Annotated in this window: 53 protein-coding genes and 1 other RNA gene (2 of these 54 running past the window's edge); 17 read left to right on the forward strand and 37 right to left on the reverse strand. The window is 61.7% G+C overall.

All coding sequences use genetic code 11. The features are described 5' to 3' along the window. Positions 1 to 808, reverse strand: the 5' portion of a protein-coding gene (locus ACZ9IU_RS16980) for a Tim44 domain-containing protein (RefSeq protein ID WP_038544832.1). It extends 230 nt beyond the left edge of the window; 808 of the gene's 1,038 nt are visible here — the first part of the coding sequence; its start codon is at positions 806 to 808; its stop codon lies off the left edge, out of view. A 254-nt stretch (positions 809 to 1,062) separates the two neighbouring features. Between ACZ9IU_RS16980 and ACZ9IU_RS16985 the strand changes: the two genes are divergently transcribed. After that, positions 1,063 to 1,959: an alanine--tRNA ligase-related protein gene (locus tag ACZ9IU_RS16985; RefSeq protein WP_038544834.1), complete on the forward strand. Its 897-nt coding sequence runs from the start codon at positions 1,063 to 1,065 to the stop codon at positions 1,957 to 1,959. 92 nt (positions 1,960 to 2,051) lie between these two features. Here ACZ9IU_RS16985 and serA read toward each other — a convergent pair whose 3' ends face one another. From serA to ACZ9IU_RS17000, 3 genes are all read right to left on the reverse strand, one after another. Next, positions 2,052 to 3,647 (reverse strand): phosphoglycerate dehydrogenase, encoded by a 1,596-nt coding sequence (gene serA / locus ACZ9IU_RS16990; RefSeq protein ID WP_038544836.1) that lies wholly within the window; start codon positions 3,645 to 3,647, stop codon positions 2,052 to 2,054. Positions 3,648 to 3,728: 81 nt separating this feature from the next. Further along, a complete protein-coding gene (locus ACZ9IU_RS16995; protein WP_038544839.1) occupies positions 3,729 to 4,907 on the reverse strand; it encodes a phosphoserine transaminase in 1,179 nt (392 codons plus the stop codon). 183 nt (positions 4,908 to 5,090) lie between these two features. Then, positions 5,091 to 5,927 carry an outer membrane protein gene (locus ACZ9IU_RS17000; RefSeq protein WP_038544842.1) on the reverse strand — a complete coding sequence of 279 codons (837 nt, stop codon included), beginning with the start codon at positions 5,925 to 5,927 and terminating at the stop codon, positions 5,091 to 5,093. Between the two features lie 560 nt (positions 5,928 to 6,487). On the opposite strand from ACZ9IU_RS17000, the gene ACZ9IU_RS17005 reads away from it, so the two are divergent. Then, positions 6,488 to 8,455, forward strand: a complete 1,968-nt coding sequence (locus tag ACZ9IU_RS17005) for a HAMP domain-containing methyl-accepting chemotaxis protein (RefSeq protein WP_038544844.1) — start codon at positions 6,488 to 6,490, stop codon at positions 8,453 to 8,455. Positions 8,456 to 8,558: 103 nt separating this feature from the next. On the opposite strand, the gene glmM is transcribed toward ACZ9IU_RS17005, so the two are convergent. The 9 genes from glmM to tolQ form a co-directional block, all read right to left on the reverse strand. Next, positions 8,559 to 9,911, reverse strand: coding sequence for a phosphoglucosamine mutase (gene glmM / locus ACZ9IU_RS17010; RefSeq protein ID WP_038544847.1), 1,353 nt, complete (start codon positions 9,909 to 9,911; stop codon positions 8,559 to 8,561). Positions 9,912 to 10,144: 233 nt separating this feature from the next. Further along, positions 10,145 to 12,079, reverse strand: coding sequence for an ATP-dependent zinc metalloprotease FtsH (ftsH, locus tag ACZ9IU_RS17015; RefSeq protein ID WP_038544850.1), 1,935 nt, complete (start codon positions 12,077 to 12,079; stop codon positions 10,145 to 10,147). 105 nt (positions 12,080 to 12,184) lie between these two features. Then, the gene (gene tilS / locus ACZ9IU_RS17020) at positions 12,185 to 13,546 is read right to left on the reverse strand and encodes a tRNA lysidine(34) synthetase TilS (protein ID WP_038544853.1); all 1,362 of its coding nucleotides are present in this window, start codon (positions 13,544 to 13,546) and stop codon (positions 12,185 to 12,187) included. 7 nt (positions 13,547 to 13,553) lie between these two features. After that, a complete protein-coding gene (gene ybgF, locus ACZ9IU_RS17025; RefSeq protein WP_038544856.1) occupies positions 13,554 to 14,609 on the reverse strand; it encodes a tol-pal system protein YbgF in 1,056 nt (351 codons plus the stop codon). A 176-nt stretch (positions 14,610 to 14,785) separates the two neighbouring features. After that, positions 14,786 to 15,319 carry a peptidoglycan-associated lipoprotein Pal gene (pal, locus tag ACZ9IU_RS17030; protein ID WP_038544859.1) on the reverse strand — a complete coding sequence of 178 codons (534 nt, stop codon included), beginning with the start codon at positions 15,317 to 15,319 and terminating at the stop codon, positions 14,786 to 14,788. Positions 15,320 to 15,489: 170 nt separating this feature from the next. Further along, positions 15,490 to 16,803: a Tol-Pal system beta propeller repeat protein TolB gene (tolB, locus tag ACZ9IU_RS17035; RefSeq protein ID WP_038544862.1), complete on the reverse strand. Its 1,314-nt coding sequence runs from the start codon at positions 16,801 to 16,803 to the stop codon at positions 15,490 to 15,492. An 82-nt stretch (positions 16,804 to 16,885) separates the two neighbouring features. Further along, positions 16,886 to 18,118: a cell envelope integrity protein TolA gene (tolA, locus tag ACZ9IU_RS17040; protein ID WP_038544865.1), complete on the reverse strand. Its 1,233-nt coding sequence runs from the start codon at positions 18,116 to 18,118 to the stop codon at positions 16,886 to 16,888. Positions 18,119 to 18,128: 10 nt separating this feature from the next. Continuing rightward, entirely contained in the window at positions 18,129 to 18,584 is a 456-nt protein-coding gene (tolR, locus tag ACZ9IU_RS17045) for a protein TolR (RefSeq protein WP_038544868.1), read from the reverse strand. Positions 18,585 to 18,616: 32 nt separating this feature from the next. Beyond that, on the reverse strand, positions 18,617 to 19,336 hold the full coding sequence (gene tolQ / locus ACZ9IU_RS17050; RefSeq protein WP_038544871.1) for a protein TolQ: 720 nt from the start codon (positions 19,334 to 19,336) through the stop codon (positions 18,617 to 18,619). A 344-nt stretch (positions 19,337 to 19,680) separates the two neighbouring features. Between tolQ and ACZ9IU_RS17055 the strand changes: the two genes are divergently transcribed. Continuing rightward, positions 19,681 to 20,367, forward strand: a complete 687-nt coding sequence (locus ACZ9IU_RS17055; protein ID WP_051899797.1) for a lysozyme inhibitor LprI family protein — start codon at positions 19,681 to 19,683, stop codon at positions 20,365 to 20,367. Positions 20,368 to 20,374: 7 nt separating this feature from the next. Here ACZ9IU_RS17055 and ybgC read toward each other — a convergent pair whose 3' ends face one another. Then, positions 20,375 to 20,842, reverse strand: a complete 468-nt coding sequence (ybgC, locus tag ACZ9IU_RS17060; RefSeq protein WP_038544874.1) for a tol-pal system-associated acyl-CoA thioesterase — start codon at positions 20,840 to 20,842, stop codon at positions 20,375 to 20,377. A gap of 122 nt (positions 20,843 to 20,964) precedes the next feature. Between ybgC and ACZ9IU_RS17065 the strand changes: the two genes are divergently transcribed. From ACZ9IU_RS17065 to ACZ9IU_RS17075, 3 genes are read left to right on the forward strand one after another with little or no spacing between them, the layout of a single operon-like run. Next, the gene (locus ACZ9IU_RS17065) at positions 20,965 to 22,185 is read left to right on the forward strand and encodes an NAD-dependent epimerase/dehydratase family protein (protein ID WP_038544876.1); all 1,221 of its coding nucleotides are present in this window, start codon (positions 20,965 to 20,967) and stop codon (positions 22,183 to 22,185) included. A 13-nt stretch (positions 22,186 to 22,198) separates the two neighbouring features. Then, positions 22,199 to 23,011 (forward strand): glycosyltransferase, encoded by an 813-nt coding sequence (locus tag ACZ9IU_RS17070; RefSeq protein ID WP_038544879.1) that lies wholly within the window; start codon positions 22,199 to 22,201, stop codon positions 23,009 to 23,011. Beyond that, on the forward strand, positions 23,008 to 23,895 hold the full coding sequence (locus tag ACZ9IU_RS17075; RefSeq protein ID WP_038544882.1) for an NAD-dependent epimerase/dehydratase family protein: 888 nt from the start codon (positions 23,008 to 23,010) through the stop codon (positions 23,893 to 23,895). Before ACZ9IU_RS17070 ends, ACZ9IU_RS17075 begins: the two co-directional genes overlap by 4 nt. Here the strand turns inward: ACZ9IU_RS17075 and ACZ9IU_RS17080 are convergent. The 10 genes from ACZ9IU_RS17080 to ruvC all read right to left on the reverse strand — a co-directional run bounded on the left by ACZ9IU_RS17080 (position 23,879) and on the right by ruvC (position 29,556). After that, complete coding sequence (locus ACZ9IU_RS17080; protein ID WP_038544885.1) at positions 23,879 to 24,244, reverse strand: hypothetical protein; 366 nt, start codon at positions 24,242 to 24,244, stop codon at positions 23,879 to 23,881. The genes ACZ9IU_RS17075 and ACZ9IU_RS17080 overlap by 17 nt on opposite strands. A gap of 293 nt (positions 24,245 to 24,537) precedes the next feature. Next, complete coding sequence (locus tag ACZ9IU_RS17085; protein WP_038544888.1) at positions 24,538 to 25,050, reverse strand: NUDIX hydrolase; 513 nt, start codon at positions 25,048 to 25,050, stop codon at positions 24,538 to 24,540. A gap of 4 nt (positions 25,051 to 25,054) precedes the next feature. Continuing rightward, positions 25,055 to 25,951 (reverse strand): metallophosphoesterase, encoded by an 897-nt coding sequence (locus ACZ9IU_RS17090; RefSeq protein ID WP_038544891.1) that lies wholly within the window; start codon positions 25,949 to 25,951, stop codon positions 25,055 to 25,057. Beyond that, the gene (gene ruvB / locus ACZ9IU_RS17095; protein WP_038544892.1) at positions 25,952 to 26,992 is read right to left on the reverse strand and encodes a Holliday junction branch migration DNA helicase RuvB; all 1,041 of its coding nucleotides are present in this window, start codon (positions 26,990 to 26,992) and stop codon (positions 25,952 to 25,954) included. Then, positions 26,989 to 27,348, reverse strand: a complete 360-nt coding sequence (locus ACZ9IU_RS17100) for a type II toxin-antitoxin system VapC family toxin (RefSeq protein WP_157885162.1) — start codon at positions 27,346 to 27,348, stop codon at positions 26,989 to 26,991. Before ACZ9IU_RS17100 ends, ruvB begins: the two co-directional genes overlap by 4 nt. Further along, the gene (locus tag ACZ9IU_RS17105; RefSeq protein ID WP_080719288.1) at positions 27,311 to 27,646 is read right to left on the reverse strand and encodes an AbrB/MazE/SpoVT family DNA-binding domain-containing protein; all 336 of its coding nucleotides are present in this window, start codon (positions 27,644 to 27,646) and stop codon (positions 27,311 to 27,313) included. The genes ACZ9IU_RS17100 and ACZ9IU_RS17105 overlap by 38 nt, the downstream gene beginning before the upstream one ends. 57 nt (positions 27,647 to 27,703) lie before the next feature. Further along, positions 27,704 to 28,321 (reverse strand): Holliday junction branch migration protein RuvA, encoded by a 618-nt coding sequence (ruvA, locus tag ACZ9IU_RS17110; protein WP_038544898.1) that lies wholly within the window; start codon positions 28,319 to 28,321, stop codon positions 27,704 to 27,706. A 12-nt stretch (positions 28,322 to 28,333) separates the two neighbouring features. Beyond that, positions 28,334 to 28,750 (reverse strand): type II toxin-antitoxin system VapC family toxin, encoded by a 417-nt coding sequence (locus ACZ9IU_RS17115; RefSeq protein ID WP_038544902.1) that lies wholly within the window; start codon positions 28,748 to 28,750, stop codon positions 28,334 to 28,336. Then, on the reverse strand, positions 28,731 to 28,991 hold the full coding sequence (locus ACZ9IU_RS17120) for an AbrB/MazE/SpoVT family DNA-binding domain-containing protein (RefSeq protein WP_038544904.1): 261 nt from the start codon (positions 28,989 to 28,991) through the stop codon (positions 28,731 to 28,733). Before ACZ9IU_RS17120 ends, ACZ9IU_RS17115 begins: the two co-directional genes overlap by 20 nt. 55 nt (positions 28,992 to 29,046) lie before the next feature. Then, the gene (ruvC, locus tag ACZ9IU_RS17125) at positions 29,047 to 29,556 is read right to left on the reverse strand and encodes a crossover junction endodeoxyribonuclease RuvC (RefSeq protein WP_038549578.1); all 510 of its coding nucleotides are present in this window, start codon (positions 29,554 to 29,556) and stop codon (positions 29,047 to 29,049) included. A gap of 191 nt (positions 29,557 to 29,747) precedes the next feature. Here ruvC and ACZ9IU_RS17130 point away from each other — a divergent pair, with 191 nt between their 5' ends. The 3 genes from ACZ9IU_RS17130 to ACZ9IU_RS17140 all read left to right on the forward strand — a co-directional run bounded on the left by ACZ9IU_RS17130 (position 29,748) and on the right by ACZ9IU_RS17140 (position 33,977). After that, a complete protein-coding gene (locus ACZ9IU_RS17130) occupies positions 29,748 to 31,160 on the forward strand; it encodes a methyl-accepting chemotaxis protein (RefSeq protein WP_038544906.1) in 1,413 nt (470 codons plus the stop codon). 130 nt (positions 31,161 to 31,290) lie between these two features. Then, entirely contained in the window at positions 31,291 to 32,298 is a 1,008-nt protein-coding gene (locus ACZ9IU_RS17135; protein WP_038544909.1) for an LLM class flavin-dependent oxidoreductase, read from the forward strand. Positions 32,299 to 32,384: 86 nt separating this feature from the next. Beyond that, a complete protein-coding gene (locus ACZ9IU_RS17140) occupies positions 32,385 to 33,977 on the forward strand; it encodes an inorganic phosphate transporter (protein WP_038549579.1) in 1,593 nt (530 codons plus the stop codon). A 68-nt stretch (positions 33,978 to 34,045) separates the two neighbouring features. Here the strand turns inward: ACZ9IU_RS17140 and ACZ9IU_RS17145 are convergent, their stop codons facing one another. Further along, on the reverse strand, positions 34,046 to 34,792 hold the full coding sequence (locus ACZ9IU_RS17145) for a YebC/PmpR family DNA-binding transcriptional regulator (protein ID WP_038544911.1): 747 nt from the start codon (positions 34,790 to 34,792) through the stop codon (positions 34,046 to 34,048). 180 nt (positions 34,793 to 34,972) lie between these two features. Here ACZ9IU_RS17145 and ACZ9IU_RS17150 point away from each other — a divergent pair, with 180 nt between their 5' ends. Continuing rightward, the gene (locus ACZ9IU_RS17150; protein WP_038544913.1) at positions 34,973 to 35,485 is read left to right on the forward strand and encodes a pyridoxamine 5'-phosphate oxidase family protein; all 513 of its coding nucleotides are present in this window, start codon (positions 34,973 to 34,975) and stop codon (positions 35,483 to 35,485) included. Positions 35,486 to 35,509: 24 nt separating this feature from the next. On the opposite strand, the gene ACZ9IU_RS17155 is transcribed toward ACZ9IU_RS17150, so the two are convergent. After that, positions 35,510 to 36,355 (reverse strand): MBL fold metallo-hydrolase, encoded by an 846-nt coding sequence (locus ACZ9IU_RS17155; RefSeq protein WP_038544915.1) that lies wholly within the window; start codon positions 36,353 to 36,355, stop codon positions 35,510 to 35,512. 201 nt (positions 36,356 to 36,556) lie between these two features. On the opposite strand from ACZ9IU_RS17155, the gene ACZ9IU_RS17160 reads away from it, so the two are divergent. Further along, positions 36,557 to 37,288 (forward strand): dienelactone hydrolase family protein, encoded by a 732-nt coding sequence (locus ACZ9IU_RS17160; protein WP_038544917.1) that lies wholly within the window; start codon positions 36,557 to 36,559, stop codon positions 37,286 to 37,288. 92 nt (positions 37,289 to 37,380) lie between these two features. Here the strand turns inward: ACZ9IU_RS17160 and ACZ9IU_RS17165 are convergent, their stop codons facing one another. Continuing rightward, positions 37,381 to 39,339, reverse strand: coding sequence for a DEAD/DEAH box helicase (locus ACZ9IU_RS17165; protein WP_038544920.1), 1,959 nt, complete (start codon positions 39,337 to 39,339; stop codon positions 37,381 to 37,383). Between the two features lie 204 nt (positions 39,340 to 39,543). Between ACZ9IU_RS17165 and ACZ9IU_RS17170 the strand changes: the two genes are divergently transcribed. After that, positions 39,544 to 40,137 carry a hypothetical protein gene (locus ACZ9IU_RS17170; RefSeq protein ID WP_038544922.1) on the forward strand — a complete coding sequence of 198 codons (594 nt, stop codon included), beginning with the start codon at positions 39,544 to 39,546 and terminating at the stop codon, positions 40,135 to 40,137. A 6-nt stretch (positions 40,138 to 40,143) separates the two neighbouring features. Here ACZ9IU_RS17170 and ACZ9IU_RS17175 read toward each other — a convergent pair whose 3' ends face one another. The 9 genes from ACZ9IU_RS17175 to ACZ9IU_RS17215 form a co-directional block, all read right to left on the reverse strand. Beyond that, positions 40,144 to 40,968, reverse strand: a complete 825-nt coding sequence (locus ACZ9IU_RS17175; protein ID WP_038544925.1) for a TIGR00282 family metallophosphoesterase — start codon at positions 40,966 to 40,968, stop codon at positions 40,144 to 40,146. A 2-nt stretch (positions 40,969 to 40,970) separates the two neighbouring features. Then, entirely contained in the window at positions 40,971 to 41,573 is a 603-nt protein-coding gene (locus tag ACZ9IU_RS17180) for a 5-formyltetrahydrofolate cyclo-ligase (protein WP_038544927.1), read from the reverse strand. After that, positions 41,570 to 42,853 carry a hemolysin family protein gene (locus tag ACZ9IU_RS17185; protein WP_038544929.1) on the reverse strand — a complete coding sequence of 428 codons (1,284 nt, stop codon included), beginning with the start codon at positions 42,851 to 42,853 and terminating at the stop codon, positions 41,570 to 41,572. The genes ACZ9IU_RS17180 and ACZ9IU_RS17185 overlap by 4 nt, the downstream gene beginning before the upstream one ends. A gap of 264 nt (positions 42,854 to 43,117) precedes the next feature. Further along, positions 43,118 to 44,146 carry a sensor histidine kinase gene (locus tag ACZ9IU_RS17190; RefSeq protein ID WP_038544932.1) on the reverse strand — a complete coding sequence of 343 codons (1,029 nt, stop codon included), beginning with the start codon at positions 44,144 to 44,146 and terminating at the stop codon, positions 43,118 to 43,120. A 9-nt stretch (positions 44,147 to 44,155) separates the two neighbouring features. Continuing rightward, on the reverse strand, positions 44,156 to 44,599 hold the full coding sequence (locus tag ACZ9IU_RS17195) for a response regulator (RefSeq protein WP_038544934.1): 444 nt from the start codon (positions 44,597 to 44,599) through the stop codon (positions 44,156 to 44,158). Continuing rightward, complete coding sequence (locus tag ACZ9IU_RS17200) at positions 44,596 to 46,095, reverse strand: sensor histidine kinase (RefSeq protein ID WP_080719203.1); 1,500 nt, start codon at positions 46,093 to 46,095, stop codon at positions 44,596 to 44,598. The genes ACZ9IU_RS17195 and ACZ9IU_RS17200 overlap by 4 nt, the downstream gene beginning before the upstream one ends. A 508-nt stretch (positions 46,096 to 46,603) precedes the next feature. Further along, a non-coding RNA gene (ssrS, locus tag ACZ9IU_RS17205) (6S RNA) lies at positions 46,604 to 46,762 on the reverse strand. A gap of 64 nt (positions 46,763 to 46,826) precedes the next feature. Further along, a complete protein-coding gene (locus tag ACZ9IU_RS17210) occupies positions 46,827 to 47,204 on the reverse strand; it encodes a cell division protein ZapA (RefSeq protein ID WP_038544939.1) in 378 nt (125 codons plus the stop codon). Between the two features lie 25 nt (positions 47,205 to 47,229). Continuing rightward, complete coding sequence (locus ACZ9IU_RS17215; RefSeq protein WP_038544942.1) at positions 47,230 to 47,502, reverse strand: DUF4164 domain-containing protein; 273 nt, start codon at positions 47,500 to 47,502, stop codon at positions 47,230 to 47,232. A gap of 342 nt (positions 47,503 to 47,844) precedes the next feature. Between ACZ9IU_RS17215 and tkt the strand changes: the two genes are divergently transcribed. Together tkt and gap are read left to right on the forward strand one after the other, a co-directional pair. Continuing rightward, a complete protein-coding gene (gene tkt / locus ACZ9IU_RS17220) occupies positions 47,845 to 49,827 on the forward strand; it encodes a transketolase (protein ID WP_038544944.1) in 1,983 nt (660 codons plus the stop codon). A gap of 45 nt (positions 49,828 to 49,872) precedes the next feature. Beyond that, on the forward strand, positions 49,873 to 50,883 hold the full coding sequence (gene gap / locus ACZ9IU_RS17225; protein ID WP_038544947.1) for a type I glyceraldehyde-3-phosphate dehydrogenase: 1,011 nt from the start codon (positions 49,873 to 49,875) through the stop codon (positions 50,881 to 50,883). A 219-nt stretch (positions 50,884 to 51,102) separates the two neighbouring features. Here the strand turns inward: gap and ACZ9IU_RS17230 are convergent, their stop codons facing one another. Beyond that, the gene (locus ACZ9IU_RS17230) at positions 51,103 to 51,747 is read right to left on the reverse strand and encodes a hypothetical protein (protein WP_157885163.1); all 645 of its coding nucleotides are present in this window, start codon (positions 51,745 to 51,747) and stop codon (positions 51,103 to 51,105) included. 869 nt (positions 51,748 to 52,616) lie between these two features. Here ACZ9IU_RS17230 and ACZ9IU_RS17235 point away from each other — a divergent pair. The 3 genes from ACZ9IU_RS17235 to ACZ9IU_RS17245 form a co-directional block, all read left to right on the forward strand. Beyond that, on the forward strand, positions 52,617 to 54,464 hold the full coding sequence (locus tag ACZ9IU_RS17235; protein WP_038544950.1) for a potassium/proton antiporter: 1,848 nt from the start codon (positions 52,617 to 52,619) through the stop codon (positions 54,462 to 54,464). A 171-nt stretch (positions 54,465 to 54,635) separates the two neighbouring features. Continuing rightward, on the forward strand, positions 54,636 to 55,841 hold the full coding sequence (locus tag ACZ9IU_RS17240) for a phosphoglycerate kinase (protein ID WP_038544952.1): 1,206 nt from the start codon (positions 54,636 to 54,638) through the stop codon (positions 55,839 to 55,841). A 185-nt stretch (positions 55,842 to 56,026) separates the two neighbouring features. Next, positions 56,027 to 56,177 carry the start of a class I fructose-bisphosphate aldolase gene (locus tag ACZ9IU_RS17245; RefSeq protein ID WP_038544955.1) on the forward strand. It continues 881 nt past the right edge of the window, so only the first 151 of its 1,032 coding nucleotides appear in the window; it begins with the start codon at positions 56,027 to 56,029; its stop codon lies off the right edge, out of view.

The following is a 56,177-nucleotide window of genomic DNA, read 5'->3' on the forward strand; positions in this document are numbered from 1 at the left end:
TCACCTCGTTCTTGACGCCTTTGGTAGCGTTCTCGCCGAGTTCTTCCGCCAGATAGGACATCGCCTCCGGCGTGGTGAGGGTGCGCAGCTTGGCATAGTCCTCTTCGCCATAGGCAGACTGGACGTTGGTCAACAGCTTCTCGAACTGGTCGAGGTCGCGGTTGGTGATGCCGATCTCGTCGGTTTCCGGCCCGGCCTGACGCGGAGCGGCATTTTGGCCGCCGCCAAAACCGCCCTGCCCGCTGCCACCCAGCGACCCGATCTTCGGGATCTGGAAGGACGAGGTGTTCTGGCTCGGCGCATCATAGGCGTTGCGCTGCTGGCCAAAACCGGTGTTCATGCCCCCTGCCGGGCCGCCGGCCGTCTGCTGACGGCGGGCGAACCAACGGAAAGCCAGCATGGCGAGACCGCCGATCAGCGCGATCTGCAGCAACATGCCAAGCATGCCGGCCATGCCGCCGAAACCGGTACCCATGAACATGCCGATCAGGCCGCCAAGGGCGAGACCGCCGAGCAGGCCGCCGAAGAGGCCGCGACGAGGCTGCTGCGCTGCCTGCTGACCAAAGCCGTTCTGTGGCGTCGTGGCGTTCTGCTGCGTGTTGGGCGTCATCGACCGGTTGATGCCGGTCGGCGCCGTGGGCGCGGTATTGGTGGTCGCCGGAGCCGAGAATGTGCGCGTGCCGCGGCTGCCAAAACCGCCGCCGCTGGCGCGGCGCGCCTCAGCCAAATCCACGGCGGTCAAGGAAACCGCCATCCCGATCGCCAGGATCGCGAACAGGTTCTTGAAACGCCGAAGCTTCGATAACATCGTTTTCTCCTCATAAACCGCTCTATCGCGGTGTTCCCGGTCTATATAGCGACGGATGGTTCCGGATTTTAGATCAGCCATCCGTTTTTCCCGTCGAAGTAGATAACCAAGTTTGAAACGGGAGCCAAGCTCCAAAAATACAGCTCAAGGGTGTAATTTTCATATTGACCTGCGACATCCCGGCGCGGGCCTTCTTGCCCCGAGAGATTGTCCTTGCATCCCGCATTGCACGGCATGCGGAATGCCATTACCTTTTGGCAAGGCACACAAATGCAAAGGAGGTTGCCTATGACACCGCGGGACGCCTGATCCGGCACTATCAAGACTTCTGCCTTTCAAAGGGCATCGATTTCGAAACCTTTGAATCCGTAAGGCCGCATGACGCCACCACGCTCTTCTGCAGCGCTGGCATGCAGCGGTACAAACTCCTCTTCTCCGATCCTTCCCATGAGGGAACCGTCGCAAACAGCCAGGCATGCCTGCGTCTGGGCGATCTGGACGAAATCGGAGACGGAACCCACTTCCTTCACTTCACCATGCTTGGCCTCTTCTCCTTCCGGGAGATGAGCGTTGGCGGTGCCATCGATTTCTGGCTCGAGTTCTTGGCGACGCTCGGTCTTGTGCCGGATCACGTCACCATCCATCCCGATCGCCTGGCCGACTGGACGCCGCTTTACCGCGGACGCCTTCCGATCGTCCCCGATCCGGAATGTACCTGGAGCGATGGCAGCATTACGGGATACAGTACCGAGTTCTACAAGGATGGGGTGGAAATCGGAAATATCGTCAATCCGCTTGGAACCTGCATCGATGTCGGCTTCGGCGCCGATCGTCTCGACATGCTCATCAACGGCACGCCGCCGGAGGATGTGCGCGAAACGCTCGGCAGTGCGATCATGAAGATCATCGAAAGCGGCTACCATCCGGGAAACAGGCAACAGGGTTACGTCCTGCGCAAACTGCTCCGCCGCCTTCATCGGATGGGCGGCACGCTCGACCATCCCTTCTTCATCGAGGAGGGCGAGCGCCAGGACCGGCTTCGGGCCAGATATCTCCACCTGCGGGAAAGGCATCCCGGCATGAGCCCCGAGTGGTGGTTCGACACCCATGGCATCGAGCTCTCCGACATGCAGGATACGCCGGAGCGATAAACGACGAAGGCCTCCGGCGGTGTTCGCCGGAGGCCTTCGTATTGCTCGGAAAACCCTCACGACCATGACAGTCGTGAACAGCTTTCGTGACCTCAGTCGACGTTGAACGCCAGCGGCTTGGCCTGGCGGACTGCCGGATTGGCGGTCAGTTTCGCCAGCACGTCGGCCGGAACCGGGCCGTCGACATAAAGGAGAGCGATCGCATCGCCGCCTTCCTTGTCGCGGCCGAGGTGGAAGTTGGCGATGTTGACGCCGGCATTGCCGAGCGTCGTGCCGATGAAGCCGATCATGCCGGGAACGTCGGTATTGGCGATGTAGACCATGTTGGCGCCGACATCCGCATCGAGGTTGATGCCCTTGATCTGGATGAAGCGCGGCTTGCCGTCGGAGAAGACGGTGCCGGCAACCGAACGGGTCATCGTGTCGGTGGTGACGGTAAGCTTGATATAGCCATCGAAGACGCCCGACTTGTCGCGCTTGGCTTCGGACAGGATGATGCCCTTTTCCTTGATCATGATCGGTGCCGAAACCATGTTGACGTCGGAAACCTGGCTGCGGATGAGGCCGGCGAGCAGTGCGCTCGTCAGCGCCTTGGTGTTCATGCCGGCGGTCGAGCCGTCATAGAGGATCTCGATTTCCTTGATCGCATCCTCGGTGACCTGACCGACAAAGGCGCCGAGCACGTCCGCCAGACGAATGAACGGCTTCAGGCGCGGCGCTTCTTCCGCGGTGATCGACGGCATGTTGATGGCGTTCGAAACGGCGCCCTTGATCAGGTAATCCGACATCTGCTCGGCGACCTGAAGTGCTACGTTTTCCTGCGCTTCGGTGGTCGATGCGCCGAGATGCGGGGTGCAGACGACGTTTTCGAGGCCGAACAGCGGGCTTTCGGTGGCGGGTTCGACTTCGAACACGTCGAAGCCGGCGCCGGCGACATGGCCGGACTTGATGGCTTCGGCAAGCGCTGCCTCATCGACGAGGCCGCCGCGGGCGCAGTTGATGATCCGAACGCCGGGCTTGGTCTTGGCAAGCGCCTCCTTGCCGAGAATGCCACGGGTCTTGTCGGTCATCGGCACATGCAGGGTGATGAAATCGGCCTGGGCCAGCAGCTCGTCGAGCTCGACCTTGGTGACGCCCATTTCCTCGGCGCGCTCGGCCGAGAGGAAGGGATCGTAGGCCAGAACATGCATGCCGATGCCGATCGCCTTCTTGCAGACGATGCCGCCGATATTGCCGGCGCCGATGACGCCGAGGATCTTGCCGGTGATCTCGACGCCCATGAAGCGCGACTTTTCCCACTTGCCGGCCTGGGTCGAGGCGTCGGCTGCCGGAAGCTGGCGGGCGACGGCGAACATCAGGGCGATGGCGTGTTCGGCCGTGGTGATCGAATTGCCGAACGGCGTGTTCATGACGATGATGCCGCGGCGCGAGGCGGCCGGGATATCGACATTGTCGACGCCGATGCCGGCGCGGCCGATGACCTTGAGGTTGGTCGCAGCCGCGATCAGCTTTTCGGTCGCCTTTGTGGCGGAACGGATCGCAAGGCCGTCATAATTGCCGATGATCTCGGCAAGCTTTTCCTTGTCCTTGCCGAGCTTCGGCTGGAAATCGACTTCGACGCCGCGATCGCGAAAGATCTGGACGGCGGTTTCCGACAATTCGTCGGATACGAGAACGCGAGGTGCCATCAGTGGGCCTCCTGAAAAAGTTTCTGTCGTGAATGAGGAAATGGGCTCCGCTTCGTCAGCGGAGCCGATACGCGACTTGCTTTAAGCGGCGGCCTTGGAAAGCGCAGCCTTCTGCGTTTCGAAAGCGTAGGTGAGCCAAGGCATCAGAGCCTTCATGTCGGCTTCTTCGATCGTCGCGCCGGCCCAGATGCGAAGACCGGAGGGCGCATCCCGATAGGCACCGATGTCGAGCGCGACGCCTTCCTTCTCGAGGATCGACACCATGCCCTTGGCAAAGGCTTCCTGCGCGTCGGTATCGAGAGCGGCGACATCGGCGTCGGCGATCTTGAGGCAGACGGAGGTGTTGGAGCGTGTTGCCGGGTCGACGGCGAGGTTGTCGATCCAGGCATTGGCGGCCACGAAATCGTGGATGACCTTGGCGTTGGCATCGGCGCGCGCGATCAGACCTTTGAGGCTGCCGACCGATTTTGCCCAGTTGAGCGCATCGATATAGTCCTCGACGCAGAGCATCGACGGCGTGTTGATCGTCTCGCCGACGAAGATGCCTTCGATCAGCTTGCCGCCAGAGGTGAGGCGGAAGATCTTCGGCAGCGGCCAGGCAGGCACGTAGGTCTGCAGGCGCTCGACAGCGCGAGGGCTGAGGATCAGCATGCCATGGCCGCCCTCGCCGCCCAGAACCTTCTGCCAGGAGAAGGTGACGACGTCGAGCTTGGCAAAGTCCATGTCCTGCGCGAAAGCCGCCGAGGTGGCGTCGCAGATGGTCAGGCCCTTGCGGTCTGCCGGAATGAAGTCGGCGTTCGGAACGCGGACGCCCGAGGTGGTGCCGTTCCAGGTGAAGACCACGTCGCGGTCGAAATCGACCGTGGAAAGGTCCGGAAGCAGGCCGTAGCCGGCTTCGATCTTGCGCGCGTCCTTGAGCTTCAGCTGCTTGACGACGTCGGTGACCCAGCCGGCGCCAAAGCTTTCCCAGGACAGCATGTCGACGCCGCGCTCGCCGAGCAGCGACCAGAGCGCCATTTCGACGGCGCCGGTATCGGAGGCCGGCACGATGCCGATGCGGTAATCCGCCGGCACGCCCAGAATTTCACGGGTGAGGTCGATGGCCTGCTTGAGCTTTGCCTTGCCGACCTTGGCACGGTGCGAACGACCGAGAGGGGCATCGGAAAGCGCTTCGAGCGACCAACCGGGGCGCTTCGAGCAAGGGCCAGAAGAAAAGTGGGTATTGTTCGGACGCAGGTCCGGTTTTGCGGCGTTTGCCATATGGCTATCCTTCCAGATAGATGGCCTCTCGTTGGGGAGAGGTGTCCCGCCGCTGTGGTTATGCCTGAGCGCCTTCACAGTCAAGCGGGTAATGTCGCCCACGGACAAATTTCTGCCGCAGCTTTGCCGCCGCAAACGCAAAAAGCCGCCCGGAGGCGGCTTTCGCTTGGAGATGGATAAACCTTACTTGTAGACGATCGGCTGCGGCGGGGGCTCGTAAGCCGGCGGCGTGTCGCAGCCGCCAAAGATGTAGCGGGCGCCGACGCGGGCTTCATGCGAATAGAAACCCTTATCCTTGCCCGGGCCGCCGCCCGTTGAGTAACCGAACATGTCGCCGCCGGCAACCTGACGGAAGCGGTAGCCGACATCGGCCTTGACATTGCAGGTGATGTCGATCGACGCGCCGGCCATGAGCGCGTAGGTGAAGCGCCAGCTCTTTTCGCCGCCATGGCTCACTTCCGCGTCGCAACCGCCGCCAGCGTCGTCGCAGGACGTGTTGCGCAGGTTCGACCACTTGACGTAGGTGCCGCCGATACCGGCACCGACATAAGGCGTGAAGTAGCCATAGGTGCCCAGATCGACATAGGCGTTCGCCATCAGCGAGTAGGCATGCAGGGCAGCAAGGTCCGTTGACGTGCAGGCGGGGCCAGAGCCGCAACTTCCATGAGTAGAACCCCGGAATTTGCTGTCGAACATATAGTCGAGGGTGACGTCGGTGCGCAGGTAGCTGTTGATCTGGTAACCGACACCGCCCCCGAGCGTGAAAGCATCACGCAGATCGGAACGGTCGAATTCCGCGATCGCCACACCAGGTGTACCGGTACCCTGGTAGAAGTCCGTGCCGCGCGACTTTTTGAAGGAATAGCCGACGTCACCGCGAAGGTACCAGCCGGTCGCTTCCTGAACGGTCACTTCGGGCGCATCCTGATAGGGCTCCGGCTGCGGCTGATAAAGATCGGCAGAAGTGGCGGCGCTCGCCGTCAGTGTCAGCGCAAACACGCTGGCCAGCAACTTTCTCATGAGTTCATCTCCAAAGCTCGTATCGCGTATGGCATGCAAGGCGGGCAGCCAACGGGTTGATCCGCTAGGGATGATGATCGACAAAGGTTAAGTCTCGCTTAACCATGCTCGTTTACCGCGCGTTTTCCTTAAACAGCCGGCAGTTCTACAATTGAACTTATGTTGAAAGAGTTGGACAAGGCGCTCGCGCCGAACGGATTCCTCTTTTGTAGGCTGACCGAGCAAGGCAGGCCAAATCCACGCTAGCCGCCAAACTATTGACTTCACTTACTTTAGTAGAATCGGCGTTAGCAAAAGGTAATTTAAGCTTAGATAAACAATTAATTCTTTATAAACTATAGATGCATACTTTTAGCATATTCGGATCTGGGAAATACCGGGGGATCTGCAGGGGCCGAATGAGTGGAGGGCGTTTGCCGATGCGTTTCAATCGGGGACTCTTGTTCACCGAACAAGCAATTTCAATCAAAATTGCCGCGATGAAATATCCTGATGCTCTTCCGGAGAAGATCGACCGCGTATAGCTGCGACGCGAGGCGCCGCAAAAGAAAGAACTGTCCATGAGCAATGTCAAAACATTCGGCATAGCATTCCGACTGGCTGTCGGGTTCGGCTTTTTGCTTCTCCTGATGATCGGCCTGACTTTCTACTCCACCAGCCAGGTAGCAACGATTGATAACAACCTCGCAACCGTCAATGACGTCAACAGCGTCAAGCAGCGCTTTGCCATCAACTATCGCGGCAGCGTGCACGACCGCGCGATCGCGATCCGCGATGTGACGCTCGTCACGTCCGATACCGAACGCAAGGAAGCCGAAGCGCTCATCGGCAAGCTCGCGGCCTCCTATGCGGAAAACGAAAAACGCATGGCGGACATGGTCGGCGCCCCCTCCGGTGCAACGGGTCAGGAAAAGGTAATATTGGCTGAAATCGCCGACATTCAGTCGAAGACCAATCCGCTGGTCGCCCAGATCATTTCGCTGCAGCAGAAAGGTGATGGTGAGGCGGCGCGCAAGATCCTGCTGGAACAGGCCCGTCCCCTCTTCGTCTCCTGGCTCGGAGCGATCAACAAGTTCATCGACTATCAGGAGGCGCTCAACAAATCGATCGGCGGCGATGTCCGCAACGCTGCGAGCGGCTTTAGAAACCTTGCGCTGGCCGCCCTCGGCATAGCCGCGCTGCTTTCGATCATTGTTGCCTTCCTGACCGCCCGCTCGATCATCGGACCGCTCTCCAAGCTGCAGCAATCGCTGAAGGCCATGGCGGCGGGCAGCCTCGAAGGCGACCGGACGATCGAGGCACGCGGCGACGAGATCGGCATGCTCGCCCGCGCCGTGGCCGCCCTGAGGGATGCCATCTCCGTCAACGCGGAACGCGCAGCCGATGCCGAGGCGAAACGGACCGTCGGCGAACGTCAGAGGCTGGAACAGGAAGCGACCGAGCGCAACGCGGTCGCCGAACAAACGAGCCAGGCAGTCCGCCAACTCGCCGACGCCCTACAGGCTCTGGCAAACGGCGACCTGACGCGGGAGATCAACACACCGTTCATTCCCTCGCTTGATCAGTTGAGGGCCGACTTCAACGCCGCGGTGGCGAAACTTCGCGAAGCGATGCAGAAGGTCGCCGCAAATGCGAGTGCGATCGCCGCCGGTGCCCAGGAAATCCGCTCAGCCTCCGACGACCTCGCCAAGCGCACCGAACAACAGGCGGCCTCTGTCGAAGAAACCGCTGCGGCACTGGAAGAGATCACCACAACGGTTTCCGACTCCAGCCACCGCGCCCAGGAAGCTGGCAACCTCGTGCGCATGACCAAGGAAAATGCCGAGCGTTCCGGCCGGGTCGTCCGCGATGCCGTCGACGCGATGGGCAAGATCGATTCGTCTGCCGTCGAGATCGGCAACATCATCGGCGTCATCGACGAGATCGCTTTCCAGACCAATCTGCTTGCACTGAACGCCGGCGTCGAGGCCGCCCGTGCCGGCGAGGCCGGCAAGGGTTTCGCGGTGGTGGCGCAGGAAGTGCGGGAACTCGCCCAGCGTTCCGCCAAGGCGGCAAAAGAGATCAAGGAACTGATCCACACCTCCAACGACCACGTGAAGAGCGGCGTCGCGCTGGTCGGAGAAACCGGCAAGGCCCTGGAACAGATCGTCGTTCAGGTCCAGCAGGTCAACGGCAATGTCGAGGCTATCGTGGAAGCCTCGAAGGAACAGTCGACCGGCCTCAAGGAGATCAACACGTCGGTCAACACGATGGATCAGGGAACGCAACAGAATGCGGCCATGGTCGAGGAAACAACCGCAGCGGCGCATAGCCTTGCCCGGGATGCGGAGGGCCTGTTCCAGCTCCTGTCGCAGTTCCATATCGGCGGCGGCGCTGTGACCGGAACCTCGTCACATCGCGGCTCGCCCGCACTCGCATCCGGCACCAGCCGCCCGACCACATCGCCTGCCCGCAGGATGGTCGCGAAAGTCGCGCAGTCATTCCAGGGCAATGCCGCCGCTGCAAAGCAGGATTGGGAAGATTTCTAAAGGCAGCAAGGACGGGGATTTCCGGCGATCCGGAGCTCCCCCGAAAAAAATAAAGGCCACCCGCGAAAACCGTGGGTGGCCTTTTTCATTGAGAATATGTCTGTCAGGCTGCGGTGCGGACGTTGGCGATGGCGCCGACCAACCCGTCGACGATGCGCTCGATCTGCCCCCGGTCGTCGCCTTCCGCCATCACCCGGATCAACGGTTCGGTGCCGGACGGGCGGATCACCAGGCGGCCCTTGGCGGCGAGCTCGGCTTCCGCATCGGCGATCGCCTGGCGGACGATCTGGTCCTCCAGCGGCTTGCCGCCCTGGAAACGGACGTTCTTCAGAAGCTGCGGCACGGGATCGAAACGGCGGCAGATCTCGCTGACCGGCCGGCCAAGGCGCTTTGCCCGCGCCAGGACCTGCAGGCCGGCGACGAGGCCGTCACCGGTCGTGCCGAAATCGGAGAGTACGATATGGCCGGACTGTTCGCCGCCGACATTGAAATCATGTGTGCGCATATGCTCGACGACATAACGGTCACCGACCTTGGTGCGTGCCAGATCGAGGCCCTTGCCGTTGAGGAAACGTTCGAGCCCGAGATTGGACATCACGGTCGCGACGATGCCGCCGCCTTTCAGCTTCTGGTCCTCGGCCCAGCTCTCGGCAATGACAGCCATCAGCTGGTCGCCGTCGACGATCTCGCCGCGCTCGTCGACGATGATGACACGGTCGGCATCGCCATCGAGCGCGATGCCAATGTCGGCGCGCACCTCATGCACCTTCTTCTGCAGCGCTTCCGGGCTGGTCGAGCCGCAGTCGAGATTGATATTCGTGCCGTTGGGCTCGTTGCCGATGGTCACCACCTCCGCGCCGAGTTCCCAGAGCGCCAGCGGAGCAACCTTGTAGGCCGCGCCATTGGCGCAGTCGATCGCGACCCGTAGGCCATGCAGCGTAACGTCGCGCGGCAGCGTGCGCTTGACGTGTTCGATATAGCGGTAGATGTCGCCCTCGACGCGCTTTGCCCGGCCAATGTCGCCGGACTTGGCAAGCTGCGAATGCAGGTCGCTATCGAGCAGGTCCTCGATGCGCATCTCCAGCTCGTCGGAGAGCTTGTAGCCGTCCGGGCCGAACAGCTTGATGCCATTGTCCTCATAGGGATTGTGCGAGGCGGAGATCATCACGCCGACATCGGCGCGTAGCGACCGGGTGAGCATGGCGACAGCCGGCGTCGGGATCGGCCCGAGCAGGAAGACGTCGAGGCCGGCGGCGGTAAAACCCGCCACCATGGCGTTTTCCAGCATGTAGCCCGAGAGACGCGTATCCTTGCCGATCACCACCCGGTGGCGATGATTGCCGTTGCGGAAGATCGTGCCGACGGCGATGCCGACGCGCATCGCAAGATCCGGCGTCATCGGGTGGATGTTGGACTGTCCGCGAATGCCATCGGTGCCAAAATAGCGGCGTGTCATGTAAGCTCCTTCGTCATCGCGCCTGAGCGTCGCGGTCTTAAGCAGGGAATCGAACCCTGCAATATGTTAGACGGCAAAACCGGCCTGAAGCTTGGCTCATGCCATAGTTTAACGGCACAAGCACATAAATTAGCGTCAAAATCGATTATATCCCGTTACTAATAAATAAACCCTTCCAAGCAAAAGCCGCCATGGATCGCTCCACGGCGGCTTTTGATGTTAGTAGCAAAGGCTCAATGCGGCTGCGGTTCCAAACCGCTTTCCGGTTCGCCGCCCTTGGGCTCGTCCTTCTTTGAGCCGGCGCTCGGCACGGCCGAACCACGGGTCGGAGGCGCATCGTCGCCGAGATCGCGCGATGGCTTCTGGCCCTTGATCAGCGCCTTGATCTCCTCGCCCGACAGCGTCTCGTATTCGAGCAGGCCTTCGGCGATCGCCACGAACTCGTCGTGTTTGGTCGTGAGAATTTCACGCGCCTGGGTATAGGCCTCGTCGATCAGGCGGCGCACTTCGTTGTCGATCTTCTGGGCGGTTGCTTCCGAAACGTTCTTCGACTGCGAGACCGAGTGACCGAGGAAGACTTCCTGCTGGTTCTCGCCATAGGCGACCTGGCCGAGTTCGTCGGAGAAGCCCCACTGGGTGACCATGGCGCGCGCAAGCTTGGTGGCCTGCTCGATATCCGAGGACGCGCCGGAAGTGATGTTCTCCTTGCCGAAGGTGAGCTCTTCCGCGATACGACCGCCCATCATGATGCAGAGGCGCGACACCATCCACTTGTAGCTCATCGAGTAACGGTCGCCTTCCGGCAGCTGCATGACCATGCCTAGCGCACGGCCGCGCGGGATGATCGTTGCCTTGTGCAGCGGATCGGCGACGGCGACATGCAGCGCGGTGATGGCGTGGCCGGCTTCGTGATAGGCGGTCAGCTTCTTTTCCGCTTCGGTCATGGCCGACGAGCGGCGCTCGGCGCCCATCATGATCTTGTCCTTGGCGTCTTCGAACTCGCTCATGGTGACCATGCGCTTGTTGCGGCGCGCGGCCATCAGGGCTGCTTCGTTGACGAGGTTCATGAGGTCCGCGCCGGAGAAGCCGGGCGTTCCACGGGCAAGAACCTTGAGGTCGACATTCGGTGCCAGCGGCACGTTGCGGGCGTGAACCTTGAGGATGCGCTCGCGGCCGACGATATCCGGGTTCGGCACGACGACCTGGCGGTCGAAACGGCCGGGACGCAGCAGCGCCGGGTCGAGAACGTCCGGACGGTTGGTCGCGGCGATCAGGATGATGCCTTCATTGGCTTCGAAACCGTCCATCTCGACGAGCAGCTGGTTGAGGGTCTGTTCGCGTTCGTCGTTACCGCCGCCAAGACCGGCGCCACGATGACGGCCGACCGCGTCGATTTCGTCGATGAAGATGATGCAGGGTGCGTTCTTCTTGGCCTGCTCGAACATGTCGCGCACGCGGCTTGCGCCAACGCCGACGAACATTTCGACGAAGTCAGAACCGGAGATGGTGAAGAAGGGAACGTTGGCTTCGCCGGCAATCGCACGGGCGAGCAGTGTCTTACCGGTACCCGGAGGGCCGACAAGCAGCACGCCGCGCGGGATACGACCGCCGAGACGCTGGAATTTCTGCGGGTCGCGGAGGAATTCGACGATTTCTTCGAGGTCCTGCTTGGCTTCGTCGACACCGGCAACGTCTTCAAACGTCACGCGGCCATGCGCCTCGGTCAAAAGCTTGGCCTTGGACTTGCCAAAGCCCATCGCGCCGCGCGAACCGCCCTGCATCTGCCGCATGAAGAACAGCCAGACGCCAAGAATGAGCAGCATCGGCAGCAGCGTGCCGAGATAGCTGAGGAAACCAGAGGATCCGTCCGTTTCCGGGCGTGCGACGATGGTGACGTTTTTCGCCTGCAGCCGATCCATCAGCGAATCGTCGATGACGGGCGAATAGGTCTGAAATCCTGATCCGTTCTCGGTGTAGGTGCCGAGTACCCGATTGCCCGTGACGACGACATCCCGCACCCGCCCCGAATCCACATCCCGCAGGAACTGCGAATATGGGACCTCACGCGAACTGGTCTGCGACGGCGCCGTCTGGAACATGCTGAACAATGCGACCAGCAGGAGGGCTATGATGACCCAGAGGGCGATATTACGAAAGTTTGGGTTCATTGAACTCCCCGGACTGCGACGGCCTGCTTCTTGAGGCGGCCGCCTTGCTTGCCGCATAACATAGGGTTGCGGCAAGTCCTTGCCAAGGCGAACAGGAGCCGCCGTCTACCTTTTCCGCGAGGAATCCTTAACTGGCAGCCGGGGAAAACCATCGCATCCGAGCAAAACCGCAAACTCGATACCGAGATTAAGCTCGAACTGCGGCAAAAAGCGGTCGAAAGGCGCAAGCAGAGGTTGGACGATACTTCGTTCGGCCACGTCTTTGTTTTGCCGATCCTCCGCCGAAAGAAGGGCATTTGTTTCGATGAAGGGCATCGCCGCCACGGCGCGCATGGCGATCGCGGGCGGCACGCCGGGAAACAGCGCCAATGCTTCGTCGCGATCCGGCGCGGTCGAACCGACGACGATCTCGTCCGGCCCGGCATTCGTGATGCGGTAGCGACCGTCCCAGATTGCCGTATCGCCGGGGGCAACGTGCAGCGGCAGTATGCCGCGGTTTTCACGGACGATATAAAGCCCGTCGCGGCGCTGGTCGAAGATCACCCGGCCGGCGGTGATCCGGCCAGGCTGGCCACCGTCGAGAAAGGCCATGACCCGGTCCATGCTGTCGCTGCCGAGTGCATGCGCCCTCCCCCCGAGCACCGCGGCGAGCAGTGACAGTGCATGGCGCCGCACGGCCGGCTCGCCTTGAAGCCCCACGGCATCGAGATGCGCCAGAACACCCTGGCGGATCGTCACATGCTCGCGGACAAGGCGCGCCGCCTTGTCGGAAAGCGCCATGCGCCGCGCCGCGGCCACGTCCTGGGCGGCAGCATCGAACGGGCTTTCCTGCGTCAGCCGCCCGCGAACCCGCACCCGCTCGTAATGCGGATCGACATTGCTTGGATCGTCGATCCAGCCCTGCCCTTCTCTGGTCAGGAAGTCACGGATATCGGCCCGACGGCTGTTGAGGAACGGCCGGAGCAGCCAGCGGCGGCGATCGAGGAGCACGGCCTGCGCCATGCCGGCAAGGCCCGAATTTTCCTCGCCCCCGTTGCGGGCGGCGCGCATCGCGATGGTTTCCGCCTGGTCGTCGCGCGTATGACCGGTGAGGATGGCGGTCGCATCGATCTGGTCGGCGATCTCGACCAGTAGCCGGTAGCGAGCCTCACGGGCCGCGTCGGAAATGCCGGTGACAGGCTTTTCTCCCTCCCAGCGGCGGATGAAATGAGGAATGCCGAGCCGGCTGCAAAGGGCAGCGACGGTGCGCGCCTCGTCTGCGGAGCCAGGTCTCAGCGCATGATCGATCGTCGCCGCGAAGAGCGACAGGCCGGAGCCGGGAGAATTGAATTTCGAGAGGGCGACCAACAGCCCGCTGGAATCGCTGCCGCCGGAAATGGCGACGAGAAGGCACGCGGGTCTGGCGATATCGGCGATCAGCCGATCGGCCGCCTGTTCGGGCGACAGGATTTTCGGGCCCGTGGTCACGGGAGGATCAGCAGGCGAGGCGCTTCTGTTCGCTGCCCACCTTGGCGAGCACGGCCTTGGGCGCGCTCGGATAACGCCGGGTGACTTCCTTGAGGGTTGCGCAGGCCGTGTCGGTGTTGTCGAGCGCGGCAAGCGACATGCCGAGCTTCAGCAGCATTTCCGGCGCCTTGGGCGACTTGCCGTAGGTCTGGTGGGCGTTGAGGAAGGTCTTGGCGGCGTCGTTGTATTTCCCCTGTGAATACTGAGACTCGCCGAGCCAGAAGCTCGCGTCTGCCACTTTGGCGCCCTTCGGATAAGCGGCTAGATAACCGTTGAATTCTTTCTCGGCGAGCGGATAGTCGCCTGCGAGCACGTGATTATAGGCGGTCTGATAGGCATCGTTCTCGCTGCCGAGCGAGGCGGTCTGCTGCGGATCGGGCCTGCCCGTCGATGCCGGCGGCGTCTTGCCGGAAATCTGCGGGCCGGTATCGACGCCCGGAAGCCCGGCAGCATTGTTGGCCCGGTCGTTGCGGCTTGCGCCACGCGGATTGCCGTTCTGGTCCATATCCATCGACCCGAGCGTCGTCGGTGGCGGAGCGCGGCCGGGCGCGGTCGCCCCGCCGACACCCTGACCGGACGGCGATTCGATGATCCGTGCGACATCGTCGGAGGACTGGGCGGGAGCAGTCGTCTGCGGCAACGGGGGCTGGGCGGCGGGAGCGCGGTTGGACGCCACGGCCGGTTTCCCGGTCGCGTCGTCCACTTCGGTGCGCTTCTTCTTTTCCAGGTCCTGGAAGCGGAATTCGTTGTCTTCCTGCGTCTTGCGCAACTGCTCCTGCATCTGCAGCAGCTGAAAACTCATTTCCTCGATCCGGCCGTTCAACTGCCGGACTTCTTCCTGGAGCTGCTGGATACGGACGGCATCATTGCTCTGCGCCAGAATGACCGGGGGCGGAGTGGTTTCCCGCGGCTGTTCTGCAGCAGGCTGATTGCCGCCCTGGAAGAGTTTCGGCAATGCGAAAGCCCCAGCCGGGGCGCTCGTCGCCATCAGCCCCAGCATCGCTGCCAAGACAAGTTTCTTCATCTTTGTCCGTCCTGCTCTTTAGTCTGCGCCGGATTGGCGCGAGAGGAGATTTTTTCCAACTGCCGGCAAAAAGCAACCGAGCTCCCGGTCAAAAATCCCGGAAAACAGGGCTAAACTATGGAAAAAACAAAAAGGCGGCCCGAAGACCGCCTTTTATTTTCGAGCTGTTGCTCGGATTACATACCGGCGCCGCCGAGAACGGTGACGGCGCGACGGTTCTGCGACCAGCAGGAGATGTCGTCGCAGACGGCAACCGGGCGTTCCTTGCCGTAGGAGATGGTCTTCATGCGATTCGCCGGAACGCCACGCGATGCGAGATATTCCTTGGTGGCGGCAGCGCGGCGTGCACCGAGCGCGAGGTTGTATTCGCGCGTGCCGCGTTCGTCGGCATGGCCTTCGACGGTGATCGCGTATTTCGGATAGCGGCCCAGCCACTGGGCCTGACGGTCGAGTGTCTGCTGTGCGTCGGCGCGGATCGAAGTGCTATCCGTGTCGAAGAAGATGCGGTCGCCGACATTGACGGTGAAGTCCTGGGTCGAACCGGGCGTTGCAGCGCCGGCGCCGTTGAGGCCGAGCTCACCGGCATTGTTCGGCAGGTTCTTCTTGTTGGCGCAGCCGGCAAGCGCAAGCGCCACAGTCAGGGCGATAACGGCAGGATTGCGGGCGAGGATCTGCATGCGGCTCATCGCCGAAGTATCGGTGCGGCTCATGGCCGGTCTCTCCTTGATCAGTATTTCAGAGTTTCCAGATTCTAACCGGGTTCGGTTAACCATGCTCAAATTCTTATGGTTAACAAAATATTCCCGGTGTCCCTTTTCGTTCATTTTCAGCAGATTGGGGCGGGAAAGAGGCGGAATCCCGCCTCTTTCATCAAGGCGCCCTATTCGAGCAGCGGCGACCAGGCCGGATCCGAACCGTAGGAAGGCGTCTTGACCTGCAGTTCGTTATAGCCGGTCAGGTCGATGGAATAGAGCTGCGGGCCGCCGGCGCCGGCATTCTGGCGGAAGAACATCAGCACACGGCCATTCGGTGCCCAGGTCGGACCTTCGTTGTGGAAGCCGCTCGTCAGGATGCGCTCGCCGGATCCGTCCGGCTTCATCACGCCGATCGAGAACTTGCCGCCCGACTGCTTGGTGAAGGCGATCAGATCGCCGCGCGGCGACCAGACCGGCGTCGAATAGGAACCGTCGCCGAAGGAGATGCGGGTCTGGCCGGAACCATCGGCATTCATCACGTAGATCTGCGGGCGTCCGCCGCGGTCGCTTTCGAAGGCGATACGGCCGCCGTCAGGCGCATAGGAGGGCGAGGTGTCGATCGCCGCCGTCGAGGTGAGCCGCGTCGTGGTGCGCGAGCGCAGGTCCATCGTATAGATATTGGAATTGCCTTCCTGCTGCAGGCTCATGATCACCTTCTGGCCGTCCGGAGAGAACCGCGGCGAGAACGTCATGCCCGGAAAATTGCCGACCACTTCGCGCTGCCCGGTCTCCAGCTGCAGCAGGTAGACCCGCGGCTGGTTGCCCTCGAACGACATGTAGGTGACTTCCTGCCGGCTCGGCGAGAAGCGCGGCGTCAGCACGATATCCTTGGTGTTGGTCAGCATCCGGACGTTGAAGCCGTCCTGATCCATGATCGCCAGCTGGCGCTGGCGGGCGGTCTTTGGCCCGCTTTCGGAGACGAACACGACGCGGGTGTCGAAATAGCCGTTCTCGCCGGTGATCTGCTTGTAGATCGCATCGGCGATGATATGCGCGACGCGGCGCCAGTTTTCCGGCTGGGTAAAGAACTGCTGGCCGGTCATCTGGCTGCCGGCAAACGTATCCCACAGCCGGAACTCGGCGCGCAGGCGACCGTCGCCTTCGCGGGTGATACGACCCGTCACCAGCGCCTGCGCATTGATGACCTTCCAGTCCTCGAAGCGCGGCGCCTTGTTGGGATCGGCGATCTTTTCGATGAAGGCGCTTTTATTGATCGGCGCGAAAAGCCCGGAGCGCTGCAGGTCCGCTGCGATCACCTGGGAAATCTGGGCGCCGAGATCGTTGTTCGACAGGAAATCCGTCACCGCGATCGGCAGCGGCTGAATATTGCCCTTGTTGATGTTGATCTCGACGACAGCGTTGGCCGGGGTCGCGGCCATCAATGCCGTCAACATCCCCGCAGCCACCATCACGGCGCGGAAAAAAGAACTCTTGATCATTGAAACAAGCCTTTCAGCTTAATACGAGAGTTTCGGGGCAGGTTCCGTTTCATCTGCTTCTGTCGGTTCCATACCTGCCGGCTCACAATGCAAACTCCGACGGATCGAAGTTTAGCACCAAAACATTCCAACCTTTTTCGCCCTCATACTTTGCGGCGGGCAAATTCTTGAGCGGAGCGGATTTCATCAGGGCGCGGCGCGTGCTGCCCTCGACCGCACGCCGGGTTCCTTCCGGACCACCGGTGGCGGTCACTTCCGGGTCGCCGACGATATTGCCGGACTGATCGAGCTGCACCCGGATCTTCACACGGACTTCCGAGACGCCGGTCAGGCCGCCGACCAGCGCCCAGTTGCCCTGGATCTGTCCCTTGACGTTGTCGATCTCGCTGGAGCTGAGGCCGGTGCCGATCGTCTTGGTATCACCGCGGGCGGCCACCTGCGTCGAACGCTTGGCACCGCCACCGGAGGCCTCCTGCTTGTTCAAGAGGGCTGCGATCTGGTCAGCGTTGAAATCGCTCGCCATCGAAGACGACGACTTGGCGGTTTCCTGCTGCTTGCCCTCCTTCTTGTCGGAAGGCTTGACGGATGCGGTCGCCTTGTTGTCAGTCTTCGCCGTCTCGGCTGCCTTGGCCGTAACCGGCTTCGTCTCGGCCGGCTTTTCAGCCGGCTTCTCGACGGGCTTGGCCTGCTCCTTCGGCGGTTCGGGCTTCGGCGGCTGGGGCCTGGAAGCCGGCGCCGGAACTGATTGCGGCAACTCGCCTGTCTCGGACGTGTTCTCGCTCTGCAAAGGCACGGGCGTCGGCTTGGCAGCCTCCGGCTTCGGTGGCGTCGGCTCAGGCTTCGGCGGGGTAGGTTCCGGCTTCGGCGGCGTGATCTCCGGCTTGGGCTGCGGCAAGGCGGCTATCTCGGTCGGCTTCGGCGCCGTCTCTTCCTTGACGATATCCTTGACCTGGTTCTGTTCAGGCGTCGGGGTCGGCGTCGGCCGTTCCACCGGCTTCGGAGCCGCCGTGGTTTCGGTCGGCTGCGGCTTGGTGGTCGGCGTCGGCGGCGTCTTCAGGTCGACATTGTTCTCGCCGGCATTCTGGGCGTTGTCGACGATCTTCTGGTTCTTGGTTTCTTTCGGAGAAGGCTTCTGGCTGGGAGGCGCCTTCTTGTCACCCTGCTGGGTCTGGGTGATCGATTCGACCGGGACGATGTCGACGGGAAGCGCTTCCACGTCGGCCACGTCGAAAGACGCGGGCGCGCTCAGCGAAACGAGCGCCAAGCCGAGGACCAGCGAGTGGAGGACCAGCGATGTGCCGAGACTGACCTTCATGGCGCCGCGATCACTTCTCCTGTTCCTGCAGGGTCACGAGGCCGATATTCTTGTACCCGGCAGAAGAGATGCGGGCCATGACCTTCATGACGACGCCGTAGGCCGCGGTCGTATCGCCGCGCACGTAGATGCGCTCGTTATAGCCGGTCGTTGCGATCGCCTGCAGCTTCGGCACGATCTCGTCGAGGCCGATCGGAGTTTCCTGGAGGAAGATTTCGCCTTTCGGATTGACCGAGACGGTAATCGGCTGGGTATCGGCGTTCATCGCCTTCGCCTGCGTTTCCGGCAGGTCGATCGGCACGCCGACGGTCATCATCGGTGCCGCCACCATGAAGATGATGAGCAGAACGAGCATGACGTCGACGAGCGGCGTCACGTTGATTTCGCTGATCGCACCGCCGCGACGTCCGCCGCGCCTGCGACGACCGCCACCCGATGCCCTTGCTCCTCCGGCCGACATGCCCATGAGACGTTACTCCTTGAGAGCCCGAAAGGCTTTTACTGCGCCGCCTGGCGCGGCTGCAGCTTCTCGTCGATCTGGCGCGACAGGATGGCGGAAAACTCGTCCGCGAAACCTTCCATGCGGCCCGAGAGCTTGCCGGCATCGGCGGTGAACTTGTTGTAGGCGATGACCGCCGGGATAGCGGCAACAAGGCCGATGGCGGTGGCGAGCAGCGCTTCGGCGATGCCGGGCGCGACGACCGCGAGATTGGTGGACTTCGAACCGGCGATCGCCTGGAACGACGTCATGATGCCGATGACCGTGCCGAAGAGGCCGATGAACGGGCCGGCCGAGCCGATCGTCGCGAGCGAGCCGAGGCGCGCCTCATAGGTTTCCGCCTCGCGCGACATGGTGACGTCCATCGCCCGGTCGATACGCATCTGCAGGCCGATCGGCGACCGCGCACCACGCTCGAAGCTCTTCTTCCACTCACGCATGGCGGCGACGAAAATCGCCGCAAGACCGGTATTCGTCCGCTCCGACAGCGTGCGGTAAAGCTCTTCCAGCGACTGGCCGGACCAAAAAACCTGTTCGAACTGGTCGAACTGGCGCTTGGCTTTGCCGAAGCTGATATATTTGTCGATCACGATCGCCCAGGTCCAGACCGATGCGCCGATAAGGCCGATCATCACCAGCTTGACGACCAGACCGGCCTGCATGAACAGCGACCAGAGGCTCACTTCGCTCGCCGCCGCCGCCAAACCTACGTGTTCCATCTACTATCCCCGAATCCAAACGCCCGGCTTTAGGGACCGGGCGGTTCAAAAGCGCGCTCAGGCGAGTATGTCTTTGATCGCTGGATGCGCTTAGCCCTAACCCCAAGATACCCTGAGCTCCAAGCTTGGCTTCTCGCTTTCAATTTTGGTCAAAGGAAGGCGTGCGTTGCACAAATTCCTCAATGCTCAGTAAGACACCATTATCGTTAACGAATGGTTTAGAGCGGTCTTGCAATTGCCAGTTCGCAGATCACTTCAAGTTGGAACAAGGAAAACCGGTGACTTGCAACTTAGTTTTTTCTCATTCAGGGAGTAGCACACCTGTGGAAGCGGATTTTTGGGGAATGACCATGTGGCGTGCGGTGACGATAGCCTTGACGATGTTGATCGCCACGTCGGCGCACGCCGGCTCGTTCGATTGCAAGGGTGTCCCCTCGCCCGATGAACGGATAGTCTGTAACGACCCGCTCCTTTCGGCATTGGACACGGTGCTTCCCAGGGTCCAGGAAAAGGCCGAGAAGGACAACAAGGCGGAGACCCGCAAGACGCTGCGTGACTTCACCAGCGACCGCTCAGCCTGCGGCTCCGACCGATCCTGCGTTCTCAGCACCTATATAGCGATCCTTGGCAAACTCGGCGGCGACAACAGCATTCCCGCGGACGTTACCGCCAATATAATCGCGGCAGGACGGGCCAAACCCTCGCCGACCCTGCCGCAGAAGATCGGCCAATGCGCCGTCACCAACGTGACTGCCGTCCATCCGCGGGTCGGCCAGGATCCCGTCAAGGACGAGGATTACAACTCCGGAACCGGCATCGAATATGCCAACAAAGGCTACCAGGTTTCCTATGCCCGCGAGGAGGCGCTGATCGCCTCCAAGCCCGGCGACAAGGTGACCATGTGCCTGATTTCCACTCCCAAACGCTGCCCGGCGGGCGACGACCGGGGCCGGGAATATTTCGTCACCAACGCACGCACCGGACAGAGTTGGGCAATGGCCGATTCGCAGCATGCCTGCGGCGGCCCGTAGAACCCGTCTAAACCGGACTGACCTGCTCGGCCGGGCGCCCGAGAAACTTTTCAGCCACGCTCTCCGGCAGCCGGCGCGGGCGCCCGTGCCTGTTGATGACCGCGATCACCACCTTCGCGGCGATCAGCAGCGTTTCGCCGCGGCGGATCTCCTGGTTGAGCACCATCTTGGCGCCGCCCGCCTTTTCCGTCACGGTCTGGATGATCAGGATATCGTCCATGCGGGCCGGCTGCTTGAAGTCGATCTCCATCCGGTGGACGACGAAGACCAATCCCTCTTCGTCGGCAGAAAGCAGCGCGCTCTGCTCGCAGCCGAGGCAGCGCAGATAGTCGGTGCGGCCGCGCTCCAGGAAGTGCAGATAACGGGCGTGATAGACGAGGCCGGAAAAATCCGTGTCTTCATAATAGACGCGCTGGGCCAGCCGATGGCCACCTTCCATCAACTCGCCCGATAACAAAAAATTGTATTCCTTCATGGCCTTGCCTTGGAAATTTCCGCTACTCCACTGGATAAGCGCGCAATGCCGCCCCAGTTTTGACGTGCTGTCACATATCCTCCCTATCAGGAAATAAGTCGAAAACCAGCGGAGAGTAACTCATGAAGATTGCAGTCCTGGGCGGCGACGGCTTCGTCGGCTGGCCGACATCGCTTCACCTGTCGGACGCCGGCCACGAGATCCACATCCTCGACAACCTCTCCCGCCGCTGGATCGATACGGAGCTTGGCGTCCAGTCGCTGACGCCGATGGACAGCATCCAGGAACGCGCCCGAATCTGGCATGCCGAGACCGGACGCCGCATTCATTTCCATCTGATCGACCTCGCCAAGGACTACGAACTCCTGAAGGGCTGGCTTTCAAAAAACCGCCCGGACGCCATCATCCACTTCGCCGAACAGCGGGCCGCGCCCTATTCGATGAAGAGCGACCGGCACAAGAACTACACCGTCAGCAACAATGTAAACGCCACCCATAACCTTTTGAATGCGCTGGTCGAACTCGATCTCGACGCGCATCTCGTGCATCTCGGCACGATGGGCGTCTACGGCTATTCGACGGTCGGCGCCGCCATTCCGGAAGGTTACCTGCCGGTCGGCATCGAAACGGCCGACGGCCGCACCGTTTCCCAGGAGATCCTTTATCCGAGCAATCCCGGCTCGATCTACCACATGACCAAATGCCTCGACCAGCAACTCTTCCAGTTCTACGCGAAGAACGACGGATTGCGGATTACCGACCTGCATCAGGGCATCGTCTGGGGCACCCACACCGAACAGACCCGCCGGCACATGCAATTGATCAATAGATTCGATTATGACGGGGATTACGGGACAGTCTTGAATCGTTTTCTCATCCAGGCGGCGATCGGTTACCCGCTCACCGTCCACGGCACCGGCGGCCAGACCCGCGCCTTCATCCACATCCAGGATTCGGTCCGCTGCATCGAGATCGCCCTGAGCAACCCGCCCGCCCGCAGCAGTCGCGTCGAGATCTTCAACCAGATGACCGAGACCCATCGGGTGCGCGATCTTGCCGAGATGATCTCGAAAATGACCGGTTCGAGGATCGCCTGGCTGCCGAACCCGCGCAAGGAGGCGCCGGAAAACGAACTGGTGGTGAGGAACGAAAAATTCCTCGGCCTCGGCCTCGAACCGACCACGCTCGGCGAAGGACTGCTCGGCGAGATCGTCGACGTCGCGAAGAAATACGCTTATCGCGTTGATAGATCACGCGTTCCCGCCGTCTCCGCCTGGACGAGAGACATTGCTGCGAAGGTGGAACATGACCCGGAGGGTGTACGGCTGAAGTCTGTGTCGTGAGGCACCGAGCCTTATGACCAACGCCTTCGTTACCCTGGTCACCAATGCCGACTATGCCATGGGCGCCACCGCGCTGGCCCGCTCCATCCTCCACACCGGCACTGAGGCCGATGTCGTCGTCCTCCATACCGGCGGCGTCGAACGCTCAGCGCTGGCTCCGCTCGAAGCCCTCGGCTGCCGACTGGTCGAGGTCGAGCATCTGCCCCTCTCCGACGCGTTCAACGAGCGGCATGCGCGCAAAAACCTGCATGGCGCCGCGCCATTCACCAAGGGCCGCAAACCGGATTTTCACACGCCGCTAGACAATTTCTGCAAGCTTCGGCTCTGGCAACTCACCGACTACAAAACCTGCGTCTTCATCGATGCCGACGCGCTGGCGCTGAAGCCGATCGACAAGCTGTTTGCCTATCCGGAATTCTCGGCCGCCCCGAACGTCTACGAAAACCTCTCCGACTTCCACCGCCTGAACTCCGGCGTCTTCGTCGCCAAACCGTCTGCCGAGACATTTAACAGGATGCTCGCGACGCTCGACCAGCCGGACGCCTTCTGGCGGCGCACCGACCAGACGTTTCTGGAAACCTTCTTCCCGGATTGGCACGGCCTGCCGGTCTTCATGAACATGCTGCAATATGTCTGGTTCAACATGCCCGACCTCTGGAACTGGGAAAGCATCGGCGTGCTGCATTACCAGTATGAGAAGCCGTGGGAGAAGGATCATCCGAAGGCCGACCGGCTGCGGCCGCTGATCGACCTCTGGCAGGCGTTTTACGAGGACCGCGAAATCCCCGCCCCCTCCAACCTGCCGAAACCGGGAGAAACGCCATGAAGGTGCTGATATCGGGCGGAACGGGCCTGGTCGGCCGCTACATCGTCGAAGGTCTGCTTGATGCCGGCTATCCGGTCATTGTCGGAGGGCGCAATCCGCCAGCGCCCGGCTTCTTTTCCAAACCCGTCGAGTTCGTGCCCCTTTCGCTCGATCCCGCCCTCGACCAGATCGACGCCTTCGACGAGGCCTATTTCTTTGTCCATGCCGCCTTCGACCATTTGCCGGGAAAATATCGCGGCGGCGAAGGTGATGATTCCAACCGCTTTCGCCGCCTCAACCTCGATGGCACCGTCAAGCTGTTCGAGACCGCCAGGAAGGCCGGCACCCGCCGGGCGGTCTTCCTGTCGAGCAGGGCCGTCTATGACGGGCAACCGGCCGGAACGCTGCTTGACGAAGATCTCGCTTTGAAGCCCGACAGCCTCTACGGCGAGATCAAACTCTGGACCGAGGGAGCACTGGCAGAACTTTCGGCCCCCGGTTTTGCCACCTCGTCTCTCCGGCTCACCGGCGTCTACGGCAATCTGCGCCCCAACAAATGGGACGCGCTCTTTGCGGATTACCTGGCCGGCCGGCCAGTTCCGTCGCGTGCGGGAACGGAGATCCACGGCAGCGATGTCGCCGCCGCCGTTCGCCTCATGCTGGAAATAGAAACCGGTAAGATCGCCGGCCACGCCTTTAACGCATCGGATGTTCTGACCGATACGCGCGAAATCCTGGGCCACCTGCCGGGGTCCCACCACAACCTGCCGCCGCCGGCGGATCGCAGTGCCATCAACGTCATGTCGACGGACAAACTGAAGGCGCTGGGCTGGCAGCCGGGCGGGGCGCCGCTGTTGCGGCAGACGGTCGCGGATCTTGCAGCCGCTCTCAATGCGACTGCGTGAAGCGCCGCATCTTTGCGTCGTTCTTTGCCTTTTCGATCGCCTTCTTGTGCTCCTCTGCCCATTTTTGGCCGGCGTCGCCGCCCCAGAGCAGCCAGGCTATGTAACCGGTGGACGGATTGTCGTCGTCGCCGAAATTCTCGGCCCGCTTGTCCGCCTTGTGGCGGGAGAAGTAGCTCACCATCCGCCGCACCGTCTTTTCCGAGATCGATTTGCGGTTCTTGAGGTCGCGGGCTCGCGCTACCCCAACCATCGTGCCGCCGCGGCGGTACTGGGAGCGGAGCTTCAAGCCTTTTTCGGCGGCCTGCGCCACTTCGGCGGGCGGGATGTGATCCGGGATTTCGCTATCCATGGGTCTTCCTCAACTCGGACTGACTCTGGGGAACGCGGATGAGGAACGCGGGCTCATCGGCATCCGCCTTGCGCTTGATCGTCTTGCCCTTGGCCTCGGCACCCCCCAAGTCCGTCCGACCTTGTTTCCGATCTCGATCTTCCGCATGACGTTCTCCTTTCGCAGGAGAAACGGAAAGCAATGCGCAGATGTTCCAGCCGGCACGCCAGGGCGGCTCAGGCGTCAGTTGGCACGACAGCCGACGATCCACGGCCGAGGCCTTTCAAACCCGCTGGAATGCCCAAAAGGCCGAACTAGGATCTCAGATCCAGATCGCCGTCGCGCCAGACGAGGTGGCGCGGACTGGCCGGTAGGTTCTCGATCTCCTCGGCGATGAAATACGGCGGGATGTCGAGTGCCCGGAGAGCCTCGGTTGTCGCCGGTACCCATTTGAATTCCAGATCGTGTTCGTCCTTGATCCGATGGACGATGTCCGTCGGATGAAACGGAAACGTCTCCGGGATATCCATCAGGTAATAATAACCGAGCTCGTGCCAGTCGCGGTCTTCGTAGTGGAAGAAATTCTCGACCGACCAGAGCAGCCGGCGAACGCTCACCTCGACGCCGATCTCCTCGACCATCTCGCGTCTCAGCGTCTCTTCCGAGGTCTCGCCGATCTCGGCCCGCCCACCGGGAAACGTCCAGAATGCCTCGTCCACGGCGCGATGTACCAGCACATGACCGTCCCGGAACCCGAGCCCGGCGATCCGCATCTGAAAGATGCGCTTGCTCTTTGTCTTGATGCGGATGCGAGTGCGGCCTGCCATGCGATTATCCCAGATCGATCACGTTGATTTCGGGCGGCGCGCCGAAGCGGACGGGCAGGCCGGAACAGCCGAGTCCGCCCGATATGATGATATTGCGGCCGCTCTCCTGCACATGCCCGTAGAGATAACGACTGCCGTAGCGGGAAGGAACGATCGGGGCCCAGCCGAACAGCCGCACCTGCCCGCCATGCATGTGACCGGAGAGGGTGAGCGATATGCGATCTGGCACGGTTGGAAAGATGTCCGGCTCATGCGCCATCAGGATGACCGGGGCATCATCGGTTATCTGTGCCAACGTGGCCGGAAGGTCATCCTTGCCGCGCGTCCAATGGCGGGTTTTCTCGTCCGGAAGAAGGGCGATCTGGTCTTCGATGCCGGCCAGCCAGAAAGGCCTGCCATCCTTCTCGAACCGCGCCGCCCGATTGCTGTAGACGGGAATGCCCGCCGCCTCCAGCGCCCTGCGCCCGAACGGGACGCCCTCGCCGCTCGCCTGAACCTCGCTGTCCTGCCACCAGTCGTGATTACCGAGGATGGCATGGGTCCCGAGCGGCGCCTTCAGGCTCGAAAGCGCCCCGGCCCAGGCATCCGGCGGCACATGATCGGTGATGAAGCGCATGCCGGAAACATAATCGCCGAGCAGCAGAATGACGTCCGGTTCAAGCGCATTGGCGGCTTCGCAGATCGAGGCGATCCTCTCGACGGGCATCCAGGGCTTGCAGGCATGGAAATCCGCAAGCGCAACGATCCGAAGCTTCAGCCCCGGCGTCCAGCCAGGCGGCGTCAGCGCATTCCGAGCGACCCTCAGCCGCACCAGCGGCTCGGCCACCGCATAGCCGGCCAGCGCCAGAAACGCCGCAACACCGCCCGTAAGAGACGTCAGGAACCCGCGGCGGGAAATCAATCAATCATCCTCGGTGAACATCCGGAACTGCGCCGCCTCGAGATCCTTGGGCGGCTGAAGTCCGAGATGTTTCCACGCATTTGCGGTCAAAACGCGGCCCCGCGGCGTGCGCTGGATGAAACCCTGCTGGATCATGTAGGGTTCGATGATGTCCTCGATCGCATCGCGTGGTTCCGACAGGCCGGCGGCGATCGTCTCGATGCCGACCGGCCCGCCACCGAAATTGACGGCGATCATGTTGAGGTACCTTTTGTCGAGTTGATCGAGGCCCATGTTATCGACCAGAAGGCGGGTCAGAGCTTCGTCGGCGATCTCCTTCGTCACCGCCTCGGCCCTCGCCACTTCGGCGAAATCGCGCACCCGGCGCAAGAGCCGCCCGGCGATGCGCGGCGTGCCACGGGCCCGCCTTGCGATCTCGCGGGCGCCTGCATCGGTCATCGAAAGGCTCATCAGCCGCGCACCGCGCCGGACGATCAATTCCAGCTCATCAACCGTATAGAAAGACAACCGGATGGGAATGCCGAACCGGTCGCGCAGCGGCGTGGTGAGCAGACCGGCCCGGGTGGTGGCGGCAACCAGTGTGAACTTCGAAAGGTCGATCTTCACCGATCGCGCCGACGGACCTTCACCGATGATCAGGTCGAGCTGGAAATCCTCCATCGCCGGATAGAGGATTTCCTCGACTGCCGGGTTAAGCCGGTGGATTTCGTCGATAAAGAGCACGTCCCGCTCTTCGAGATTGGTGAGCAGGGCCGCAAGATCGCCAGCCTTGGCGATGACCGGGCCGGATGTCGAGCGGAAATTGACGCCGAGTTCCTTCGCCATGATCTGCGCCAGCGTCGTCTTGCCGAGGCCCGGCGGACCGACGAACAGCACGTGATCCAGCGCCTCGCCACGGTTCTTCGCCGCCTCGATGAAGACCTTCAGGTTGGCGCGCGCCTCCGCCTGGCCGGTGAACTCGTCCAGCGACTGAGGGCGCAGCGTCGTATCCAGGTCTTCGCCCCGCTTTTCCGGCGTTATCAGGCGGGCGGGTTCACTCATGCGAGAAGTTCCATTCCGGGTACATATCGTGCAGCAGTTTTGTCGAAAGTCACCGTTTTTGAACAGCCAATTCTTTTTGCGAGCTCAGCGATCAAATAGTCTGCGACGTCGAACTTGCCGAAGCCATCGGCCAAAAACATGGTCTCTATGAAATCCGAATCCTCAAAGACGAGCTCTCGGCTTTCCAATAGTCCTCGAAACACGGACGCAATCTCTTGGTTCTTATAGCCGTAACTTTTCCGCATGACCCAACATGCTTCGGTGAAAACGAAGAGCGAGATATAAGCCGGATTTTCTGCCGATCTTGAACGAAAGAACTCAACTGCGCTTTCGTACTGTTTCGGGTCGTCCGTCATCAGAAACCGGAGGAGTACGTTCGTATCGATGCCAATCACGCATGATCCTCCGATCATCATCTGCCGCCGCTTGCGCCGCGGCGTCGTTCATTTCTTCGACGGTCAAGTGGACGCCGTTGGGAGCATGGCCGAGAATACCCGCAAACTCCATGACGCTCCGCGTCTTGGCCCTTAATTTGACTTCACCATTTTCAATGATGAAGTCTATTTGATCACCGGGACTAAGATTGAGATATTTCCTGATTTCTATTGGAATTGTCGTCTGACCTTTAGAGGTCAATTTTGCGCCGTAGCCCATGAGCACCTCCATTCCTTACATTTTTATCTTAGTAAGGATTCTGGAAAAAGCAAGGAATCACCGGGCCAGTTCCTTCAGCCCCAGCCGTATAAGTCTGGCGCTGTCGCCCCCCTCGCCGCCGTTCTTGAGCGCTGCTGCAACCGCATTCGCGGCCTGGTCGCGCGAATAACCGAGATTGGTGAGCGCCGAGACCGCATCGGCGACCGGCGCTGCGGCAACACCCTCGCCAAGCTCCTGCTTGAGGCCGATATTGCCCGAAGCCTCGCCGGCAAAGGCGGGCGCCTTGTTCTTGAGTTCGGTCACGATCCGCACCGCGACCTTCGGCCCCACGCCGGGCGCACGCGAGACTGTCGTCTTGTCCTGAAGGGCAATGGCGTTGGCGAGCTCGGACGGCGTCAGGGTCGAGAGCACCGCGAGCGCCACCTTGGCGCCGACGCCTTGCACGCTCTGCAGCAGGTTGAACCATTCCCGCTCCAGCGCGCTCAGGAAGCCGAAAAGCTTGAACTGATCCTCACGGACATAGGTCTCGATGAACAGCACTACCGCTTCGCCGACCGAGCCCATCTTCGACAGCACCCGCGACGAGCAGAAGACCTCGTAACAGACGCCATGAACGTCGACGAGCACATAGTCGTCGCCGATCTCGTCGATAGTGCCTTTGAGCTTGCCGATCATGAAAGATGTCCGTCAGGGATGGGTTTCGGGGGAGATGATGTCGAGCAAGGGAAAATAAGCGCGGTAACGGGCTGGGTCACGGGTCAGGAGACGATGGGAGCGGACCGCGGCATGGGCGCCGATCAGGAAATCCGGCAGGGTTCGCTCGCGAAGTCCGCCGGACCTGCGGTAAGAAAAATGCGCCTTACCCGCCTGGAACGCCGCATCATAAGACAGGATCTCGCGCTTCATACCGAGCCAGCCGAATGCCAGGGTGATCTCGAGTTCACTCAGCGGCGATGCCGACAGTTCCGACCAGATGACCGGATTGAGGATAAGTTCCCCCTCTTCCGCGCATCGTTTCAATGCACCGAGTGACCACATTCGCGCCGGAGTGGCAGGCCCCAGCATATCGATCAGCACATTCGTATCAACGACGGTCGAGGTCATCGCGCGGTCCCCGAAGCCAATCGATATACTCATCGGTCGTCATGCCGCCGAGATCCCAGGTGCCTTTGACGCTGTCCGCCCATTCTTCGAAGCTCTTGTAGTCCTGCTTGCTGTCGTCGAGCCTGACAAGCCTCACGCCGTCATCAGACACGACAAAATCCACCTCCGAACCCGGTCTGATCTTCAATCGGTCGCGGATTTCCTTGGGGATCGTAACCTGGCCTTTTTCGGTGACACGCATGGTAATACCTCTCAGGTATTACTTATCCGCCGGACCAGAACAAGTCAAGAACAAACTAGCCGGCGAGTGCGGCGCGCATGCGCTGGCCGCCGCGGTTGTGGGCGTGGCAGATGGCGATTGCCAGCGCATCCGCGGCGTCATTGCCCTTGAACTCCGCCTTCGGCATCAGGATTTTCAGCATCATGTGGATCTGCTGCTTTTCGCCGTGGCCGACACCGATGACCGACTTCTTGACCGCGTTCGGCGCATATTCGGCGACCGGAAGCCCGGCCCGTGCCGGCACCAGCATGACGACGCCCCTCGCCTGGCCGAGCTTCAGCGTGGCGACCGCATCCTTGTTGACGAAGGTCTGCTCGACGGCCGCCTCGTGCGGCTGGTAGGCATGCACCACCTCCGCCAGCCCGTCGTGCAACTGGCAGAGACGGGAGGCGAGGTCCAGGTCGCCGTCGGAGGTCACGGTGCCCGAGGCGACGAATTTCAGGCTGTTGCCGAGCGTCTCGATAATGCCCCAGCCGGTGCGTCGAAGCCCCGGGTCGATGCCGATGATGCGAATCGTGCCTGTCATGCCCATACCCTATCCTGATGCCCCTACCAGTGCCATGAGAATGTGAACAAACCGAAAACACGAATGGAGCGCCGTTTACCTTCCGGTAACCATGGCGGAAAGGTTTGCCCCCTTTCGGGTCGCCGATCGGCAACGCCCCGGCGCCTCGCGCGTTGCAAATCGCGGCTTGAACGCAATGTGAGGAGGCAGCCATGATAGGCAAACACCATTCCCTTTCCGTCAAGGTGATCGGGCTTGTGCTGGCGCAGAATGGGATTCTCGCCGGGCTCCTCTTTTATGTCGCCGACGGACTGACGCCTTTCGAGATGCTGGACATCGCCGCGTCGCTGATAACGCTGACCCTCGTCACCATCTCGCTTGCCGGCGCGCTCATCAATCCGTTGCGGACAATCGCGGGAACCGTCTCGGAGATCGCCGCCGGCAAGACGGCGGTGCCACGCGAGCATCTGGCCCGCACAGATGAAATCGGATCCATCTCACGGGCGCTGGAGCGGCTCTGCCGCGACCATCTCACCCGCCTTGTCGAAGACGAAGAAGAGCGTGAGCGGCAGGAGACGGCTGCGGCTGAAACCCGCATGCGCGACCTCGAGGCCGCCGGAGACGAGGCACACGATCTGAAGACCGTGGTGGAAGCGCTCGACGGCGGCCTGCGGCGCCTAGCGGTCGGCGATCTTACGGTCCGGATAGATATGCCGTTCCCCGAAAGATACGAGGGCCTGCGCGCCGATTTCAACCACGCCCTGACAATCCTGGAAGACGTGCTCGGAATGATCGGCGGCGGCGCCCACGACCTTCATACGGACTGCGCCGAGGCCCGCGCCGACATGGCGGCAACGGCCGAGGCCGGTGGCCGACTGACGGCAGCCATCGCCAAGACCGCCGCGGATGTCGGTGCGCTTGCCGAAACGCTCAAGGTGAGAAAGCTGCAGGCGCAGCACGCGGCCGACATCGCCCACAATGCGCGGCTCGACTTGCGCCCGCCGAAGGAGATGATGCAAGCGGCAACGGTGGCGATGGAAGCAATCCGCAAGGCATCGCTCAAGATCGAGCCCGCCGCAGCCAACATCCGGGACATCGCCTTCCAGGCCAATATGCTCGCCCTCAATGCCAGCATAGAAGCAGCCCAATCCGAAGAGGCCGAGGTCGACTTCAAGACCGTGGCCGAGGAAATCCGCGGACTTGCAGAGCGCGCCGTCGAGGCCGCCAAGGAGATCTCCGGCCTGTCGCGCAAGTCGGCGGAAGCGGCCGAACTCGGCGGCAAGTCCGTCGAGAAGGCCGGTGGAGAGCTGGATGCGATGACGATCTATGCGGACGCCGTTGATCGCCACGTGGCGGCGCTTGCGGCAAGCTCCGGCAAGGAGATCGAAGCGATCGCAGCCGTCAGGACTACGATGACGACGCTTGCCAAGGCGAGCCGAGACCAGATAGGGGCGCTCGATGCGTTGACGGCGAAGCTCGGCCGCATGAACCACGAGATCGGTACGATCGACCACCATGCGGGACGTTTCACGCCCGTCACCATCCTCAACGCGGGAGGGGTGACTGTACCGGAAAGCCTCAAACCCGCAAAACCCGGTTCGCACCTGCGGCTGGTCAAATCCTGATGTCGGAGGGGTCGTCCGTCACGCCCCTTTCGACCGGCGCTTTTCTGTCAACCTCGGGGTCGTATTTCTGGACGCGACTGCCTAGATAAGTGGAACACTCTGTCAGTTATACCGCCTCCAGGACGTGCCGATGATCCCCTTTTCCATTCTCGATCTTTCACCCGTCGGTGAAGGTTATTCCGTGAGCGATGCGCTCGACCAGTCCCGCCGCCTGGCAATCAAGGCCGAGGAGCAGGGTTACAAACGCGTCTGGCTCGCCGAACATCACGGCATGCCGGGTATTGCCAGCGCCGCAACCGCGATTGTCATCGGCCATGTTGGTGCGGCGACCAAGACCATCCGCGTCGGCTCCGGTGGGATCATGCTGCCCAACCATTCGCCGCTCGTCATCGCCGAACAGTTCGGCACGCTGGAAGCGCTGCTTCCGGGCCGCGTCGATCTCGGTCTCGGCCGGGCGCCGGGAACCGACATGCGCACCGCAAGCGCGCTCCGCCGCAATCTCGATGCCGGCGCCGAAAGTTTCCCGCATGACATCCTCGAGCTGCAGCGCCTGCTCGGTACGCCGGAAAAGGACCAGGGCCTGCTTGCCGTGCCGGGCATGGATGCGCACGTGCCGATCTGGCTGCTCGGATCGAGCATTTACAGTGCCCATCTCGCGGCCGCCCTCGGCCTGCCCTATGCGTTTGCCTCGCATTTTGCGCCCGACATGCTGATGGAAGCGATCTCGATCTACCGCGACCGTTTTAAGCCGTCGCTCCAACTCGATAAACCCTACATGATGGTCGGCGTCATGGGCGTCGCGGCGGAAACGGATGCCGAAGCGGAGCGCGCCTTCACCTCGTCGCAGCAGCAGTTCGTCAACCTGCGCAAGAACGTCCGCACCCGCTTCCCGAAACCGCTCGATAGCATGGAAGGTTTCTGGACGCCGATGGAAAAGATGAACGTCGAGCACACGCTGCGTTACGCGGCGGTCGGCTCGGTTGCGACGGTCGAGGCAAAGCTCAGGGATTTCCTGCGGGAAACCGGCGCCGACGAACTGATCATCTCGATGCCGATCCACGATGTCGACGCACGACTGCGCTCGGTCGAGTTGTTCGCGACGTTGCCGATGATGGAGAAGCAGCCCATCCCCGCCTAGGAAGCGGGCGTCACAAGAGGTTCACCGACCAGAGTTAGCTTTTGTTAATCCTGGCAAACGCGGAGTACCGAAACGTGACAGACGCCATCGCTTCCAAACCCAGTGTTTCTGCGTCCTACCACCCTCTGGAAAACCCGAGTTCACTCGGAAAATGGTTCATTCCCCTGTTCGGCGTCGTGCTGATCGGCGGCCTGGGTTATGTCGGGTACGCGCTGGCGAACGACCTTTCGGTCGCCAGTTCGGTTCCTTGGGCGCTGCTCGGCCTTGCGCTTTTGATCGCGCTCGGCTTCGAGTTCGTCAACGGCTTCCACGATACCGCCAATGCCGTGGCAACCGTCATCTACACCCGCTCCATGCCGGCGGAACTGGCAGTCGTCTGGTCGGGCTTCTTCAATTTCCTCGGCGTGCTGCTCTCGAGTGGCGCGGTCGCCTTCGGGATCCTGGCGCTGCTGCCGGTGGAACTGATCCTGCAGGTCGGCTCCGGCTCCGGCCTCGCCATGGTCTTCGCGCTCCTCATCGCCGCTATCATCTGGAACCTCGGCACCTGGTATCTCGGCCTGCCCTCCTCCAGCTCGCATACGCTGATCGGCTCAATCATCGGCGTCGGCCTGGCGAACCAGTTCCTGGCGCCGCAGGGCACCGCCACCAGCGGCGTCGACTGGTCGCAGGCGAGCAATATCGGCCTGTCGCTGCTGATCTCTCCCCTGATCGGCTTTGGGCTTGCGGCGATCCTGCTTCTCGTCATGAAAGTGCTCGTCCGCAACAAGGCGCTTTACGAAGAGCCGAAGGGCAACAAGCCGCCACCCTTGTGGATCCGGAGCCTGCTGATCTTCACCTGCACCGGCGTCAGCTTCGCGCACGGCTCCAACGACGGCCAAAAGGGCATGGGCCTGATCATGCTCATCCTGATCGGCCTTGTGCCGACCGCCTTTGCGCTCAACCGTACCCCCGATGCGCAATATCTGCATGCCTACGAGCAGGCCTCCACGAATGTCGAGACGGCGCTGCAGAAATACGTCAAGCCGGGGGTCACAGTCGCCGACGCCCGGGCGGAAGTCGCCAATGCGGTCAAGAACAAGACCTGGAACGACACGACGACGCTGGCGCTGCAGCGGTTCATCCACGCATCAAGCGAGCAGATCTCGAAATTCCCGACGCTCGAAGCGGTACCGACCTCGCTGGTCGGCAACATCCGCAACGACGTCTACCTGATCGGCGAGGCGCTGAAGCTGATCGACAAGAACAAGCTGCTGCCGATGCAGGGCACCGACCTCGACGCCGTCAAGGCCTACCATCAGGCCGTCGACAACGCCACGAAGTTCATCCCGCTCTGGGTCAAGGTCGCCGTCGCGCTGGCGCTTGGCCTCGGCACCATGGTCGGCTGGAAACGCATCGTCGTGACGGTCGGCGAGAAGATCGGCAAGACCCACCTGACCTATGGCCAGGGTGCTTCGGCGGAAGTCGTCGCGATGGTGACGATTGGTGCTGCCGACCATCTCGGCCTGCCGGTCTCCACCACCCATGTGCTCTCGTCGGGCGTGGCGGGCACCATGGCGGCGAACGGGTCGGGACTGCAGTGGTCGACGGTGCGCAACATGTTGCTCGCCTGGGTGCTGACGCTGCCGGCCTCGATCGCTATCGCGTTCGTACTCTACGTGGCCCTGCGCCAGATCTTCTGAGCGTGAGCCCTGAAATGCAAACGGCACCCCGATCGGGTGCCGTTTTTGTATCGAGATCGGCTCTAAATTCAGGCCGAAAGCTTGGCCATGACTTCTTCGGAAACCTCGAAATTCGAATAGACGCTCTGCACGTCGTCGTCGTCTTCCAGGTTGTCGATGAGCTTCAGCAGCGACTGCGCCTTCTCCTCGTCCACCTCGATCGTGTTCTGCGGCCGCCAGATCACCTTGACGGTCTGGGCCTCGCCGAGCGTCGCTTCGAGCGCCTTGGACACTTCGCCGAGGCTTTCGAACGCGCAGATGATCGTGTGGCCGTCCTCGTCGGTGGTCACGTCGTCGGCACCAGCCTCGATCGCCGCTTCCATCACCTTGTCCGCATCGCCGACGCTCGCCTTGTAGGTGATTTCGCCGACATGGTCGAAGGAGAAGGAAACCGAGCCGGTTTCGCCGAGTACACCGCCAGCCTTGGTGAAGGTCGAGCGGACGTTGGAGGCCGTGCGGTTGCGGTTGTCGGTCAGCGCCTCGACGATAACGGCGGTGCCGCCCGGGCCGTAACCCTCGTAACGGACGGAATCGTAGTTCTCTCCGTCGGAACCGGCAGCCTTCTTGATCGCCCGGTCGATATTGTCCTTGGGCATCGACTGCGCCTTGGCGTTCTGGATCGCCAGGCGAAGCGCCGCGTTCATGGTCGGATCAGGCAGACCCGTCTTGGCGGCAACGGTGATTTCGCGCGCAAGCTTGGAAAACATCTTCGACCGGATCGAATCCTGCTTGCCCTTGCGGTGCATGATGTTTTTGAACTGTGAATGGCCAGCCATGGCACCCCTGACACTTTAACTTGTTCTGGAATGGCGCCTTATAATTTCGAAGCCGGAGCCATTCAAGGGCATTTCCTGGGTAAGGCGAGGCTTTTCCTGATGCCGCCCCGCCGAAACAAGCAGGAACAAAGCCAAAGCCTTGCTGTTTGTTCACGCAGACGAACAACAAGGAGACAATCGATGGCAAGCCTTACCGAAGCCCGCGAAGCGCCCGAACGCCAGCTCTGGGACGAGATCAACAACATCCATGCCGGCATGCTCGGCATCGAGGGCTCGCATATGCACTTCCAGCCGATGGCGCCGAATGCCGATCCGAAATCGAGCACGATCTGGTTCTTCACCAAGAGTGATACGGACCTTGTACGCGCCATCCGCGCCGGCAGCCGCGCGCATTTCTGCGTCGTCGGCAAGAACCACGACTACCACGCCTGCCTTTCCGGCACGCTGGAGATCCGTAACGACCGCGCCAAGATCGACGAATACTGGAGCGCCGTGACCTCGGCCTGGTACGAGCGCGGCAAGGAAGACCCGCTACTGACCCTGCTTGCCTTCAAGGTCGACGATGCGGAAATCTGGGCCTCCACCGACAGTACGCTGAAATTCGGCTGGGAAATCGCCAAGGCCAATCTGAAGGACGAGAAGATGCCGGATGTCGGCGTCAAGCAGCACCTCGCCTTCCCGCAGTTCCACTGAACGAGAATAAGGCCGCTGGGCTGATCAGAGCCCCTGCGGCACCAGTATCGTCGGCTTTTTCGGCAGGCTGCGCATCGACACCCGGATCGTCGGTTCCTTGGCATAGGCGATGTCGAACTTGGCGTCGAACATGGCAATGAAATTGTCGAGCGGCGGCCCCCAGCGGTGCATCGGCAGGATGAGCGAAGACCGCAGCCGCTGCACGACCCGGCTCATGCTGTCCGCGCCCATCGTCAGGCCGCCGTCGACCGGAACCATCAGGATGTCGAGCCGGCCGATCTCGGTATACTGGGCCTCGTTCAGCTCGAAATGCAGGTGACCGAGATGGCCGATGCAGAGACCGGCGACCTCGAAGATGAAGATCGAATTGCCGTTTTCCTCGATGCCGCCGCCCCAGTTGCGGATATCCGACATGACATTGCGGATGTAGACATCCCCGACCATCAGGCGATGCTGGACCTTCTCGCCCGGCACATCGCTCCAGCCGTGCAGCACATGCTTGATCCCGGGATCGGGGCTCAGCGTAAAATGCGTGGAATGCGCCTTGTTCATCGTTGCCACGTCCGGCAGCCGCGAGGGGCGATAGGCGCCGCTATAGTCGGTGGCGATGCCGACCCCCTCGGGCGTTTCGATGAAATAGGTGGAATGGCCGACAAAGGTGATCTTCACCTCTTCCCTGTCGGCCAGCGCCAAATTCTTTTTCGCCTGGGCGAACTGCAAGCCGGATGGGCTGAAGCTCGCAAATGTGACACCGGGCAGCTTCTGGGCGATCGCCTGGCACTGGCTGACAGGCAGGCCATCCTGTGCCAGCGCGGCGAAGGCTGACAGAAGCAGGCTGGAAAGACCGAGTGCGAGAGCCCGTAGCATCATGCTGATCCCAAAGAACTGCGTTCATGCTCATTCCCGGCGAAAACATGCGGCAATGCGAAAGGCCGGTCCAGCCGCAATCGCCAGGGCCGGCCTCACAATTCTGTCATTGGTGGAGGTCATGGAGTTGATTATTGAAAAGCCGCCGCAGCGCGCCGACATAAGCTCGCCAGCATCCGATCGGAAGAGCAAGAGGGTATTTTCATGAAGCATGACATTGCGATCAAGACGAAGGACGGCACGGCCAAAGCCGCCGTTATCAAGCCTGCAGACGGTGCTGCAACCGACAAGAGCGTCATCCTCTACATGGATGCGTTCGGCCCGCGCGAGGCGCTCTACTGGATGGGCCAGCGCATCGCAGATGCCGGTTATACCGTGCTCGTTCCGGACCTATTCTACCGCTCGGGAACCTACGGCCCGTTCGATGCGAAGACCGCCTTCAGCGAAGAAGCCACCAGAGCGCAGCTGATGGGCCTGATGCGCGCCACGCCCCAGCCACTCACCGCCGAGGATGGTGAAGCCTTCATCGAAGCGTTGACCTCCGAAGGCGCCACCGGCGCGATCGGCGCCGTGGGTTATTGCATGGGCGGCGGCCGGGCGATCACCGCCGCGGCCTACTATCCGGAACGCATCAAGGCAGCCGCCAGCTTCCATGGCGGCAATCTCGCAAGCGACGCCGAAGACAGCCCGCACAGGCTGGCGGACCGCCTCAAGGCGCGCGTTTATGTCGGCGTCGCCGGCATCGACAACAGCTTTCCGCCGGAACAGTCGGCCCGGCTCGCCGAAGCATTTCGCACCGGCGGCGTCGACCATATCGTCGAGAACTATGTCGGCATGGCGCATGGCTGGACGGTGCCGGACCACAGCATCTACGACAAGGACGGTTCCGAGCGCCACTTCAAGCGCCTGCTGACGCTGTTCGAAGAGACCCTCTGAAACGACCCCTCCGAAACGACAAAGGGGCGGCTTCGGGCCGCCCCTGATCTCATTGAAATCTCGCAATTCCGGTTGGCAACGCTGTGCCTTGCCTACTTCCGGCGCTCGAAATTGCTGCTGTTGGCCAATTTCGGCTTGTCCTTCTTCTTGAAAGGCTTGTCGTCTTTCTTGAAGGGCTGGGCGTCCTTGCGGAATGGCTTGGCTTCCTTGCTGAAGGGCTTGGCGTCCTTGTTGAAAGGCTTTACGTCGCCACGCGGTTCGGTCGCCCTGGGGCCGCCCGGACCGGCTGCGTTGGAGGTGTTCTTCCGCGGTTTGCCCTTCGCCCAGTCGTCGCCACGAGGCTCCTTCGGACGATCGTCATAGGACTTCTTGACATAAGGCTTGGCCGGCGCGGGACGGCTGAGGTCCGGCGCGCTGGTCAACCGGGTGACGCGGATGCCGCGCTCCAGCGCCTTGTCCTTGCCGACAGCCTGCATGAAGGCGTCGGCGTGGTCGGCAGCGATCTCGACGAAGGTTTCGTCCTGCTGCATCTTGATCGCGCCGATTTCCCGCTTGGTGACGTTGCCGTTGCGGCAGAGCATCGGGATCAGCCAGCGCGGCTCGGCATTCTGCTTGCGGCCGACCGACAGCGAGAACCACACGGCCGGGCCGAACTCGTCGCGCGACGGGCGCGGGGTCATCGGGAAGTCGCCCTCGCCGCCGGCGCGCTCGCGCGGCTTGCGGGCATCCTGCTGCACCGAGATCTCGATCAGATCCTCGGGGGCGGAATATTTGGTGCGGTAAAGGCTGACGAACGCGGCCGCCAACTTGTCCGCGCCATGGCTCTCGACCAGCTTGGCGACGAGATCCAGCTCTTCCTCGCGCGGCTTTTCGCTAAAGATCGGATCGGCCAGCAGACGCTCGTCGTCGCGCCGCATCACCTCTTCGGCAGACGGCGGACGAGCCCAGGTGGCCGAGATGCCGGCGCCGCCGAGCAGGCGCTCGGCCTTGCGGCGTGCGTTGACCGGCACGATCAGGGCGCTGATGCCCTTGCGACCGGCGCGTCCGGTGCGGCCGCTGCGATGGAGCAGCGTTTCCGGGTTGGTCGGCAGGTCGGCATGGATGACGAGATCGAGACCCGGCAGGTCGATGCCGCGGGCGGCGACGTCGGTCGCGATGCAGACGCGGGCACGGCCATCGCGCATCGCCTGCAGCGCATGGGTCCGCTCGTTCTGCGTCAGCTCGCCGGAGAGGGCCACGACGGCGAAGTTGCGGTTGTTGAACCGCGCCGTCAGATGATTGACGGCAGCACGGGTCGAGCAGAACACGATCGCGTTGGTCGACTCGTAATAACGGAGCACGTTGATGATCGCATTTTCGCGGTCGGCCGATGCGACGGCGAGCGCGCGGTATTCGATATCGACATGCTGCTTTTCCTCGGCAGAGGTCGCGATGCGCACAGCGTCGCGCTGGTAGCTTTTGGCAAGCTTGGCTATCGCGGCCGGAACGGTTGCCGAGAACATCAGAGTGCGGCGGTCGTCGGGCGCCGATTCCAGGATGAATTCCAGATCCTCACGGAAACCGAGATCGAGCATCTCGTCCGCCTCGTCGAGCACGGCCACCTTGAGGGCCGACATGTCGAGCGCGTTGCGGCGGATATGGTCGCAGAGACGGCCGGGGGTACCGACGACGATATGGGCGCCGCGCTCCAGCGCGCGCCGTTCGCTGCGGATGTCCATGCCGCCGACGCAGCTGGTGATGACCGCGCCGGTCATCTCGTAAAGCCATTCCAGCTCGCGGGTGACCTGCATCGCCAGTTCGCGGGTGGGCGCAATGACGAGCGCCAAAGGCTGCCGCGCCGGGCCGAATTTTTCCGCGTCGCCGAGCAGGGTCGGCGCGATCGCAAGCCCGAAGGCAACGGTCTTGCCCGAGCCGGTCTGCGCCGAAACCAGCGCATCGGAATGGATGAGAGCCGGGTCGAGCATGGATTTCTGGACGGGGGTCAGCGTTACATAGCCCCGTTTCGCCAACGCCTTGGCGATCGCCGGGACGGCGCCGTTGTAATCGGTCATCTAAATCTGTCTTTCGGATTTTCGCGCGCAAAGCGCTGTGGCTGCAACACTCGCAGCCGAACTTGCGCCGTTCCTACTTATTTGCAGCGCAAATGTCAAAGAGCATGTCGGCGCGAGGTCCCGATCAAGGCCGCTATTGACGCCAAAAGCTTAATATCTGACGTAAATCTCCCTTAAGTGGGGAATACCCAAGCGGAGAAGGCCATGTCCGACATTTTAAAAAAGCAGGCCGAACTGCAGGCTCAGGCCGATACGATCGTCAGCGCCCTCGGCCTCGAGGATGCCTTGCGTTTGGCCGGAAATCCGGTGTGGGTCGGAAGCTCGGCGCTCGGCCTCATGGCCCGCCGCGATATCGACATCACCGTGGTCTGCGAAAGGCTCGACCCAGCCGCCCGCCGGACCGTCGCCGAGATCGCCGGAGAACTGATGCTCGACAGCCGCGTCGGCGCCGTGCGCTACCGCAACGATAGCGGCCTCTGGAACGTCGAACCGCAAAACTACCCGGACGGCCTCTATCTTGGCCTCACCTACCGGACGGACACGGGCGAAGACTGGAATCTCGACATCTGGTTCATCGACGAGCCGGACCGCCAGCCCGACCTGAAACATCTGAAGACGCTGCTGCCCCGCTTGACCGACGAGGTGCGGAAAACCATCCTCGCCATCAAGGCTGACCTTGCTGCAACCGCGCCGAAAGGCGGCAGGCCGGCCCCGAGCGCGCTTGTCTACGAGGCGGTGCTGGATGACGGCGTCGATAAGCTTGCAGGCTTCGTGGACTGGCTGTCACGCCGACCGTAGGCGGCATTACCGCCAGAACGACGGGATGGTCTCCGCAAGCCGCGGCCCGATCCGGAGCGGCTCGATCTTCTCCGCAAGGCCTGTCGCATCGGAAATCTCGATGCCAAGGCCGCAGATCGTCGCGGGCCCGGTCGCCGCCTCGAAACGGCCCTTCGGCATTTTCGAGATGAAGCGGTTAAGCGGCTCTTCCTTGTCCATGCCGAGCGATGAGTCGTAGTCGCCGCACATGCCGGCATCCGACATGTAGCCGGTGCCGCCGTTGAGGATCTGGCAATCGGCGGTCGGCACATGCGTATGGGTGCCGACCACGAGGCTGGCGCGGCCGTCGACGAAATGCCCGAAGCACTGCTTTTCGCTGGTCGCTTCCGCGTGAAAATCGAAGATGATCGCGTCCGCCTGTTCCTTCAGCGGCGCAGCGGCGAGGATCGTTTCGGCGCTCTTGAAGGGATCGTCGAGCTCGGGATGCATGAACACCCGGCCCATGATGTTGGCGACCAGAATGCGCGCGCCATTGCGGGCGTAAAAAATGCCGGATCCCTTGCCCGGCGTGCCGGCGGGATAGTTGGCGGGCCGCAGGAATTGCTCGTGGCGGCCGGCAAAGCTCACCGCCTCCTTCTGGTCCCAGACATGGTTGCCGGTCGTCACCACGTCGGCACCGGCATTGATCGTCTCGAGAAAGATATCCTCGGTAATGCCGAAGCCGCCCGCGGCGTTCTCGCCGTTGACGATGACGAAATCGAGCTTCAGGTCGGCGACGAGGCTCGGCAGTTTTTCCCACACCGCCACGCGGCCGGTCTTGCCCACCATGTCACCCAGGAACAAAAGGCGCATTCTTATCCAATCTGTGCACGGCCGATGTCTTCGAAGGGCCGGTAACCGCTTTCCGTCAGGACAGCGTCTAGTCTGATATCGTGAGGTTCAGCAGGAACTGATGCCACTTCCTGGCAGTCGAAGGCAATCCCGATCAGCGTCGGGTTCAGGCCTTTTTGCTGCAGGCGGTGGATCGCCCGGTCGTAATAACCGCCGCCATAGCCGATCCGGTGCCCGCCGCCATCGAAGGCCGACAGCGGCACCAGCATCACCTGCGGCTCGAGTTCCGCCGCATCCGGCCCCGGGCCGAACGTGCCGAACACGCCCGGCACCAATTCGGCGCCGCGCACCAGTTCGCGGAAGATGATCGTCTTCTTGTCGAGAATGACCGGCACGCAGAGCCGCGCGCTGCGGTCCCTGAGATGCGCCATCAGCGGCCGCACGTCGACTTCCGAGCGGATCGGCAGGAAGCCCGAAACGATCGCACCGGCGTCGAGGCTGATTGCTTCGGCCCCATGCGATGCAATGAGAAGGCTCTTCTCGATGCGCTCGACCGGCGCAATGGCATCCCGTGCGGCAAGCCGCGCGGTACGAAGCTCCGCCTTGGTCTTCAGGACGTCCGTCATACCTTGTCCGACCGCCTGACCAGCAGCTTGTCGATGCGGCGGCCGTCGAGATCGATCACCTCAAAGGTCCAGCCGTTCTTGGTGAAGCTCTCACCAAGTTCAGGCAGGCGTTTCATCTCGTCGAGCACGAAGCCCGCGACAGTCTCGTAGCCTGGGTCGTCCCCGAGCGAAAACCCCATCTGGTCGGAGAATTCGTCGACCGGCATCCAGCCGGCGATCAGGAACGAACCGTCGTCCCGCGCAACGATCGCAGGTTCTTCGTCGTTTTCCTCCTGGAACACGCCGGTGATCGCCTCGAGGATGTCGCCCGAGGTGATGATGCCTTCGAAATGGCCGTATTCGTCGTAGACGAGCACCATATGGGCCGGCGCGCGGCGCAGCGCCTGGATGACGTCGAGCGCGCCGGTGAGGTCCGACACGACGGGCGCCTCGCGCATGATGCCGCGGATATCCAGCATCTTGCCGCCGGCGATGAAATCGTAAGCGTCCTTGACGAACAGCGTGCCGAGGATTTCGTCGGAACTGCCGTTGCGGATCGGCAGGCGGGAACGCTGCGTGGCGCGCAGCTGTTCGCGGATCTCATCCGAATTGTCTTCGATGTCGATGACCTCGACATCGCGCCGCGGCGTCATCAGGCCGCGCGCGGTGCGGTCGGCAAGCCGCATGACGCCTGAGATCATGGCGGATTCTTCCGTCTCGATCACGCCGGCGCTCTGGGCTTCGGCAAGCACGGTGCGGATTTCCTCGTCGGTGACCCGGTCGCCCGACTCGCCCCTCTGGCCAAGCAGGCTGAGGACGATTCGGCCGGAAATATCGAGGAACCAGACGATCGGCGCGCCAACGGTCGCCAGCATTTTCATGGCGGGCGCGACACGGGCGGCAACCGCCTCCGGCGCTCGCAGCGCTATCTGCTTCGGCACCAGTTCGCCGACGATCAGCGACAGATAAGTGATGATGACAACGACGGTGCCGACGCCCAGCCAGTCGGCGAGATTGTCCGCCATGCCCTGCGCCTCGAACCAGGTGGTCAATCGCGCGCCGAGCGTGGCGCCCGAGAATGCACCGGACAGCACGCCGACCAGCGTGATGCCGATTTGGACGGAGGAGAGGAAGCGGCCGGGATCTTCCGCAAGCCGCATGGCTGTGGCGGCACCGCGATTGCCTTGCTCGGCCATGATCCGCAACCGCACGGGGCGGGAGGAGACGACGGCAAGTTCCGACATCGCGAGGACACCGTTCAAAACGGTGAGGGCGATGACGATGAGTATTTCGGTTAACAAGAGAAGCTCTTTAATTGGAACAATATGCCTGCACGCGAAACGAACGTGCCGCCCCAGGGAGCGGCCCGCATCCATACGACCGCGCCGGAGCGCTCCGTCGGCGATGCTTCACGCACAGTTCGGAAAACCGGGACCGGTTCTCGGAGCTATGCACCTTCACTCGCATGCGTAAATCATAGGGTCGTCATGCGGGCATTGCAATGGTTGGAACAAAATGAAGGGTTTGCACCGCGGAAGCCGTGACCCGTTCCCCCGACGCCGCAGCTATTGAAGGCTGACCGTCAGTTCGGCGCGGGTGCCGGCAAGAGAGGGCACATAATGGATCGTCGAACCGAGCGTCGCGGCCATGGATTTGACAATGCGGCTGCCGAGCCCGGTTCCTTTCGGCACGTCGCCCTCACGCCAGCCGATCCCGTCATCCTCGACGGCGAGAAGCGCATTGCCCTCGTCTTGACGCTTGAGCAGCACCCGCACTTCGCCCTCGGTGCCGGCCGGATAGGCATATTTCAGCGCGTTGGTAAGCAGTTCCGTGACGATCATGCCGACGGAGACGGCGCGATCGGAGGTCAGCGACAAAGGTTCGGCATCGAGGCGGATCGACGGTCCCCCATCGCCGTTGACGGAGCCCTGGACCTCACGCACCAGCGTGCCCAGATATTTGTCCATCTCCACATGCCGGACGTCGTCGGATGTGTAGAGGCTGCGATGCATGCCGGCGATCGCGCTGATGCGCGCCTGCGTCTCGGAAAGAGCGGCCTTCACGTCGTCGCTCTTGCTGCTGGATACCTGCAGGCGGATGAGTGCCGCGACCAGCGCCAGGCTGTTGGCCACGCGGTGATTAACCTCGGCGAGCAGAACCTCGGCGCGTTCCTTGCCCAGGCGAATTTCCTGCTCGGCCTTGTCCTTGGCCTGCCGCAATTCGGCATTGGCGATGCCCTGCGCGATCGCGCTTTCCATCAGCGGCCAGAATTCCTCACCGACCGTCTTGATGACATAGTCGGATGCGCCGCTCTTCAGCGCATCGATGGCGATCGTCGCGTCGCTGGAACCGGTGACGTAGATCACCGGAATGACCGAGTCCTGATCTTTCAGCTTGTGAAGGATGTCGAGCCCGGTTCCGGTCTTCAGGTAATGGTCGAGGACGATCGCGTCGATACCGCCTTTCTCCACCGCCGCCATTGCCGATGCGGCATCAACGGCGTGGACCATCTGATAACCAGCCCGCGCGAAATGGCGTTCTGCCAATCTGGCAAGCGCGAGATCATCATCGACATAGAGTATGGTTTGCGGCATCACGTCTCGTTATCTTCCGGGGACCTGCATCACGGCAAAGAACAGCCCTAGTTGTCGGATGGCATGCGCAAAACTGTCGTAGTCCACCGGTTTGGTGATGTAGACGTTGGCGCCGAGATCGTAGCAGCGCTGAATCTCCCGCTCATCGTCCGTGGTCGTCAGGATGACCACCGGCAGACGCTTGGAGTGTGGGTTGGACTTCACCTTCTCCAAGATGTCAACACCCGACATGTCCGGCAGGTTGAGGTCGAGGAGGATCAGCAGATGGCGATCCTGATTTGGGTCTCCGGAACGATCCGCGCCGAGGATAAAGTCGAGAGCCGCATTGCCGTTCGTAAAGGGAACGATCTCGTTATTGACGCCAGCGCGACGGACGTTCTTTTCGATCAGGCGCGCATGGCCTTCATCGTCCTCGATCATCACGATGGTGACTTCTTTACCGGCAGCCTTCATGAGCCGTTACTCCTGACATAGTGAGACAGATCCGTGGGCAACCGGATGACGAACGTCGTCCCGCCGCCCAATGTGGACGTCACGGTAATCTCACCGCCTAGATTTCTAACTAGTGAACGCACATGCGCAAGACCGATACCCTCGCCCTGCTGGTCCTGAACACCCGAGCGGCGGAAAAGCTCGAAAACCCTCTCGTGATCCTCCTGGGCGATACCCCGGCCATTGTCTGAAACCTCTATTCTCATCGCAGCGCGGCCAAGCGGCATGGCCTTGACCGACAGGTTCAACGGCCGATCCGGATGTTTGTATTTCACCGCATTGTCGAAGAGATTGCCGAAAATCTGTTCCAGCGAAAATCGGTCGGTAATAAGGCCCCGCGCCTGGGCGACCGAAATATTCACCTCGCCGCCCGCTTCGCTGACCTGGTGGTAGATGCTGGCCGCCGTTGCTTCGAGGAGCTCCCCGAGATCAATCCTCTCCGGCTTCAGTTCGCGCCGCCCGTCGCGGGAAATCTTCAGGATCGCGTTGATCAGCCCGTCCATCTTCTTGGTGGACGAGCGGATGAAGGCGATGGCCTCCGGCAGATCCTGCTCGACCGCGACACGGGCATCGTTCACGTCGGTTTCCGACAGCGGCGTCCCGTCGGCCAGCACATAGGTGCTGATCGACTTGAGGCTCGCGTCGAGTTCGCTGGTGAAACCCATGATGTTGACCAGCGGTGCACGCAGGTCGTGCGAGACGATATAGGCATAACGCTGGATCTCGCGATTGGCCTGGATCAGATCCTCGGAGCGTTCGTTGACGCGCTCCTCGAGACCGGCATTGAGCTCCTCGACCTCCGAGCGCGCCCGCTGAAGCTCGTGGACATGCTGCCCGACGATCATGATCGCACCGCCGATGACGAGGATGATCATCAGGCCGCCGCCAATAGTGATCCATTGTAGCGCCGTTGCCGAATCATTGAGGTCGTCGACCCCGGTCCCGATCCGCCCGTCCGTGTCACGGAGCAGCGTGCCAAGGATTGTCGTGATGCCCTCCATCAACTGCCGGCCATAGGCGCCCCGGATGACCTCGATCGCCCCAACAGCATTCCCCTTCTGCACCATCTCCACCGTCGACTGCATCTCGGCGAGCTTGTCGTCGATCAGCGGGTCGAGTTCGGCAAATGGAACATGCACGGCGTCCAGTTTGCCAGCAGCCGTCTTCAGTCGCTCGCGCAATCGCGGAATGACCGCACTGGCAGTCGTATAGGGGATCAGGAATTCAGCATCCTGCGTCAGGACGAAACCACGCTGGCCGGATTCGGCTGCTCTGAGGAAAAGCTGCATGTCCGCGGCAGCACTTCGAAGTTCGCGCAGCTTCACCACGTCCTCAAAATAGACCTGCGTCGTCCGTGCCAGGAGGAAGGAGGACAGCACGATCGCCAACAGGATGGCGCCCCCGACCAGAAGCATCAACAGCGAAGATCGGGCGAAGGTGGATTTCAAAAAGGGCATCGATACGGCCGGCGAGTGAACGGGACGGCAAGAACTTGGGGGCGCGGCCCCCGTTGTCAAGCGAAGGCCGAAGAATAGATTGGTGCACGTCGAGAAGATCCACCTCGTTTGAAAAGAGGATTAAGAGTCTCGTCCAAACCGTGACCACGCGGCGCCAAGTCCACGATATGGTGGATAAATTTGAGAATTCTTAAATATAGATCTGGCCCGGCATTCGCAGTTGTCGCCGCCGGATGAACAATCGCCAGCCAAGCCGATCAGTCCGGACCCGATTTCGCTCGTCCTGCACTTTACAAGCAGATGCGAGAATAGATCATCCGGTCAATATGCGAATCGCGGATATTCAATAAGGATGGCCGCGCGGGAAAGACCCCCCAACCAGCAGTCCCGCCTCTCGGCTGCAGTCCGGAATGCAGCTGAGTGTTTAAGCCAGGCGGTCTTTGCCTTGCATGCGGCTGCGACTTCACTGTCGCCGGAAGCCGGAAACAATCAGGTCAAAAAGGGAGAAGTGCGATCCGCGGCAACCGATGGATGTTTACGATCCTGGGTGCCTACAAACGTAGGTGGGCGCCGTGTGTCCAAGCCCACGGGCCTGGCCAGGGACAGCTCCCTTTGGATCGAGTATGGCCCCAGGGATTGTGGTTCCTGTCGTGAGGCGCAGATCGCATCGGCAATATATGTGTGATTGTCGGTCCGCACCAGTGGCGGCAAGCCTTTATTATCGACTTTGATCAGTTCACGGGAGCGGGCGTGCGGCCGTTGAGCTTGGCGGTCAGCCCGTCGAGCCGCGAGGCGAGCTCGCCGAGCGCCGAGACCACGTGCTGCTCGTTGCGCTGCTGGGTTTCGAGCGCACCGTCGCGGTTGGACTTGAGTGCCGCGACCTCGGTCTCGAGCAGGCCGAGCTTGCGGGTCATCTCCGAAAGTTCGTCCATGATCATGATGCCGGCCATCACGGTGATGCGCAGATCGCCGATCTCGCCGAACTGGCTTTTGAGGTGCCCTACGTAGCGGTCGAATCGATCGGCAAGTTCGGTCAGGTGGCTTTCCTGCCCTTCCTCGCAGGCCATGCGATAGGCCTTGCCGTCGATCATCACCGTTACCTGGGCCATGGCATTCCCTTTTGATCCTGGCGCATCAGCGATCGAGCACGGCGCGGATGGTTTCCATCGCCGTCACGAGACGCCTCGAGACTTCCCGGTTTACTTCTTCCAGTCGATTGGCGCGGAATTGCGACTGGTCGAGCTCCTGCGCGAGCCGTGCCCGGTCCGCGTGCACCCGGCGGACCTCGCCCTCCACGTCCTGGGTCTCGCGCTGGCGCTCGATGCGCGCATCGACGGCGCTCTCAAGACCGCCGATCGCCGCCTTAAGTTCCGAAATCACCATGTCGATCGTCTTTTCCGACGGCATGCGAAGCTTCCTGTCGATACACGAAATGAGCCGAATCGATACGATCGATCTCTCCAACAAGGCCGGAAGACTATTCACCGCCTGCAAGCCGGTCAATCAATCGAGACCCTTCAAACATGTCCTAACTGTGGATCGTCAACTATGTTTCTGCCCCTCGTCACATGCTGCACGGAATTCCGGCAGCTGCGGGAAAGTTCGTCACGATCGCCTCGGTGCGACGGCGCTTTTGTTGACTTGCGCGTTGCACCTGCTAAGGATCACCCGCTCTTAGGTGGTCCCTGGGCCACTCTTCAAGTGGTCCAACGCGGACCGTGACCGACACCCGTAAAAAGCGGATTAGCCATGACCTCTCTCGACAAACATAACCGGATGGCGAACGCGATCCGATTCCTCGCCATGGATGCTGTAGAGAAGGCCAATTCCGGCCATCCCGGCCTGCCGATGGGCGCTGCCGACATCGCGACGGTTCTGTTCACCCGCTACCTGAAATTCGACCCGAAGAACCCGCTCTGGCCGGACCGCGACCGTTTCGTGCTGTCCGCCGGCCACGGTTCGATGCTGCTTTATTCGCTGCTGTTCCTCACCGGTTACGAGGACATGACGATGGAGGACATCAAGCAGTTCCGCCAACTCGGCTCCAAGACCGCCGGCCACCCGGAATACGGCCACGCGTCGGGCATCGAGACGACCACCGGCCCGCTCGGCCAGGGCATTGCCAATGCCGTCGGCATGGCGATCGCCGAGCGCAAGCTGGAAGAGGAATTCGGCTCCGACCTGCAGAACCATTTCACCTACGCGCTGTGCGGCGACGGCTGCCTGATGGAAGGCATCAGCCAGGAAGCCATCGCGCTTGCCGGCCACCTGAAGCTCAACAAGCTCGTGCTCTTCTGGGACAACAACTCGATCACCATCGACGGCGCCGTCTCGCTGTCGGACTCGACCGACCAGGTGATGCGCTTCAAGTCCGCCCACTGGAACACGATCGAGATCGACGGCCATGACGTCGATCAGATTTCGGCGGCGATCGAAGCCGCCCAGAAGTCCGACCGCCCTACCTTCATCGCAGCCAAGACCATCATCGGCTTCGGCGCCCCCAACAAGCAGGGCACCCACAAGGTCCACGGCTCGCCGCTCGGCGCCGAGGAAATCGCCGCAGCTCGGCATGCGCTGAACTGGGAAGCGGAAGCCTTCACCGTTCCGGCCGACGTTCTCGATGCCTGGCGCCTTGCCGGCCTGCGCTCGACCACGGTCCGCAAGGACTGGGAAGATCGCCTCGCCGCCACCGCCGCTGAGAAGAAGGCCGAGTTCGTGCGCCGCTTCGCCGGCGACCTGCCGGGCAATTTCGACAGCGCCATCGACGCCTTTAAGAAGAAGATCGCCGAGAACAACCCGACCGTTGCCACCCGCAAGGCATCCGAGGACGCGCTCGAAGTCATCAACGGCATCGTCATCGAAACGCTCGGCGGTTCGGCCGACCTGACGCCGTCGAACAACACCAAGACCAGCCAGATGAAGTCGATCACCCCGACCGATTTCTCCGGCCGCTACATGCACTGGGGCATCCGCGAACACGCGATGGCCGCGGCCATGAACGGCATCTCGCTGCATGGCGGCCTGATCCCCTATTCCGGCGGCTTCCTGATCTTCTCGGATTATTGCCGTCCGTCCGTCCGCCTCGCAGCCCTGATGGGCATCCGCGTCGTGCACGTCTGGACGCATGATTCGATCGGCGTCGGCGAAGACGGCCCGACCCACCAGCCGGTCGAACAGGTCGCAGCCCTGCGCGCCATCCCGAACCTCTTGATCTTCCGCCCGGCCGACGAGACCGAGACGGCAGAATGCTGGCAGCTGGCGCTGAAGGAAAAGCACCGCCCGTCCGGCCTGGCGCTGACCCGCCAGAACCTGGCGCCGGCCCGCAAGACCTATGAGGAGAAGAACCTCTGCGCCCAGGGCGCCTACGAGCTCGTCTCCGCCGCCGACGCCAAGGTGACGATCTTCGCGTCGGGTTCGGAAGTCGAACTGGCGCTGAAAGCCCAGGCGACGCTTGATGGCAAGGGCATCGCGACGCGCGTCGTTTCCGTCCCCTGCGTCGAACTCTTCTTCGACCAGCCGGAATCCTACCAGACCGCGGTTGTCGGCAATTCGCCGGTCAAGATTGCCGTCGAAGCCGGCGTGCGCGAAGGCTGGGATCACTTCATCGGTCCGAAGGGTGCCTTCATCGGCATGAAGTCCTTCGGGGCCTCGGGCCCTGCCAAGGATCTCTTCAAGCACTTCGGCATCACCGCGGAAGCGGTTGTTGCCGCAGCCGAAAAAGAGCTCGCCTGATCCAACTGAAATTTCCAAGACAAGCTAAAAGCGGGAGTATGTGAAATGACTGTCAAGGTTGCCATCAACGGTTTCGGCCGCATCGGCCGTAACGTGCTGCGCGCGATCGTCGAATCCGGTCGCACCGATATCGAGGTCGTCGCCATCAACGACCTGGGCCCGGTCGAGACCAACGCCCACCTGCTGCGTTACGACTCGATCCACGGCAAATTCCCGGCAAGCGTCGAAGTCAGCGGCGACACGATCATCGTCGGCGGCGGCAAGCCGATCAAGGTGACGGCGATCAAGGACCCGGCGACCCTGCCGCACCGCGAACTCGGCGTCGATATCGCGCTCGAATGCACCGGCATCTTCACCGCCCGCGACAAGGCCGCGGCGCACCTGACCGCCGGCGCCAAGCGCGTCATCGTCTCGGCCCCGGCCGACGGCGCTGACCTGACCGTCGTCTTCGGCGTCAACCACGATCAGCTGACCCGGGAACACCTGGTCATCTCCAACGCGTCCTGCACCACCAACTGCCTGGTTCCGGTGGTCAAGGTCCTCGACGACGCCGTCGGCATCGACCACGGCTTCATGACGACGATCCATTCCTATACCGGCGACCAGCCGACGCTCGACACGATGCACAAGGACCTCTATCGCGCCCGCGCCGCAGCGCTCTCGATGATCCCGACCTCCACCGGCGCCGCCAAGGCCGTCGGCCTGGTTCTGCCGCATCTGAAGGGCAGGCTCGACGGCACCTCGATCCGCGTGCCGACCCCGAACGTCTCGGTCGTCGACTTCAAGTTCGTCGCCAAGAAGACGACCACGGTTGCCGAAATCAACGAAGCGATCAAGTCCGCTTCCAACGGCGCCCTGAAGGGCATCCTCGGCTACACAGAAGAACCGCTCGTTTCCCGCGACTTCAACCACGACAGCCATTCCTCGATCTTCGCGATCGACCAGACCAAGGTGCTCGAAGGCAATTTCGTGCGCATTCTGTCCTGGTACGACAACGAATGGGGCTTCTCCAACCGCATGGCCGACACGTCGGTCGCGCTTGCCAAGCTCATCTGAGGATCACAGACGCTGCCTTCGGGCGGCACCGGCAAGATATGGACCTCCTCCCGCAAGGGAGGGGGTTTTTGTTTGTGGGGATATCGGAAGGACGGTGCTGCTTTGAATTCGCACGCGGTAGCCATGAGCCGCTCATGGCTCCATTGCGGGCGTAGCTGCCTTTGGAGCTTGATTTGTGAATGTCAGCTTTAGAATTACGCGCCTTGAACAACGGGCGAATTAGCCATTCTGGATAAACATGTGCAAGTCAGGAAATTCATGGGCACAGTGACTTTTGATCCTTTCAAACAAAAAGTGGTCTCTCTCTTCTGAAGAGCATCCTTGATCGTGATAACCCAACGAGAGATACAGGTTTCCGGTGTTGCATTTTGCAAAGATCAACCATTCACCGGTCAATTTTTGAGCAGAACTGCGTTCGGCAAGAGAATTCTTTACAGCTTGCATCGCTGCACCGAGGTACCTCCTCCGGTCAAGATCTTCTGATTGATGACCCTCATTTCGGAGTTTTTCGGCAATCCGTTCAAGCTCTCCGTCCCTGAGGCCATTAATGACGTTGAGAGGCAGGTTGGCACCAGTGTAAAAATGTTTATGCCAAAGTCCCTTCAGAGGCTCACGCCTAAAGCGTGTTGCTGGTTTCACGCCTGACTCTGGCTCACCAGCTTCAAGGTTCTTGATGGCTCCTAGAACTGCGAAGCAATTCAACGAAGATCTTTTATAGCCAACGAACATATCCATCCAAACCAGATGTGAAATTCGTTGTTCAAGGCGGTCATCTAACTGCACCACCAGCCCGTTTCGAAACTGCGCGAACTCATCTTCGGTAGCTTCTAATTTCGATCCATCACTGCAATTAATTCTTAGCAAGGTTCTGTTCCAAACTGATTGATACCAAAGCGACCATTGGAAAGCATATCAGGTATAAAGATTCTACACATATTGCTGTTAGCCGCTCTTCGCTGCACCACCGTAGTCCTGCAGGTTTGGGCCGAAAAAAGCCATCTATGATATCCGCTCCATGAGGCCGCGACAGCCAAGTCCTGCATTTCAGCGCACCGCCAAATTTTTTCACCCTCGATTTTCCCCGCCCCTCCAAACCGTGCCTACAATCCTCCCGCTTCCGTCGCCGGAGTGTTGCGCGAGACGTTCGCGGGCAGGCGGGGCAGGCGCTTTCATCAGAACCGTAACGTGCGGGGAGGGTGGAAGAGGTGAAAGCCATGGGCGAGTATCGGGCAACCGGCGCTTTCCCTATCAAGCCTCCCCCGGACAGCCATGTCCGGTTCGGTTGAGCCGTGCAAGTGGCAGGATTTCCCGAAAGGAAGTCGAAAACGAAGCCACGCAGCGAGGCGAGATGATCACCTGTAGAGGCCGGAAGCCTCGAAAAGACGCCGAAGGCCACGCGAATGCGGAGCCATATTATTATTTTACTATGAGGTTCCGCATTCGTGTGGGCTCTCCGATAATCCAGCGCCCCCAAAAGTGGGTACCGGTTTTGGGACAGGACGCTGGGCAGAAAAGTGAAAAGCCGCCGGCGCCAAGGCACTGGTCCGTCTTTTTTATCCCCTGCCCTTCTCTTGCCGGAATTGTTCCCGCCTAATCGATCCGTCGATTCGCCTGGCCCTCGGCCGGGATCTGCCCCATTCTTGCATGGCCGCGTTGCGGCGTGGCACAGTTCCGGTTTCGGGGCTGCGGACGGGGATGGTGTCGGCGAGAGGTGCGAAGGAAGGGACATATAGGTGGAGGCTTTTTATATCGTCCTGCTGGTCGGCACGGTCCTGGTGCTGGCGGCTGCCCTTTCGAGCCTCCTCGCCTTCCGCTTCGGCGCTCCCCTCCTGCTGATCTTCCTGTCGATCGGCCTGCTCGCCGGCGTCGATGGCCTCGGCATCCGATTCGAAAACTATTCCTTCACCTTCATGCTGGGATCGCTGGCACTGGCGATCGTGCTGTTCGATTCCGGCTTCATGACCCCTATCCACTCGTTCCGCCTTGCCGCGGCTCCGGCGATCACGCTTGCGTCGGTTGGGGTGCTGCTGACGACCGGCATCTTCGCCCTCGGGGCGATGATCCTTCTCAATTTCAACTGGCTCGAAGGCCTGCTGCTCGGCTCGATCGTCGCCTCGACGGATGCCGCCGCCGTCTTCTTCCTGCTGCGCGTCAGCGGCATCAACATCCGCGACAAGGTGCGCTCGACGCTCGAAGTCGAGTCCGGCACCAACGATCCGATGGCGATCTTCCTGACCATTGCGCTCGCCGAGCTTCTGGCGACCGGCCAGGGCCTTTCCGGCCTCGACCTGCATTTCCTTTTCCTATTCGTCGAGGAAATGGGACTCGGCGTCATCTGCGGCCTGTTCGGCGGCATGATGATCGTCTGGGTGCTGAACCGCTTCACATCCGACCGGGGCCTGGCGCCGATCTTCGTGCTGACGCTTGCGCTTCTCGTCTTTTCCTTCACCGGCGCGATGGGCGGCAGCGGTTTTCTGGCGGTCTATGTGGCCGGCATCTATTCCGGCAATCGCAAGATGTTCGCAAAACCCCAGATCATCCGCTTCAACGAAGGGCTGACCTGGCTTGCGCAGATCATCATGTTCCTGGTGCTGGGCCTGCTCGCCACGCCCTCGCAATTCCCGGCCATCCTCTTGCCGGCGATCGGGCTGGCGCTCTTCCTGATCTTCGTCGCCCGGCCGATCGCCGTGTGGCTCAGCCTGCTGCCCTATGATTTCACCCAGCAGGAGACCAGCTTCCTTGCCTGGGTCGGCCTGCGCGGCGCGGTCTCCATCCTGCTTGCGATCATGCCGGTCTTGAGCGGCGTCGAGAACGGCCAGCTCTTCTTCAACACCACCTTCATCATCGTGCTGGTCTCCCTGCTCGTCCAGGGCTGGACGATCAAGCCGGTCGCCCACAAGCTCGGCCTCATCATTCCGCCGCGCATCGGCGCCGTCGACAAGATCGAGCTCGACCTGCCGGGCACCGCCCATCACGAGCTGATCTCCTACCGCGTCATGAAGGACAGCCCGATCCTGCAGGGCGAGCGCATCCCCCGCTGGGCCATGCCGTCGCTGGTCATCCGCGACGGCCGCAGCATGCGTTACCAATATGCCGGCCGGCTGAAGGAGAACGACCAGGTCTACCTGTTCATCTCCCCCGCCTATTCGAAACTGCTGGACCGCATCTTCGCAAGCCAGGTGCCGGTCGACGAGGACGACGCGGAATTTTTCGGCGCGTTTGCGATCTCGCCGACGAGGCCCGCCAAGGAGCTTGACGCCGCCTACGGCCCCGGCCTGCTCTCCGCCAACGAGCAGAACATGACCGTCGGCGACCTGATCACCTCGCGGCTCGGCGGCCGCGCGGATTATGCCGACCGCATCCGCTTCGGCTCGATCATCCTGATCGTGCGCGAACTCGACGAGCACGAACATGTCCGCAGCATCGGCATTTCGCTGGAACCCGTGGAGCCGGCGACCAATCTACCGATCTTCATCAACATGCGCGAAATCGCCCATCGCGTCCGCGATCTGATCCGCAAATACCGAGGCAAGCACCTGCCCGTGAAACCGGGCGCCGTGCCGCCCGAGGGCCCGGCATAAAGAGGGCGAAAGCCCAAATAAAATCCTGCACCCGCTGCATTGTCGCGGTAGAATCGACGTGCGGCGTATCCGCGGCAGACGGAATATGGATGGCTGCGACCAATCGTCTTGCGTCGCCGGTCAGGCATAGTAAGGTCCGCTACGAACTTTCCGAGTAAATGGATTAGCATCATGCCGGCCTTCAAAACCCTTGACGACCTCACCGATATCGCAGCCAAGCGCGTGCTTGTGCGCGTCGATCTCAACGTTCCCGTTGCTGCCGACGGCAAGGTCACCGACGCGACCCGCATCGAGCGCGTCGCCCCGACCATTCTGGAACTCTCGAAGAAGGGCGCCAAGGTCATCCTGCTTGCCCATTTCGGCCGTCCGAAGGGCGAGCCGGTCGCCGACATGTCGCTGTCGCTGATCGTCTCCGCCGTCAACCAGGTCCTCGGCCACAAGATCCTCTTCGCCTCCGACTGCATTGGTCCGGAAGCCGAACAGGCGATCGCCGGCATGAAGAACGGCGATATCCTGCTGCTCGAAAACACCCGTTTCCACAAGGGCGAGGAAAAGAACGACCCGGGCTTCACCGAGGCGCTCGCCAAGAACGGCGATATCTTCGTCAACGACGCCTTCTCCGCAGCCCACCGCGCCCATGCCTCGACCGAGGGCCTCGCCCATCACCTGCCCGCCTATGCCGGCCGCACCATGCAGGAAGAACTCGAAGCGCTCGAAAAGGGCCTCGGCAATCCGGCCCGCCCGGTCGTTGCGATCGTCGGCGGCGCCAAGGTTTCGACCAAGATCGACCTGCTGCAGAACCTTGTCAAACGGGTCGACGCGCTGGTGATCGGCGGCGGCATGGCCAACACGTTCATCGCGGCACAGGGCATCGATGTCGGCAAGTCGCTCTGCGAGCATGACCTTGCCGACACGGCCCGCAAGATCATGGCGGAAGCCGAAGCCTCCAATTGCGCCATCGTGCTGCCGGTCGACGGCGTCGTCGCCCGCGAGTTCAAGGCAGGCGCTGCCAACGAAGTGGTCGATATCGACAAGATCCCGGCTGACGCCATGATGCTCGACGTCGGGCCGAAGTCGGTGGCAGCCGTCAACGAATGGATCTCCAAGGCCTCGACGCTCGTCTGGAACGGCCCGCTCGGCGCATTCGAGATCGAGCCTTTCGACAAGGCGACGGTCGCTGCCGCAAAGCATGCCGCAGCCCAGACAAAAGCCGGCAAGCTCACGTCGGTTGCAGGCGGCGGCGATACGGTCGCAGCCCTCAACCACGCAGGCGCTGCCGACGACTTCTCCTATGTCTCGACCGCCGGCGGCGCATTCCTGGAATGGATGGAAGGCAAGGATCTGCCGGGCGTCTCGGTGCTGATCAAGGCCGCCTGATCTGGCATTTTCCCGAATGGAGCGCGTGCCATATAGGGCGGCGCGCTCCCGAGTTAACTGGTTTAAAAAATTTTAGATGTTTTAAACGATTGAAAGCATTTCAATCGTTTCAATAGCTTACCGTAGGATTTCCCTTTAAAATAACTTCTGTTATCCGCATTTCATGAGCTTTGGGAGAACCGAAAATGACTGAACGTCTTGAAGACATCGCCGTGAAGATGGTCGCCGACGGCAAGGGCCTCCTGGCCGCCGACGAATCGACCTCCACCATCAAGAAGCGCTTCGACAGCATCAATCTCGAATCGACCGAAACAAGCCGCCGCGACTACCGGGAAA

The organism is Mesorhizobium sp. USDA 4132 (genome assembly GCF_056279545.1).

Excerpts from the sequence above, each read along its gene's own strand:
- tolB (WP_038544862.1), bottom strand. The coding sequence starts at position 16,803 with ATGATCAAGAGTTCTTTTTTCCGCGCCGTGATGGTGGCTGCGGGGATG.
- ACZ9IU_RS17085 (WP_038544888.1), bottom strand. The coding sequence starts at position 25,050 with ATGGCAGGCCGCACTCGCATCCGCATCAAGACAAAGAGCAAGCGCATC.
- ACZ9IU_RS16995 (WP_038544839.1), bottom strand. The coding sequence starts at position 4,907 with ATGGCAAACGCCGCAAAACCGGACCTGCGTCCGAACAATACCCACTTT.
- ACZ9IU_RS17175 (WP_038544925.1), bottom strand. The coding sequence starts at position 40,968 with ATGCGCCTTTTGTTCCTGGGTGACATGGTGGGCAAGACCGGCCGCGTG.
- ruvC (WP_038549578.1), bottom strand. The coding sequence starts at position 29,556 with ATGACAGGCACGATTCGCATCATCGGCATCGACCCGGGGCTTCGACGC.
- ACZ9IU_RS17105 (WP_080719288.1), bottom strand. The coding sequence starts at position 27,646 with ATGGGCTACGGCGCAAAATTGACCTCTAAAGGTCAGACGACAATTCCA.
- ftsH (WP_038544850.1), bottom strand. The coding sequence starts at position 12,079 with ATGAACCCAAACTTTCGTAATATCGCCCTCTGGGTCATCATAGCCCTC.
- ACZ9IU_RS17210 (WP_038544939.1), bottom strand. The coding sequence starts at position 47,204 with ATGGCCCAGGTAACGGTGATGATCGACGGCAAGGCCTATCGCATGGCC.
- ACZ9IU_RS17130 (WP_038544906.1), top strand. The coding sequence starts at position 29,748 with ATGATAGGCAAACACCATTCCCTTTCCGTCAAGGTGATCGGGCTTGTG.
- ACZ9IU_RS17160 (WP_038544917.1), top strand. The coding sequence starts at position 36,557 with ATGAAGCATGACATTGCGATCAAGACGAAGGACGGCACGGCCAAAGCC.
- ACZ9IU_RS17115 (WP_038544902.1), bottom strand. The coding sequence starts at position 28,750 with ATGACCTCGACCGTCGTTGATACGAATGTGCTGATCGATATGCTGGGG.
- ACZ9IU_RS17005 (WP_038544844.1), top strand. The coding sequence starts at position 6,488 with ATGAGCAATGTCAAAACATTCGGCATAGCATTCCGACTGGCTGTCGGG.
- ACZ9IU_RS17075 (WP_038544882.1), top strand. The coding sequence starts at position 23,008 with ATGAAGGTGCTGATATCGGGCGGAACGGGCCTGGTCGGCCGCTACATC.
- ACZ9IU_RS17145 (WP_038544911.1), bottom strand. The coding sequence starts at position 34,792 with ATGGCTGGCCATTCACAGTTCAAAAACATCATGCACCGCAAGGGCAAG.
- ybgF (WP_038544856.1), bottom strand. The coding sequence starts at position 14,609 with ATGAAGAAACTTGTCTTGGCAGCGATGCTGGGGCTGATGGCGACGAGC.
- ACZ9IU_RS17195 (WP_038544934.1), bottom strand. The coding sequence starts at position 44,599 with ATGAAGGCTGCCGGTAAAGAAGTCACCATCGTGATGATCGAGGACGAT.
- pal (WP_038544859.1), bottom strand. The coding sequence starts at position 15,319 with ATGAGCCGCACCGATACTTCGGCGATGAGCCGCATGCAGATCCTCGCC.
- ACZ9IU_RS17100 (WP_157885162.1), bottom strand. The coding sequence starts at position 27,348 with ATGACGGACGACCCGAAACAGTACGAAAGCGCAGTTGAGTTCTTTCGT.
- ACZ9IU_RS17180 (WP_038544927.1), bottom strand. The coding sequence starts at position 41,573 with ATGACGGACGTCCTGAAGACCAAGGCGGAGCTTCGTACCGCGCGGCTT.
- tolR (WP_038544868.1), bottom strand. The coding sequence starts at position 18,584 with ATGGGCATGTCGGCCGGAGGAGCAAGGGCATCGGGTGGCGGTCGTCGC.
- ybgC (WP_038544874.1), bottom strand. The coding sequence starts at position 20,842 with ATGAAGGAATACAATTTTTTGTTATCGGGCGAGTTGATGGAAGGTGGC.
- ACZ9IU_RS17215 (WP_038544942.1), bottom strand. The coding sequence starts at position 47,502 with ATGCCGTCGGAAAAGACGATCGACATGGTGATTTCGGAACTTAAGGCG.
- ACZ9IU_RS17165 (WP_038544920.1), bottom strand. The coding sequence starts at position 39,339 with ATGACCGATTACAACGGCGCCGTCCCGGCGATCGCCAAGGCGTTGGCG.
- ACZ9IU_RS17240 (WP_038544952.1), top strand. The coding sequence starts at position 54,636 with ATGCCGGCCTTCAAAACCCTTGACGACCTCACCGATATCGCAGCCAAG.
- ACZ9IU_RS17000 (WP_038544842.1), bottom strand. The coding sequence starts at position 5,927 with ATGAGAAAGTTGCTGGCCAGCGTGTTTGCGCTGACACTGACGGCGAGC.
- ACZ9IU_RS17155 (WP_038544915.1), bottom strand. The coding sequence starts at position 36,355 with ATGATGCTACGGGCTCTCGCACTCGGTCTTTCCAGCCTGCTTCTGTCA.
- ACZ9IU_RS17200 (WP_080719203.1), bottom strand. The coding sequence starts at position 46,095 with ATGCCCTTTTTGAAATCCACCTTCGCCCGATCTTCGCTGTTGATGCTT.
- tolQ (WP_038544871.1), bottom strand. The coding sequence starts at position 19,336 with ATGGAACACGTAGGTTTGGCGGCGGCGGCGAGCGAAGTGAGCCTCTGG.
- ACZ9IU_RS17070 (WP_038544879.1), top strand. The coding sequence starts at position 22,199 with ATGACCAACGCCTTCGTTACCCTGGTCACCAATGCCGACTATGCCATG.
- ruvB (WP_038544892.1), bottom strand. The coding sequence starts at position 26,992 with ATGAGTGAACCCGCCCGCCTGATAACGCCGGAAAAGCGGGGCGAAGAC.
- ACZ9IU_RS17170 (WP_038544922.1), top strand. The coding sequence starts at position 39,544 with ATGTCCGACATTTTAAAAAAGCAGGCCGAACTGCAGGCTCAGGCCGAT.
- ACZ9IU_RS17065 (WP_038544876.1), top strand. The coding sequence starts at position 20,965 with ATGAAGATTGCAGTCCTGGGCGGCGACGGCTTCGTCGGCTGGCCGACA.
- glmM (WP_038544847.1), bottom strand. The coding sequence starts at position 9,911 with ATGACACGCCGCTATTTTGGCACCGATGGCATTCGCGGACAGTCCAAC.
- tkt (WP_038544944.1), top strand. The coding sequence starts at position 47,845 with ATGACCTCTCTCGACAAACATAACCGGATGGCGAACGCGATCCGATTC.
- ACZ9IU_RS17135 (WP_038544909.1), top strand. The coding sequence starts at position 31,291 with ATGATCCCCTTTTCCATTCTCGATCTTTCACCCGTCGGTGAAGGTTAT.
- tolA (WP_038544865.1), bottom strand. The coding sequence starts at position 18,118 with ATGAAGGTCAGTCTCGGCACATCGCTGGTCCTCCACTCGCTGGTCCTC.
- ACZ9IU_RS17150 (WP_038544913.1), top strand. The coding sequence starts at position 34,973 with ATGGCAAGCCTTACCGAAGCCCGCGAAGCGCCCGAACGCCAGCTCTGG.
- ACZ9IU_RS17055 (WP_051899797.1), top strand. The coding sequence starts at position 19,681 with ATGACCATGTGGCGTGCGGTGACGATAGCCTTGACGATGTTGATCGCC.
- ACZ9IU_RS17080 (WP_038544885.1), bottom strand. The coding sequence starts at position 24,244 with ATGGATAGCGAAATCCCGGATCACATCCCGCCCGCCGAAGTGGCGCAG.
- ACZ9IU_RS17120 (WP_038544904.1), bottom strand. The coding sequence starts at position 28,991 with ATGCGTGTCACCGAAAAAGGCCAGGTTACGATCCCCAAGGAAATCCGC.
- ACZ9IU_RS17190 (WP_038544932.1), bottom strand. The coding sequence starts at position 44,146 with ATGCCGCAAACCATACTCTATGTCGATGATGATCTCGCGCTTGCCAGA.
- ruvA (WP_038544898.1), bottom strand. The coding sequence starts at position 28,321 with ATGATCGGCAAGCTCAAAGGCACTATCGACGAGATCGGCGACGACTAT.
- gap (WP_038544947.1), top strand. The coding sequence starts at position 49,873 with ATGACTGTCAAGGTTGCCATCAACGGTTTCGGCCGCATCGGCCGTAAC.
- serA (WP_038544836.1), bottom strand. The coding sequence starts at position 3,647 with ATGGCACCTCGCGTTCTCGTATCCGACGAATTGTCGGAAACCGCCGTC.